Here is a 54,495-nt window from a genome sequence, read left to right on the forward strand (position 1 = left end):
GCAAAAAGCCGCGCCACCGGGGGCGAATCGTGAGGGTGTGAGAAATGCGGGTTAGTACCTCGACATTCCTCTAGTCATAGCCGCTTTCTATTAGGAAACTGGAAACCGATGAAACAATCAGAACTCTGTGAAGTGCTCGGACTGAGCAAAGCGCAAGTCTCCAAGCTGGTCGCGCGTGGGATGCCGACCGACACCCCCGAGGCCGCGGAGGATTGGCGCCGCAAGAACCTCGAACCGATGATGCGGATTTCGCACCAGGCGCGAAAAACGCGCGCTGGCATGCTTCGCGACGAGAGCGCCGGCAGGCAGGCGGACCCGACCAACCCGATTGACGCCGTGGTGTTCGGCGTGCTGCCGCAACTGCTGTTCGAGCGCGCTGCGCTGCTGAAGGTGCTCGCTGATGCCGGCATCGAACCCACACCCGACCAGTTCAACTGGTTCGCCGCTGAGCTTTCCGCACACCTCTGGGCCGTGCTGACGCGCGGCATGGGCTTTCCCGACCGCGACCTGAACTTGCCCGAGTGGATGAACGAAATCCCATGAGCGTCGAGCTTTTCCGCCGCGCTGCCGCTGGCGACTTCGCCCCCGAGGTGCTGCACTACCTCTCCGAGAGCGCGCGCCGACACCGTGCCGGCCTCGACCTGGAACGTGCATACGGCCTCGATAGGGCATCCCGCGAGCGCGAGTGCCGCCTGGCATTGTGCGAGGCTGACGCGCTGCTGACTGCGGGCGCCGCCCTTGGCATCACATGCCGCGCCAAGCGCCTAGCCGCCGCAATCAAACGGTTCGATGGCCGCCTAGCGCCATTGCTGGCGCGCGATCCTCAGATGGACCTGGCGCCGATAGATGACGCTGTGCGCCGCGCCCTCGACGCGGGGCGCGATCTGCGTATGCCGACCACGGACCGCAACCTGCGCGCCTGGATTCGCTGACGCAACAAGGATGCAATAGGCGAGCATCATCCCGAGAATATGGGCAGGATGGCTCCATCACCACCAGGAGCAGACCGTGACCACCTATATCGAACGCATGATGGCCAGCCCGCAGGGCGGCATTCCCCGCCCGAGCGCCGCCGCGCCGCACGCCCACCACCCCGCCGACCTGCTCGCCGCTGGCGCCGACGCCCTCGCCGCCGCCTTCGGCATCGAGACCCGCACCCCGCACCCGCTCGCCGCCGACCTCGACACGGCGCCGCTGTCGCGCCTGGCGTACGCCGCTGGCCTTGCCATCCGTCCGCAGCAGTCGTACGAGAACGACCGCGCGGTGATGGCACGAGGGATGCAGTCCGCCGACTACGCCGGCCTGCTCGCCGCCGCAAGCATGACCCTCGTCAACCGGCGCTTCGACGCAGCGGCCGAACACCTGGCGTTCTGCGCGGTGATCGAATGCCGCGACTTCAAGCCACTCGAGACCGCCGCGACCGGCGTCGACCTCGAACTCCCCGAGGTGCGCGAGTTGGGAGAGCCGATTTCCGGCTATGTCGCCTTCGGCGCCGGCAACACCGCGCAACTGAAAACCTACAGCCGAATTCTGCGCATCGCCCGGAACCTGATCATCAACGACCAGGCCGGCATGATTGCCGACACCGTGGCGCAACTTGGCGCCGCCGCCGCGCGCACCGAAGCGCGCGAGCTATACGCCGTGCTCGAATCGAATCCGACCATGGACGATGGCGAGCTTGTGTTCCACGCCGATCACGGCAACATCGTGGCATCCGCTCTCGACGTCACCAGTCTGGGCACGGCAATGGCCGCCCTGCGCACGATGACGCTCACCGGTGGCAATGCGGCCGATCTGCCGGCCGCGCATCTTGTCGTCGCCGCTGACCTGGAGCTGGCCGCGCGCAAGTTGGTGCACGAGGCCGGTTTGCAGATCACCGTGACCGCTTCGAGCCGCCTGCCGAGTGGCCGCTGGTATCTGCTGCCGTCGCCCGAGGTGGCGCCGGCCGTCGGCGTGCTGCGCCTGCGCGCTCGCACCACCCGGCCGGCGATGGTGGAGGCGTGGCGGGGCGAAGCGTTCGACGGCGTGCTGTTGAAACCCCGTGTCGATACCGGCGCGGTTTTGGTCGCGCGGACCCTGATCCGTGGGGGCGCGTGATGTTCGGCACCAATGACCCCGCCGACCGCTACCAGGCCGCCGCCAAGCAACTGACGAAAGCCGAGGCCGCGCACCGTGCGAACCTTGACCGGCTCTATGCGGCGCCCGAGGCCCGCAACGCCGCGCAGATCACGCCGCTACGCCGCGACTGCGAACGGACGGAGCGCGTGCTGCAAGACGCGCTGAAAGCCGCCCACGAGGCGCACAGGGCCTATTGGGCGCAGCGCCGCGACGAACTGCGCGACGAGCTGAAGCGTATCGCGCTGGTCCTGGCCGAATACAACGCCCTTGCCCGCCTTGCTGGCGACACCTCGCCGCACCCGGCACAGCGGCACCTGCAAAGCCTCGAAATCGACGGCATCACCGCTGAAAACTATCTGGCCGACGGCGTGCTTGGTGAGGATTCCGGCATCCCGCAAGAGGCGCCCGATTCTGCGCTGCTTGAGGACGAGCTTGGCGCCTGGCGACCCTTCTGAACACCCCTGCGGGGAGTGAAGCCTAGCGGTAGGCACCGGGCGCGGCTGACAGGCTGAAACAGCGCGCACGGCAGACCACCGGACGCGGGGATTGGTTGCCCCCGCTGCAAGGTCTGCCGCCCTCACCCGAGACACCCAAGACATGAAGCTGCCCCCCACCACCGAACTGCGGCGCATTCACCCGCTGATCGAAGTCCCGCCCGAACTGCGGGGCCCCGACCTGGCGCGCACCGCGCACCACGAGGCCGGCCACGTTGTGCTGATGGAGTGGGTAGGCATCACCCCGACCGGCGCGAGCGCGACCGAGCGTGGAGGACTGGCGCATTGGGACCTGACCGAGATCGCCGACGCCACCCCGGTCGACTATGACCGCCCGCTGGCCGCCGCACAGGCCGCCGCGGTCATGCATGCAGGAATCGTCGCCGAGCTGATCCATGCCGGCCTGCCGTGGGCGGGCGTGCTGTACCGTCCTCGCTCGCAGGACTGGCAACTCGCCGCGCAACTACTGGCGCCGCACTTCGGTGTCAGCCTGGCAGGGCACGGCTTGTCACAAAAAACCGCGCACGCCGTCCTAACGCATCACTGGCCGCGCGTGCAGCAGATCGCCGCCGAACTGATCGAGCGCGGCACCTGGAGACCGGGTTATTCCTCGCCGGAACCCTCTACCACACCCTGAAATTGGAGCTGCTATGCAAACCATCCCCTTGACGTTCAATGAACGAACGATCACTGTCCGCGAACTCCCCGTCGGTGAAATCCGCAACTGGTATCAATCCCTTGTGGCTGGCGAGCTCTTTGGCGACTGGGTGCAAGAGACCGCGCTCGAGGACATCGGTCTTGTTGACCTCGCGTTCATGACCGATGCAGCCCCGGCCGACCTCGAGGACTTGACGCACACGGAGCTTCTGGAGCTCGCCGCGGCGGCCCGGTCAATCAACCCTGGCATCTTCCGCTTGCGCGCCCACATTCGAGCATGCGCGAAGGAGATCGACCGCCTTCTCGAGGTCCGCGCGTGATGGCCGGCCCCGAATACAAGGTCAAGTTCAGCGGCGACACCGCCGGCTTATCAAAGGCCGCCAGGCAGGCCGAAGGCATCCTTGCCGGCTTGTCGAAAAGGGTTTCAGGGCTTCAGCAGCTGGCCGCGCAGACGATGGCAGGCCGCAGTGCTGGCGCGCTGGCCCTGCTGGGCGGAACAGGCGCCTCTGCGGCGATTGCGGCCGCCAGCGCCGTCGGTGCGGCCATGGTGGCGAACGCCGCCCGCGTGGCAACGATGGCCGACGAGTTCGGCAAGTTGAGCCAGCGCACGGGCGTGGCGGTTGAGGACCTGTCCAAGCTGGCCTATGCGGCGAGTCTCAACGACGCCACCCTTGCCGACCTCGAGCAAGGCCTCAAAGGTCTGTCGAACAAGATGCAGGAAGGTTCGACGGCATTCTCGGAACTCGGGGTGGCGGTGCGCGACGGCGCTGGCAACATGCGCCCGGTCAAGGACGTGCTGTTCGACCTCGCCAACGCCTTCCAGCGACTGCCCGATGGTGCGCAGAAAGCCGCACTGGCGAACAAGCTGATGGAAGAGTCCGGCGTTCGTCTGATTCCCCTGCTGAACAACGGCGCGGAAGGGCTCAGGGCAATGGCTGACGAGGCCGAGCGATTCGGCGTCACGGTGTCGGCCGAGTTGGCGGAACGCTCGGCCGAGCTGAACGACAACATCGTCCGCATGAAGGCATCAGCGACGGGCCTCGCCAATGAGCTCGGCGAGGCACTGATTCCCGCACTGGCGAGCTTCACCTCGCAGCTGCTGCAAAGCCGTGCGGCCGGCGAAGGCTGGGGCGCGGCGATCTGGGCAGGCCTGTTCGGTGCCGAGGATCCTGCCGAACGGATCCGCGATCTGACCAAGGAAATCGCGCGCCTTCGCGGCGAGCGCGCGAAGATGGAGCGCGGCGAACTTGGGTTCAATGCGCGGATTGATACGGAGATCGCCGCCGCCCAGAAAAGCCTAGCCTTCTACCGGTCACTGGTCGAACGTCAGGCCAGCGAACCGAAGCTGGCCGAAGAGAAGGCCGCCGCCGAGCGAAAGCGTATCGAGCAGGACCTCGCCCACGCCCGACAGCGCATGTTCGACTTCATCGCGGTCAAGCATGGCTTGGCGTCCGAGGTGATCCTGAAGGACGGCGCCGAGCGACACAAGGCGGAGATGCGCAGGGCGAAGGAACTCGCCGCCGAGTACCAGAAGACCTATGACACGGCAGTTCAAGCCGCGAAGAAAGCAGATGAGGAGGCGCAGGCCTTGCTGCGCCAGGCAAGTACCGCGCTGACGAGCCGAGGCGCCCAAGCGCAGGCGCTGCGAGACCGCAATCGCGACCCCGCCGAGATCAGCAGCGAGGCACAGCGCCGCTCTACGATGCTGATCGATGAGGCCCGCCGCATGTCGGTGTTCGCGCAGAATGCAGCGCTCGACGGCCGCGCAGAGAAGGCGCAGGAGTATTCCGAGAAGGCGCTCGAGCTCTCGAAAGAGGCGGCCGACTACGCGAACAAGATCGGCGATACCGATTTTGCTGCAAGGCTTGTGGATCAGATCGGGCAGATCGAGAAGGCCTCGATTGAAGCGCAAGCGCGGATCAAGCGGCAGGAAGCCGACCAGTTCGACCAGGACGCCCAAGCGCAACTGAGCCTCTTGCAAGAGCAGCTTTCGGAGATCGCCCGCCTGAAGAACGTCGAGATTGACGCCGACATTTCAAAGGCGACAGCGAAGGTCAGCGAGATTCAATCGCAACTCGACGCCTTACCGCCGAAGAAGGTGGTCGAAATCGAGGTACGCACCAAGGGCACAGGAGGTGCGACGGGTAGTTTCGAGCTCAAGCCGGAGGGCAGTTTTGCTACGGGGGGCCTGATCCGCGGCCGCGGCACCAGCACGAGCGACAGCATTCTCGCCAGGCTCTCGAATGGCGAGTACGTCATTCGAGCGGCTGCCGTGCAGCGCTACGGGGTGGACTTCTTCGAGCGCATCAATGCCATGTTGCCCCGGTACGCAACTGGCGGTCTTGTGAGCAACGTCAACCCCGGGCGCCTCTCAGCCGCTGCGGCGGCACCTGGTGCATCAGGAACGCCCATCGTGCTGAACTGGCCTGATGGCACCTCGTCGCGCATGAGCGCTGAATCAGCAGTCGCCGATGAGATCGTGCGGGTATTCCGGCGAGCTTCCTTGCAGCGCGGCCGGCGCAAGTAGTGACGCCATCGCGCGCGCGGGGAGCACTAGGAAGGGCAAATTGCCCACTTTGGGGCGTTCGTGGAATCGACAAAACTGGTACACCTGAAGTACACAAACGCCAGAAAGCAAAAAGGCCAACCCCGAAAGATTGGCCTAAGTGCTTGATTTTACTGGTGCCGGCAAGAGGAGTCGAACCCCCGACCTTCGCATTACGAATGCGCTGCTCTACCAACTGAGCTATGCCGGCTGAGGGCGCGGATCATACAACAGCGCCCCGACCGCAGCAACCACCGAAACATTCAAATTCCGCGCCCCGCGGCCCAATACAAAAAACTTTTGCGCACATCTTCAGTTTGTATGGAGAGTCGATTACACTTCGCGCCAATTCAGGGCGGAGGAGACAGGCCCGAATCAGAACGCGGCGCCGCGGGACATCTGATCCCGCGGCAGCACGCGCGAATCCGGGATCCCCGCTCCCAGCGCTGCGACAAACTCGCCGCCGCCTCTTCTCTGCTCTGTACGCTCCCCCATGTTCGGCCTGGACCTCTTCGAGATCGCCCTCATCGGCATCGCTGCCTTTGCCGCCGGTGCGGTGAACTCGGTGGCGGGAGGCGGGACCTTCTTCTCGTTTCCAGCCCTGCTCGCCATTGGCGTCCCCCCCGTGATGGCGAACGCGAGCAACTCGGTGTCGCTGTGGCCGGGCAGCCTTGCAGGCGCCTGGGCCTTCCGGCGCGAGCTCAAGCGCTTCGCGCGCGTCCTGCCGATGCTGTCGGCCGTGGCTTTCGTTGGCGGCACCTGCGGTGGCCTGCTGCTGCTGGCGACCTCCAACGCCGCCTTCACCAGGCTGATCCCATGGCTGCTGCTGGTGGCGACCCTGCTGTTCGCCTTCAGCGCACAGATCTCGACGCTGGTGAAGAAGTGGAAACCCGCTCCGGCCGGCACCGACGAACGCCATATCGGGCCCGGGGGCTACCTCTTCCAGCTCGTGGTATCGATCTACGGCGGCTTCTTCGGCGCCGGCATGGGCATCCTGATGATCGCCGCGCTCGCCATCCAGGGCTTCAAGGACGTGCATGAGATCAATGCGCTCAAGAACTGGTTGTCGGCGGTGATCTACAGCGTCGCGGTCGCCACCTTCGTGATCGCCAACGCCGTGTCGTGGCCGCACACGGTGATCATGATCATCACCGCCACCATCGGCGGCTACTGGGGCGCAGCGATGGCGCGCAGGCTGCCGGCGGTGTGGCTGCGACGCTTCATCATCGCCGTCGGCGGACTGCTCACCCTGTACTACTTCGGCAAGACGCTCTGACCGGGATGCTGGCCGGCCTCTCCGCCGCGCTCGGCGCCGGCCTGCTGTGGGGGCTGGTGTTCCTGACCCCGCTGGTGCTCGACGACTATCCCGGATTCATGCTCGCGGTGGGCCGCTACCTGGCCTTCGGCGTGCTCGCGCTCGGGCTGGCGTGGTTCGACCGCAAGGCGCTGATGCAGCTCGCGCGCGCCGACTGGGTGGAAGCGGCCAAGCTCGCGCTGATCGGCAACCTCCTCTATTACGCCACCCTGGCAAGCGCCATCCAGCTTGCCGGCGCGCCCGTGCCGACGCTGATCATCGGCACGCTGCCGGTGGTGATCGCCATCAGCGCCAACCTGCTCGACCGCCGCCGGGGCGGTGGCGAGGACACGGTGGCCTGGCCACGCCTGATCGTACCGCTGGTGCTGATCCTGGCCGGGCTCCTCGCCGTGCATGGCGACAGCGGGCACGGTCTTTCCGCAGGCGGCGACGACTACCTGCTCGGGCTCGCCTTTGCCGTCCTCGCCCTCGCCTGCTGGACTTGGTATCCGATCCGCAACAGCCGCTGGCTGCGCGCGCGCAGCCCCGGCCTGGCGCGGGCGTGGGCGACGGCGCAGGGCCTCGCCACCCTCCCGGTCGCCGTGCTCGCCGGCCTCGGCTATTGGGCCTGGGGCCTGTTCGGCGCCGCGTCGGCGGCGCCCTTCGACTGGCCGCTCGGTCCGCAGCCGCAGCGATTCGTGCTGATGTGCCTGCTGCTCGGTCTGGCCGCCTCGTGGCTCGGCACCCTGCTGTGGAACAAGGCCAGCCAGTCCCTGCCGGCCGCCCTCGTCGGCCAGTTGATCGTGTTCGAGACCCTTGCCGCCCTGCTCTACGCCTTCATCTGGTACCAGCGCTGGCCCAGCCTCGCCGAGGCCGCAGGCATCGCGCTGCTGGTGGCGGGGGTGATCGGCGGCGTGCGCGTCTTCAGCCCGGCAGGCGACACACGCGCTGCAACGCAATAGGCGGCTTCGCCGCGGGGGTCGTCGCCGTGATCCGCGCCCCGCACATCGACCGACCTTGCCCGAGCGGGTATGATTCGGCGCTTGTTTATTGCGCCGCACCATTCATCCTCCTCTCCCGCAATGGACCAGCTCACCCAGATCATCCTCCAGGCGGGCCGCTCGGCAGTCGAGCTGTCCCTGTTCGTGCTGCTGCCGATCATGGTGGTCATGCTGTCGCTAATGCGCCTGCTCGAGGCTCGCGGCGCCATCGACTGGGCGGTCGCGCGTCTGGCGCCGCTGCTGCGCCCGGCCGGGCTTACCGGGCTGGGCGTGTTCGCCGCCTTGCAGATCAGCTTCGTCAGCTTCGCCGCCCCGGTCGCCACGCTGGCCATGATGGAGGGCCGTGGCGCCTCCGACCGCCACCTGGCCGCCACCCTGGCGATGGTGATGGCGATGGCGCAGGCCAATGTCACCTTCCCGATGGCCGCCATGGGCCTGGCCTTCGGCCCGGCGCTGTTGCTCTCCTTCGTCGGCGGCCTGGCGGCGGCGGCCGCCACCTACCACCTGTTCGGGCGCCGGCTGTCGAGTGCTGAAGGCACGCTCGACGAGACCCTGCGCCACCCGGTGGCCGAGGACGCCAAGGGCGTGCTCGACGTGATCAACCGCGCCGGCGCCGAGGCCTTCAAGATCTCGATCGGCGCCATCCCCATGCTGGTGCTCGCCCTCGTGGCGGTGATGGCGCTACGCGCCTCGGGGGCGATCGACGCGCTGACCCACGCGCTCACGCCACTGCTCGCCCTGCTCGACATCGACCCCGCGCTGATCCTGCTCACCCTGACCAAGTACATTGCCGGCGGCACGGCGATGATGGGGGTGATGGACGAGATGCTCAAGAGCGGCGCGACGACGGTGGCCACGCTCAACAACAGCGCCGGCTTCCTGATTCACCCCCTGGACGTCGCCGGCGTCGCGGTACTGATCTCGGCCGGTCGCCGTGTTGCTACAGTGTGGAAGGCCGCCGCCCTCGGCGCGGCGGTCGGCATCGCGATGCGCACGACCGGCCACGCCCTGCTGGCAGCCTGAGCCAGCGGCCGCGCCTTGCGCTGCGGCAGTACGAATCTGCACGGGAGACCTTTCACATGATTGCCGCACTCACCCTCCTGCTCGTCTTCCAACTCGCCGGCGAGGTGATCACCCGCGCCCTCGACCTGCCCATCCCCGGCCCGGTGCTCGGCATGGGCCTCTTCTTCGGGTACCTGATGCTGCGCGGCGGACCGAGCGAGGACCTGCGCAAGACCGCCGGCGGCCTGCTGCAGCACCTGTCGCTGCTGTTCATCCCGGCCGGCACCGGCATCGTGCTGTATGGCGAGCTCATCGCCGCCGAATGGCTGCCGATCGTGGCGGCGCTGGTCGGCAGCACGGCGCTCGCCATCGTCGTCACCGCGCTGGTGCTGAACGCCCTGGTCAAGCGTCGGCGTACCGGCGCCGACAGCGAGGGAGGTGCCCGGCCATGAGCCCACGCCTGACCGAACTCTGGGTCTACCTGTCGACCTCGCCCCTGCTCGGCCTCACGCTGACCCTGCTGGCCTACCAGGCGGCGTTCTGGCTCTACAAGCGGGCCGGCTTCCATCCGCTCGCCAACCCGGTGATGCTGGCGGTGGCGATGGTGGCGAGCGTGCTGGCGCTGAGCGACATGGACTACCGTACCTACTTCGACGGCGCCCAGTTCGTGCACTTCCTGCTCGGCCCGGCCACGGTGGCGCTGGCGATCCCACTCTACGCGCAGTGGCCGCGGCTGAAGGCGATGGCCGGCCCGCTGCTGATCGCGCTACTGGTCGGCTCCTTCACCGCCGCCCTCTCCGCCTATGCCATCGGCGCGCTGCTCGGCGCCAGCCAGGCCTCGCTGATGTCGCTCGCCCCCAAGAGCGTGACGATGCCGATCGCGATGGCGGTGGCCGAGCCACTGGGCGGACTGCCCGCGCTGGCGGCGGCCATGGTGATGGTGACGGGTGTGCTCGGCGCCGTCGGCGGGCGCTACCTGTTCCGCTGGCTGCGCATCGGCGACCACGCGGTGCGCGGCTTCGCAATCGGCCTCGCCTCGCACGGCATCGGTACCGCGCGCGCCTTCCAGGTCAGCGAGCAGGCCGGCGCCTTCGCGGCCCTGGCGATGGGGCTGAACGGATTGCTCACGGCAGTGTCCCTGCCATGGATCCTGCCCTGGGTGGAGCGCCTGTTCGCGCGCTGAACGCCGCGGCTGCCCGCACGCTGGCCCAGGAGCTGCCCCACAACCCGACCGAGAGGCCTGCCGCGTGCTGAGCGCCGTTTCCCGCTGGATCGACCGCAACATCCTCGAACTCGGCCGCGAGATGCGGCTGTCCTACCTGCCGCCGCTGATGGTGTATTGCGCCGCCGGCATTTCGGGCCTCACCGGCATCGTCGGCACCTTCTTCGTCAAGGACTACCTCGGCCTGTCGGCGGCCTTCCTCGCCGCCCTCGGCTTCTGGGCCGGCATTCCGTGGGCGCTGAAAATGCCGATCGGCCATCTGGTCGACCTGCTGTGGCGCTACAAGGCGGGGCTGGTCTATCTCGGTGCAAGCCTGATCGCGGCCAGCCTGCTGATCATGATCGGCCTCATCGGCAAGCCCGACGCGATGCGCGCGCTGATGCCGGCAGAGGCCTGGTTCGTGCTGTCGGTGCTGCTGGCGCCGGTCGGCTATGTCATGCAGGACGCCGTCGCCGACGCGATGACGGTCGAGGCCGTGCCGCAGCTCGACGACGCCGGCCGCCCCCACGACGAGGCCACGCTGCGCCTGATGCATACCACGATGCAGACGCTCGGGCGGGTGGCGATCATCGGCGGCAGCGTGCTCGTCTCGCTCGCCAATGTCGTGATGTTCCGGGGCGCCGAGGCCCTGCCCGAAGCCGACAAGGTGGCGATCTACCTGCGCATCTACGAGCTGGCCCTGCTCATCCCGCTGCTGTCGGTCAGCGGCGTACTGCTTGCGCGCTGGCTCAAGCGTCGTGAGGCGAGGCGCCTCGCTGGCCTGGGCCACGATTCGAGCGCGATCGACCGCATGCTGCACGAGCCGCAGGAGCGCACCGCGCCGAACTGGTGGATCCTCGGTGGCAGCGCGGTGTTCGTCGCCCTCACGCTGAGCGTCGGCCTGTCGGGCATGCCCTATGGCCAGGAGGTGATCTTCGTCGGCTCCTTCACCGTCATCGCGGTGATGATGGGTCGCCTGCTGCGCGAGCTCTCGCCCAGCGCCCGCAACACCTTGCTCGGCACCGCCATCATCATCTTCGTGTTCCGCGCCATTCCCACGCCCGGCGCGGGCTCGACCTGGTGGATGATCGACGAGCTCGGCTTCGACCAGTCCTTCCTTGCCAAACTGTCGCTGATCGCCAGCAGCCTCACCCTGCTCGGCCTGTTCCTGTTCCGGCGCTTCATGGCCGAGAAGTCGATCGTGCACATCGTCGTCTTCCTCACGCTGGCCACCACCCTGCTGTCGCTGCCCATCATCGGCATGTACCACGGCCTGCACGAATGGACCGCAGCGGTGACCGGCGGCGTGGTCGACGCGCGCTTCATCGCCATCATCGACACCGCGCTCGAGTCCCCGCTGGGCCAGGTGTCGATGGTGCCGATGCTGGCCTGGATCGCCAACTCCGCGCCGGCTCATCTCAAGGCCACCTTCTTCGCGGTGATGAGCTCCTTCGCCAACCTCGCGCTGTCGGCCTCGCAGCTCGGAACCAAGTACCTGAACCAGATCTACACGGTGACGCGCGAGGTGCGCGATGCGGTGAGTGGCGCGATCAGCGTGCCGGCCGACTACAGCGAACTCGGCCTGCTGCTGCTGACGGTGACCCTGCTCGGCCTGCTGCTGCCGCTGGCGGCGATCGGCCTCACCCGGCTGGCCGGCCTGCGCAGCGCGTGAGCGTGAGCGTGAGCGGGCAACCCGGCGCGGGTTGACCTGGCGCATTGCCTTCCGCCGTCGGCAGGCGGACACTTGAGCCCATTCAACCCTGAGGGAGGCAGAACATGACACCCAGCTCGGTACACGACATCCGCAACCTTGCCCTGCTCGGCCATGCCGGCAGCGGCAAGACCTCGCTGGTCGAGGCCCTGCTCGCCGCCGCGGGCGAAATCGGCGCTGCCGGCAGCGTCGAGCGGGGCGACACGGTGTCGGACTTCGACCCGCAGGAAAAAACGATGGGTCACTCGCTGCATGCCGCGCTCGTCCACCTCGAAGCGGCCGGACACTGGATCAACCTGCTCGACACCCCGGGCCTGCCCGACCTCGCCGGGCGCGCCCTGCTCACCCTGCCCGCGGTGGACACCGCGGCGGTCGTCATCAACGCCGCCGCCGGCATCGAGAGCGGCACCCGCCGCATGATGACGGCCGCGAAGGGCAAGTGCCGGATGCTCGTGGTGAACAAGATCGACGCCGCCGGCGCCGACTTTCTGGCGCTGATGGAGAGCATCACCACCACCTTCGGCCGCGAATGCCTGCCGATCAACCTGCCCTCGCCCGACGGCAGCCGCGTCGTGGACTGCTTCTTCAGCCCCGACACCAGCGCCACCACCGCCTTCTCCAGCGTCGGCGCCGCCCACGATGCGATCGTCGACCAGATCGTCGAGCTCGACGAGGCGTTGATGGCGCAATACCTCGAACAAGGCGAGTCGCTCGATCCCGAGCAACTGCACGCCCCCTTCGAGCAGGCGCTGCGCGAAGGGCACCTGATTCCGGTGTGCTTCGTCTCGGCACGCAGTGGTGCCGGTGTGCGCGAGCTGCTCGACATCCTCGGCAAGCTCGCGCCCGACCCGACCGAGGGCAACCCGCCGGTCTTCCTCAAGGGCGAAGGCAGCGCCGCCGAGCCGGTCGCGGTCGCGCTCGACCCCGAGCGCCACGCCGTCGCCCATGTGTTCCAGATCGCCAACGACCCCTATCGCGGCAAGCTGGGCCTGTTCCGCATCCACCAGGGGGAGATCACCCCCAGCTCGCAGCTCTTCATCGGCGACGGCCGCAAGCCCTTCAAGGTCGCCCACCTGCTGCGCATGCAGGGACGCAACGCGGTGGAGACCACCCGCGCCGTGCCGGGTGATCTGTGCGCCGTCGCGCGCGTCGACGAGATCCAGCGCGACGCCGTGCTGCACGACTCGCATGACGAGGACTACTACCACCTCGCCCCCACTGCCTATCCGCAGCCGGTGTTCGGGCTCGCGCTGATGACGCGCAAACCGGCCGACGAACAGAAGCTGTCCGAGGCGCTGGCGCGACTCATCGAGGAAGACCCCTGCCTCGAGGTGAGCTTCGACCCCCGTCACCGGCGCACGGTGGTACGCGGCCTCGGCGAGCAGCACCTGAAGATCGTGCTCGAGGAGCTGGCCACGCGCTGGAACCTGCAGCTCGACACCGCCGCGCCCAGCATCCCCTACCGCGAGACGATCTCGGTGGTTGCCGAGGCGCGCTACCGGCACAAGAAGCAGAGCGGCGGCGCCGGCCAGTTCGGCGAGGTCGCGCTGCGCGTGGAACCGCTGCCACGCGGCGCGGGCATCGAGCTCGCCGACGAGGTCAAGGGCGGCACCATCCCGACCAACTACATGCCGGCAGTGGAAAAGGGCGTGCGCCAGGCACTGGCCGAAGGCGCGCTCGCCGGCTTCCCGATCCAGGACATTCGCGTCGTCGTCACCGATGGCAAGCATCACGCGGTTGACTCGAACGAGGTGTCCTTCATCACCGCCGGGCGTCATGCCCTGATCGAGGCCGTGCTCGCGGCCCGGCCGCTGGTGCTCGAACCCCTGCTCGACGTACAGGTGAAGGTAGCCGACGCGCTTTTCGGCGAAGTCAGTGCCGAGCTTGCGGGACGCCGCGGCCGCCTTACCGCGACCGACAGCCCAGCGCCTGGATGGACGCTGATCTCGGCTCGCGTGCCGATGGCGGGGCTGGAGGGCTTCGAGAGCCGGCTCAAGGCCATCTGCGCCGGTGAGAGCGAATTCGTCCTCGAGGCCGGCGGTCACGAGCCCGCCCCGCAGGACGTACAATCCGATCTCGCCCGCGAGTACGCCAGCGGCACCAACGGCAACGGCGCACACTGATCGCCTGCCCGGCCCGGCGTGGCGACGTCGGGCCGCCAACGACCGATGAAGCTCACCGAACACCACCGCGCCTATTGGCGCATCAACCTCCTGCTGACCCTGCTGCTGCTGCTGATCTGGTTCGGCGTGACCTTCGTGGCCGGCTATTTTGCCAACGAGCTCAACGGCGTCCAGTTTCTCGGCTTTCCCCTCGGCTTCTACATCTTCGCCCAGGGCGCGCTCATCGCCTACCTGATCATCATTGGCGTGTACGTGATGGTGATGAACCGCCTCGATCGCCGCTACCGCGTGAAGCAGCGCCACTGAGCAGCGCGTTCGCGCCACCTGCCACGCGCACGCTCAGACCTGCTGCCAACTCACTTGCCCGATGAGGACGCCGACTCGTCGGGCGCTTTCTTCTTGCGCCCCCAGGCAATGGGGTGCGCATGTCTGCTGAGCATGAAATCGAGCAGGAACTTGCTCCAGATCGTCACGCCCGCGGTCGAGCTCCACGTCTCGTAGTCGAGCTGGTGGACCAGCACGCCGTAGATCACGGCGACAATGATGATGCCGCAGATGAAGTTGATGACCGCGGTGAAGGGGGCGAACTTCGCCGGGTTGGGCGGCGGCATGCCGCGCTTGAGCGCGACTTCCGAAAAGTCGCGCTTGAAGACGATGCGATAGGCCCGCCTCAGCCAGAAGAAGGCGATCGGAAACAAGGCCAGAAAAAGAATCAGGGTCAAAACAACGCTTACGTCCAGAACCATGCACTGCTCCAGTCACGACGGGCGGCTCGACAGCCGCAGCCCGCAAGGTGCCACAAAAGAAAGAACCCCGCCATTCAATACGGTGGCGGGGTTCTCGGGAGCAGCCTTCCTTCGCGGGGAGGGCCGGCTGCTCCATTACTGCGCCTGAAGCTTAGTGCGCGCCGTCGACCGCCTTGGCGCCACGCGGGATACGCACTTCTTCGACCAGGTGCTGGATGTGCTCCGGCGGCTCCTTGGTGACCTTATCCACCGCGAAGGCGATGACGAAGTTCACCAGTGCACCGATCGCGCCGAAGGCTTCCGGCGTGATGCCGAAGAAGGCGTTGGGGCCGCCGATCAGATCGACGAACTCGGTGCCCTTGACGAAGAAGATGCCCTTGTGTGCGAACACGTAGAACAGCGTGACGAACAGGCCAGCCAGCATGCCGGCGATGGCGCCTTCCTTGTTCATCTTCTTGGAGAAGATGCCCATCATGATCGCCGGGAACAGCGAGGACGCCGCGATACCGAAGGCCAGGGCCACGGTACCGGCCGCAAAGCCCGGCGGGTTCAGGCCGAGCCAGCCGGCAAGCACGATGGCACCCGCCATGGCGATCTTGCCGACCAGCAGCTCGTTCTTGTCCGTCATGTTGGGCGCGAACACGTTCTTCACCAGGTCATGCGACACCGCCGACGAGATCGCCAGCAGCAGGCCCGCTGCGGTCGACAACGCCGCCGCCACACCGCCCGCCGCAACCAGCGCGATCACCCAGTTGGGCAGCAGCGCGATTTCGGGGTTGGCCATCACCAGGATGTCGGCATTGACCGTCAGCTCGCTGCCCTTCCAGCCAGCCTGCTCGGCCTTGGCGACAACGTCGGGGTTCTTGGTGGCGTCGTTGTAGTACTGGATGCGACCGTCGCCGTTCTTGTCTTCCCACTTCAGCAGGCCGGTCTTTTCCCAGCGGGCCATCCAGTCCGGACGCTCGTCGTACTTGAGGCTGGACTCTTCCGCGTACAGGTCGCCATTGGAAGCAATCGCGCTGTTCACCGTGGCATGCAGGTTGTACTTGGCCATCGCTGCAACAGCCGGCGCGGTGGTGTACAGGATGGCGATGAAGACCAGCGCCCAGCCCGCGGAGTAGCGCGCATCAGCCACCTTCGGCACGGTGAAGAAACGGATGATGACGTGCGGCAGGCCCGCGGTACCGATCATCAGCGACACGGTGTAGACGAACATGTTGAGCTTGCTGCCCGGCACCGAGGTGGTGTACTCGGCGAAGCCCAGATCGGTGACGACCTGGTTCAGGCGATCGAGCAGGGAGACGTCCGTGCCGACCAGGTTCGAGCCGAGGCCGAGCTGCGGCAGGAAGTTGCCGGTGAGGTTGAGCGAGATGAACACCGCCGGGATGGTGTAGGCCAGGATCAGCACGATGTACTGCGCCACCTGGGTGTAGGTGATGCCCTTCATGCCGCCGAACACCGCGTAGGCGAACACGATCGCCATGCCGAGGTAGATGCCGGTCTCGTTGCTGACACCGAGGAAGCGCGAGAAGGCCACGCCCACACCGGTCATCTGGCCGATCACGTAGGTGATCGAGGCGGTCAGCAGGCAGATCACCGCCACCGTGCTGGCCGACTTCGAGTAGAAGCGGTCGCCGATGAACTGCGGCACGGTGAACTTGCCGAACTTGCGCAGGTAGGGCGCCAGCCACATGGCCAGGATGACGTAGCCGCCGGTCCAGCCCATCAGGAACAGGCCACCGCCGTAACCCATGTTGGCGATCAGGCCGGCCATGGAGATGAAGGACGCTGCCGACATCCAGTCAGCCGCGGTTGCCATGCCGTTGGTGACCGGGTGCACGCCACCGCCGGCGACGTAGAAGTCGCTGGTGCTGCCTGCGCGCGCCCAGATGGCGATCCCGATGTAGAGGGCGAAGGACCCGCCCACCACCAGGTAAGTCAGAGTTTGAAGATCCATATGTCCCCCTGTTTATTCTTCGTGAACGTCGAACTTGCGGTCGATCTCACCCATCTTCTTCGCATAGAAGAAGATCAGCGCGATGAACACATAGATCGAGCCCTGATGCGCGAACCAGAAGCCCAGCGGATAGCCGCCAAGATGGATCGAGTTGAGCGCGTCGGCAAAGATGATGCCGGCACCAAACGAGACCAGAAACCATACGATCATGATCTTGGTCAGGAGGCTTAGCGTGGCTTTCCAGTAGCCTGCTGCATTGTTTTCCATAACGTCTCCTCGTCAGAAGTGAAACTCCCGCGCCACATGTCTCCGGCCGCAACAAGGCCCGATCCAAGCAACTGCGGAGGCATTATAGAAACATCAGTCTTACTTATCGCTTACAACACCTTACAGGGCTGTTAATTGGCGCCCGGCAGCGCCGCGGCACTGCAAACCCCGAAGCGACAAGGCCCGCAGCCCCTCTTCCCAAGGGGCTGCGGGCCTTGTCGTTTGTAAGGCGCAGGCTCAGATGGCGACGCCCGGGTTGCCTTCCATGCCTTTCAGGGTCGGCAGGTTCAGCGCACGCTGGCTGATCACCTTCTGACTGCGCAGGTAGTTGGCGACCACGTCCCAGATCGCCGGGCCGGAATCCTTCGCCTCTTCCGACACCGGTGCCCAGCCAGCGACCTTGTAGGTCTTGCCGGCCTCGATCGGCTTGCCCTTGAGGATCATGTTGTCGATGCGCCTGCCCATCGCCGCGCTGGGGTCGCAGGTGTATTGCAGGCCGCCCACGCGCACCATGTCCCCGCCCTGCTGGTAGTAGGGGTCGGGGTTGAACAGGTTGTCGGCGACGTCCTCGAGGATGGTCTTGATCATCTCGCCGCTCATCTCGGTGAGCGTGGTCCACGGATAGGTGATCGCGGTCTGGTCGAGCAGGTGCTCCATGGTGATGGTGTCGCCCGGCAGCAGCGAGGTGCCCCAGCGGAAGCCGGGCGAGAAGGCGATCTCGGCGTCCTTGTCGGCGATCAGCGCATCGACGATGAGCTGGTCCCAGGAGCCGTTGAAGTTGCCGCGGCGGTACAGCAGGCCCTCGGTGACGGCGAGCTTCTCGGTGAGCTTGTCGAGGAAGGGCGCACGCGTCCTGTCGATGAAGGCGGCCATCTCCGGGTCGGCCGGCAGCAGGTTGGAGAACACCGGCAGCAGCTTGTAGCGGAAATCCGCCACCTTGCCGTCCCTGACCTCGAAGTCCATCACGCCGAGGAACTTGCCGTTGGAGCCGGCGTTGGTCACCAGGGTCTTGCCACCGGCGTTGTCGACGATGGTGGGCGCAGGCATGCCGTCGTGGGTGTGGCCGCCGAAGATGGCGTCGATGCCGGTGACGCGGCTGGCCATCTTCAGGTCGACATCCATGCCGTTGTGCGACAGCACGACCACCACCTGCGCGCCCTCGCCGCGCGCGGCGTCCACCGCCTGCTGCATGTCTTCGTCGCGGATGCCGAAGCTCCAGTCCGGCGTCTGCCAGCGCGGGTTGGCGATCGGCGTGTAGGGGAAGGCCTGGCCGACGATGGCCACCGGCACGCCGTTGATGTTCTTGATGACGTAGGGCTTGAAGACCGGGTCCTCGAAGTCGGTGGTCTTCACGTTCTGGGCGACGATGTCGATCTGGCCGGCAAAGTCCTTCTCCTCGATCTCCTTGACGCGGTCGGCGCCGTAGGTCGATTCCCAGTGCAGGGTCATGACGTCCACACCGAGCAGCTTGCAGGCGTCGACCATGTCCTGGGCATTGGTCCACAGCGCCGTGCCCGAGCCCTGCCAGGTGTCGCCGCCGTCGAGCAGCAGCGCGCCCGGGCGGCTCGCCTTCATCTTCCTGACCAGCGTCGCCAGGTGGGCGAAGCCGCCGACCTTGCCATAGGTCCTGGCCGCCTCGACGAAGTCGAGATAGGTGAAGGCATGGGCCTCGATGCTGCCCGGCTTGATGCCGAAGTGCTTGAGGAAGCCCTCGCCGACGATGTGCGGCGCGTTGCCGCGCATGCTGCCGACGCCGAGGTTGACGTTGGGCTCGCGGAAGTGGATCGGCAGCAGCTGCGCATGACAGTCGGTCATGTGCAGGAGGCTGACATTGCCGAAGGGCGGCAGGTCATAGAGCGCTTCGGCGGCCTTCTCGGCGCGCGCGAAGTTCGACTGCAGGCTCATGCCACCGGCCGCTGCGACGGCGAGCAACTGCATGAATTCACGACGATTCATCGACATGGGAAACCTTTCGAATGGGAAGACGATGGCCGGCGGAAACGCGCAATGCGCCGGCGCGAGACAAAAACAGGGCCCGGGGCCGAGGCCGCGGGCCCTGTCACAAGGCGCCGGATGATCGGTGCCGATTGCTCGGCACCGAGGCGCTGCTTACTGATTGACCGGCGATTGCGGGTCGAACAGGTAGGCCATCACGTGGCGGATCTGCTCTTCGGTGAGGATGCCGCCGAAGCCGTTACGCGGCATGTTGCTGCACGCATTGTAGGCCTTGGAGTTCCACAGCTTGCCCCAGGTGTACTTGACGATCTCGTCCGAGCTGCCGCGAATTTTGGCGTAACCGACCAGGCTCGGACCGATGGTGCCGGCAGAGACCTCCTTCGGGTCCATGGCGTGGCAGTTGTAGCAACCGCCGCCATTGTTGTCCGGCGACTTGTCGGTCCAGGTCAGGCCGCGACCACTGATCGCGATCTTGGCACCCTCCTTCCAGTCGCCCCCGGTGTAATTGCCATCGGCTGGCCACTTGATGGTGGCCATCTCGGCCGCCTCGAGGCGTTTCATGGTCTCGGCGTCGGGCTGGTCCGGGCTCGAGCACGCCTTCTGCACCTCGTCGCGCACCTGGCGGTCGAGGCTGGCGATGCCGTTGGCCTTGAAGGATTTCAGCATCATTTCCTCGACGCGAGTGTCGAGGTCGGCGGCAAAGGCCACCGAGGTGCACAGCGCCAGCGGCGCAATGAACAGCTTCTTCATGTCATCCGCTCCCCTAACGCTTGACGCCAGGCCACACGGCCTCGCCGCCATTGCCCTTGCCCGCCATGAACACCGACAGCGCGATCGTCACGTCCGAACCGAACACGGGCTCGGCCGTACGCTGCTGGCGGAAGCAATCCCACAGGCGATGCTGCATCGTCCAGAACTGCGAGTTCGACACCCGGTAGGCAGGCCACGAGCCCCAGCCGGCGGCCGCGCCCTCGCCCTTGGTGATGTTGGGCAGGTGGGTCGCACGAATGCGCTTGCCATCCTCGCCGTGGCAGGAGGCACAGGAGAAGTCCATCACGCCGGTGCGGTAGAAGAAGGCCTTCTCGCCGAGGTCATACATTTCCTTGACCTTTGGATGCGAGACATCGACCGCTATCGGCTTGCCCTTCGAGTGCGTCACCACGTAGGCAACCAGGGCCGCGACCTTGCCGCGCTCGCCCTGCAGGAAGCGCCCGTCCACGATCTCGCCCGCGGGGATCCCCTGCAGCGTCTCCATGCAGGTCACCAGGCGCGACTCGAGATCCTGAACCTTGTCCGTGTCCTCGAAATAGCGCGGCAGCTGGGCCGCCGCCCCATCCACTACACCCGGGCCGAGGCCGAGGTCGCACTGCTCGAGAGTGGCATTCTTCGGTCCGCGCGCCGTCCGCCACAGCTCCTCGCCTTCCATCTCATAGAGTTCGGCCGGATTGCCGTCGGCCAGCATCTCGCGATAGGCGTCGAAGTTGAGCTCTTCGTCCGCCTGCGCCGGCGCAGCCAGCACGAGGCTTGCCGTGATCGCTGCGGCCAGTAGTTGTTTTCTCATCGTCTCTCCTCCAGGGGGTTTGGCCCTCACGCCCTGCACCCACCAGCACCGCAGGGCTGGTGGCACCGGGCTCATTGCTGCGTTTCGCCCGCTCGTCAGCCGCGGGCGAAACCGGGATCAGGCGACCTGAACCTCGTCGCTGCGCGTCTCGCCCTTGTTGTCGACCCAGGTCACGCTGAGCTTGTCGCCCTTGGCGCCACCATTGAACTTGAACGCCAGGTAGGGGTTGGTCGACACCGAGGGGCCGAACTCGGCGGCGAGCACGACCTTGTCGTTGTGCTTGGCGGTCAGTTCGGTGATGAAATGGGCCGGAATCACGGCGCCGGAAGAATCCTTGCGCTGGCCGGTCTCCATGACATGGGACATCAGCACGCGGACCTCGGTGACGCCATCCTTGGCGGCGGCGCGAATACGCATCGGGCTTGCCATAGTGTTTCTCTCCTTGATTTATATGCCGGGTCAGCCGCCGCAGCCGCCGAGGGTGACCTTGACTTCCTTCTTGGCCACGTAGAACTTGCCATCGGCCTTGACCATGGCATAGACGTCGGAGGTCTGGCCCATCTTGACGCGGGTCTGAACGTCGGCGAGGGTACCCTCCGGAATGGCGAAGCTCGCCGCGACCATGTTCGGGTTCTTCTCGATCATGATCACGATCTGCTCGGTCTTGGGCAGCTTGCTGACCACGCCGACCGGCACCACGGCGCCGTTCTCGGCGATGTCGGGCGCGGTGATCTGGATGTCGGCGCTCTCGGCCGGCTTGCCCGCGCCAAAGGCGGTGAAGGCCGCGTCCATGTTCTTGGCATCGAAGGCCGCCTGGTTCCAGGCCGCATGCGCCAGCTCGGGCTTGATGAAGCCGGCTGCTGCGAGCAGACCGAGCACGCCCAAGCCGCTGCCGGCCTTCAGGGTATCCCTGCGTTGATGGTTCATCCTGTCTCTCCTTGTAAGGTGTTACTGCGCTTTCGCGCCTTCCAGAATCCACTGAACGAGTTGCTTGATCTCCTCGTCCTGCACGTGGCCTTGCGGCGGCATCGGCACCGCCCCCCAGACGCCCTGCCCGCCGTTCTTGACCTTGCCGATCAATTTGGCCTCGGCATCTGTCTGACCTTGATACTTTTCAGCTATCTCATTGTACCCAGGCCCGACGATCTTGTTGGCCACGCCATGGCAGGCCATGCAGCCCTTGCCATTGGCCAGGGCCATGACCGCCGCCGCAGCCGAGGGCGCGCCGGCAGCTTCCTGCGTGGTGCCGGCCGGAACCGTCGCCTTGCCACGGGTCTGACCCACCGGACGGTTCTGCTCGGCCAGGTTGCCGTGGGCGTCCTGCGCGTACTCGGGCAGCGCCGAGGCGATCACGACCTCGGTCTTGCAGTCCTTCATGCAGGCAAGGTTGTTGACATCGGGCACGCCGCCATTGCCGATGCCGCCCTTGGACGCCGGCGCCCCCGGCCACATGCCGTGGTCGGTCGTCATGCCGTTGCGGTTGGGCATGCGCGCCTGCACCTCGCGGATGTTCTCGTCGCTCAGCTCGAAGTCGGCCGGCACGATATCGCCGAGGTTGAGCATGTAGGCCAGCAAGGCATAGACGTCGTCCGGGCTCAGCGACTTCGGTGCGGTCCACGGCATGGCGCGCTGGATGTAGTCGAACAGGGTCGAGAGGGTCGGCACCTTCATCAGCGTGGTGCGCTGCGGGAAGGAGTCGTTGATCAGCGCCGCGACGCGGCCGGTCTCGATGTCCTTGGCGGTGGTGCCGCCGACCAGCGGCGTGAACACCTCGTTCGACTCGCCGAACACGCCATGACAGCTGGCGCATTGCGCTTCCCACAGCTCCATGCCGGTGTCGACATCGCCCCGCCCCTTGGGCAGACCGACGAAGTCCGGACGCACGTCGATGTCCCAAGCCTGCACCTCGGCCGGCGTCGCCTCGCGGCCGATGCCTGGGAAGCGGTCGAAGGCCACGGCAGACGTCGTCACCCCGGCGACCATCAGCGCGATCAGCGTCTTAGAGAACCTGGACATTGCTCACCTCACCGGATTCGACCACCTTCCACGACTGGATGGCGTTGTTGTGATAGATGGACTTGCTGCCGCGCACCTGGCGCAGCTGGCCGTAGCTCGGCTGCACGTAGCCGGTCTCGTCGACCGCGCGCGACTGCAGGATCGCGGGCTTGCCGTCCCACACCCAGTCGATGTTGAAACGCGTGACCGCCTTCGACAACACCGGTGTCTCGAGGCGCGCCTCGCGCCAGTTGATGCCGCCATCGATGGAGACGTCGACGCGGGTGACCTTGCCGCGCCCCGACCAGGCCATGCCGGAGATGTTGTAGAAGCCCTTGTCCAACAGCAACTGGCCACCCGAGGGGGTGGTGATCACCGACTTGCACTCCTGCACCGAGGTGTACTGGCGGTGCTGGCCGTCGGGCATGAGGTCCATGTAATGCACGGCTTCGTCCTTGGTCGCCCACGGCTGGTCACCCACCTCGATGCGGCGCAGCCACTTCACCCAGCTCACGCCCTGCACGCCCGGCACCACCAGGCGCAGCGGGTAGCCGTTCTCGGGGCGCAGCATCTCGCCGTTCATGCCGTAGGCCACCAGCACCTCGCCCGATTCGATGAGCTCCATCGGGATGGTGCGCGTCATCGACGAGCCGTCGGCGCCCTCGGCCAGCACGAAGCGCCCCTTCTTGTAGTCGGCGCCGCACATGTCGAGGATCTCCTTCAGCGGCACGCCGGTGAATTCGGAACAGGACAGCATGCCGTGCGAGTACTGCACGGTCGGCACCGCGACGTTGCCCCACTCCATGCCGGTGTTGGCACCGCATTCGATGAAGTGGATGCGCGACACCGAGGGCAGGCGCATGAGGTCGTCCATGGTGAAGACCGCATGGGTCTTGACCATCCCGTTGATCATCAGGCGATGCTTGGAGGGGTCGACGTCGTGCCAGCCCTGATGGTGACGCTCGAAGTGCAGGCCCGAGGGCGTGATGATGCCGAACAGGCCCTGCAGCGGCGTGAAGGCGACCGACGAGCCGCCGACACGGGTCAGCCCGGGGCTCTCGCGGCGCTGCAGGCCGCGCTCGTACTTCGAGGGCATGCCGTAAGGGTTGGCCGCGACCGGCAGGCCGAGCGTGGTGGACCATTGCGGCAATTCGAGGATGGCCGGATCGCCTTCCACCGCAGCGCGCGCCATCGCAGGCGCCGCCAAGGCCGCCGAAGCGGTCAGGAATGCCTTGCGCAAAAAGTCCCGCCGACCGTCCTTGACCGCGGCGATCTGCTCGTCGGTCAGGAAGTTCTCGGGCGCCGGCCTCACCCGGCCGGGCCGGGCATCAATCATCGCCATGCGTACTCTCCCCCTCTGTTGTCTGGATGCACGACTGAAAAAATAAGGATCAGACTTCCCTGCCCAGGTCGTTCTCGAGCTTGAGCAGGGCTTCCTTGCTGGGTACGTTGAAGGCGTCCCTCGATGCGATGCGCACGCAGACGGTGCGACACAGATCGGTGAAGTTCGGGTCGGTCAGGCGGTAGATCACCTGGCTCCCCTCCTTGCGGCGGCCGACCACGCCGGCGCGGTACAACATGTTCAGGTGGCGCGAGGCATTGGCCTGCGACAGACCGGTTGCCTCCACCACATCATTGACCGGCCGCTCGCCATCGCACAGGCAGTGCATGATCTTCAGGCGGGACGGCTCGGACAGCAGGCTGAAGTACTCGGCAACGCTCTCGAAGACGTCTTCAAGGTCTTCCATGATCAGCCCCGCTTATCGCTCCATGATTTAAATCAAATTTAAAACCATACACTCATATAGTCAAGTACTAATATTTGTGCGACACAGCACGTGCCAAACGAGTGACGAACTGCACGGAATGTCAGAGAACTCAAGGCCTGCGAGGCGCGGCACGGCACCAATTGGCTATACTTCGCCTGCCGTCAGACCCGCGCCCACCCCTTTCGACTGATGATTCGGGTCGGGCGCAGCGAAAGCTTCTCTATAGCGAACAATGCGGAGGGACAACGCAGTGAAAATCAGAATTGCAGTCGCCATGCTCGCCGTGACCGGCGTCGGCGGCATCGCCCAGGCGCAGGACGCCGACCCCAATCTCGCCCGCAATCTGGCCGCCACCTGCGCGACCTGCCACGGCACCAATGGCCACAGCCTGAAAGGGATGGACTCGCTCGCGGGTGAACCGGCCGAAAAGCTGATGGAGAAGCTGGCCGACTTCCGCTCCGGCGACAAGCCGGCGACGATCATGCATCAGATCGTCAAGGGCTACACCGATGAGCAGCTGAGCCTGATCAGCGACTGGTTCGCCGCGCAAAAGTAAGAGAGACAGGGGAACAAGGATGATCAACAGACGCGACTTTCTCAGGACCATGGGCATCGCCGCCGGCGGCACCACCTTGGCAGGCATCTCCGGGCTGGCCAGTGCATCCGGCTCGGCCGCGAAGGGGCACATCGTCGTGGTAGGCGGCGGCTTCGGCGGCGCCACCGCGGCCAAGTACCTGCGCATGTGGAGCAATGGCAGCGTGGAGGTGACGCTGATCGAGCGCAATACCCAGTTCATCTCCTGCCCGATCTCCAACCTGGTGATCGGCGGCCTGCAGCAGATGGACGACATCAGCGTCAGCTATGACAACCTGCGCGACAAATGGGGCGTGAAAGTCCTCACCGACGAGGTCACCGCCCTCGACCCGGACAAGCGTACGGTCACCACCGCCAAGCACGGCACCATCGGCTATGACCGCGTCGTGCTTTCGCCCGGCATCGACTTCATCCCCGGCGCGATCGCCGGCCTCGAGGGCAACCAGGAGCTCATCCCCCATGCCTGGAAGGCCGGCCCGCAGACGGTGCTGCTGCGCAAGCAGCTCGAGGACATGGCCGACGGCGGCGTGTTCGCCATGACGATCCCGCGCGCCCCGTATCGCTGTCCGCCCGGACCCTACGAGCGCGCCTGCCTGGTGGCAAACTACCTGCGCGAAGCCAAGCCCAAGTCCAAGGTGCTGGTGCTCGACGCCAACGACGAGATCCAGTCGAAGAAGGCGCTCTTCACCAAGGCCTTCGAGAGCTACGGCGCGCTCATCGAATACGTGCCGGGCAGCAAGCTCGAGGCCGTGGACGCGGCAAGCCGCACGGCCAAGCTGGAATTCGACGACGTGCAGGCGGACGTGCTCAACGTCATTCCGCCGATGCGTGCCGGCAACATCGCCACCCAGGCAGGCCTGCCGCTGATCAACGAGCGCTGGGTCGAGGTCGAATGGCTGTCGATGGAGGCCAAGGGCGTGCCCGGCGTGCACGTGCTCGGCGACGCGATCTTCCCCGCGCCGACCATGCCCAAGTCGGGCCACATGGCCAACCAGCACGCCAAGCTCGCCGCAGCGGCCATCCTCAATCTGCTCGAAGGCAAGGCGCCGAGTGCCACACCCGTGGTCATGAATACCTGCTACAGCTTCGTAGACGGCAAGAACGTCATCCACGTCGCCTCGGTACACCAGTACGACGCCGAGAAGCAGCAACCGATGCCGGTGGAGGGCGCCGGCGGCGTGTCGCTTGTCGCCAACGAGCTCGAGGCCAAGACCGCCATGGGCTGGGCACGCAACATCTGGGCCGACATGCTGGCCTGACGCCGACGACGGCGCGACATTGCGGTCAGCGCCGGATCCCGATGTGAAGAAGGGGCCTGGTGGCCCCTTCTTCATGCGCCCAGACCTCGCTCGATCAGTCGAGCGTGCTGATGTAGAGCGCCACCGCCTTGACCTCGAGCTCGGTCAGTTTGGAGGCAATCGAGTGCATGATCTCGTTGTCGTTGGTGCGCTCGCGCTTGTTGAAAGAGCGCAACTGCGCCTCGGTGTAGCGCGGCACCTGGCCGGCCAGGCGCGGCAGCTTCTCGGTACCGAGTCCCTTGTCACCGTGGCAGCTGGCGCAGGCCGCCACGCCCGAGAACTCGTTGCCACGATGAAAGACGAAACGCCCCACGGCCGCAAGATCCTGATCCCTTGCCTCGCGTGGCTTGGTCGGCTTCGTCTCGAAGAACACGCCCAGCGCCAGCATCTCCTCTTCGGTCAGATCCTGCACCATGCCGGTCATGGTGTCGCTCTTGCGCCTTCCCGACTTGAAGTCGCCCAGCTGCTTGGCGATGTACTGGTGGTGCTGCCCGGCCAATCGCGGGTAGAGCGGCGACGAACTGTCCCCCTCCGGTCCGTGGCACAACATGCAGCGGCCGCCATTGATCTCGGCGGCGCGCTCCAGGTTCACCTGAGGCAGCTCGCCCGCGGCAAAGCCAAGCGGCACAGCGCAACCGAGCAGCAGCGTCGCCGTGATCTTCTTCATGCTTCGCATCTACCCCTCCTCGAGACATCTGTGGCGCCCGTCCAGCGCCGTGCTGCGACGAGCTTATCAGAATGCCCTTATCGACTGAACATTCACTCCCAGCCCAGCTCGAGCACCCATGGCGCCGCATCCTGTGACAGCGCCTGCCGCACGTAGGGAACCATGCCGCCAGGCAGCGCCGCACGCGGATACCAGTCGAGCGCATCGCATTTGTCCGGCTCGCGGATCTCCGGCTCGCCCTCGAAACACCTTGCGCACACGAAGAAGTCGATCCGGTTGGTGTCCGACAGGCGATGCACCACGCCCAGGTAGCACAGGTCGTGGGCAAGAACCCGCAGCCCTGTTTCCTCGTACAGTTCGCGCCGCGCCGCATCGCGCACCGACTCGCCCGGCTCGACATGACCGCCCGGCAGGCTGAAGAGTCCGTCGAAGAAGCCCGTGCCGGCTCGCCGCAGCAACAGCACCCGGCCATCTCGCTCGCACACGACATGGACGCCGGTCGGAATGCCAGCATGCCCCATCAGTGCTTGCCCGTGCTGCCGAAACCCTCTGCGCCGCGCGCGCTGGCATCGAAGTCGTCGACCACATTGAAGCCCACCTGCAGCACCGGCACCACGACCAGTTGCGCGATCCGCTCCATGGGCTGGATGGTGAAGCTCGCCCGCCCCCTGTTCCACACCGAGACGAAGATCTGCCCCTGGTAGTCCGAGTCGATGAGTCCGACCAGGTTGCCGAGCACGATCCCATGCTTGTGGCCGAGGCCCGAACGCGGCAGCACCATCGCCGCCAGGCCGGCGTCCGCCAGGTGGATCGCCAGGCCGCTGGGAACCAGCGTGGTCTCGCCCGGGTGCAGGGTGATCGGCGCCGGCAGGCAGGCGCGCAGATCCAGACCCGCCGCACCCTCGGTCGCGTAGGCAGGAGGATGGCTCTTGAGCCGCTCATCGAGCAGCTTCACGTCGATTCGATGCATCTGCGTTCTCCCCGCCCCTGCGGCCAGCGGCGCGCACGGGCATTCAAGTCGATGTCTGTCCCGGCCTGCATGCGCGACCGGCGCCAGCCTCAGCCCCTGCGCGGCGCGAGCAGGCCGGCAAGATGGCTGACGATGCCGCGCGCCACATCCGCCTTCGGCGCCCGCGGCAGGGGATGGCGCCCCGCGTCGTCGTACAGGATCACGGTGTTGTCGTCTCCGCCCATGCCGTCGCTGACGAGATTGCCCACCAGCATCGGCAGGCGCTTGTTGCGCCGCTTGCCCTCGGCGTAGGCGTCGAGGTCGCGACTCTCGGCGGCGAAGCCGACGCAAAAAGGCGCGTCTTCGAGCGCGGCCACCTCGGCCAGGATGTCCGGATTGGGCATCAGCGACAGCGTCAATGTATCGCCGCTCTTTTTCAGTTTGTGCTCGGCGGTCTGGACCGGTCGGTAGTCCGCCACCGCCGCCACGCCGATGAACACATCGGCCCCGGGTAAGGCGTCGAACACCGCCGCGCGCATCTCGCGTGCGCTCGCTGCCGGCACGCGACAGACCCCAGCGGGCACCGGCAGGCTCACCGGCCCGCTTACCAGCACCACCTCCGCCCCCGCCTGGGCACAGGCACGCGCCAGCGCATAGCCCATCTTGCCCGAGCTGATGTTGGTGATGCCACGCACCGGATCGATCGCCTCGAAGGTCGGCCCTGCCGTCATCACCACCCGGCGCCCCGCCAGCACCTTGGGCACGAAGTAGCCCTCGAGCAGCTCGAGCAGCTCCTCTGCCTCGAGCATGCGGCCCATGCCGACCTCGCCGCAGGCCTGGTCGCCCGCAGCCGGCCCGAACACGGTGACGCCATCGGCGCGGATCAGGCCCACGTTGCGCCGCGTCGGTGGCGACTCCCACATCTGCCGGTTCATCGCCGGGGCGACGATCAGCGGCACATCGCGCGCCAGGCACAGGGTGCTCAGCAGGTCGTCCGCCCGGCCGTGGGCAAGGCGGGCAATGAAGTCCGCCGTTGCGGGCGCGACGAGGATCGCGTCGGCATCGCGACCGAGGTCGATGTGCGCCATGTTGTTGGGCATGCGTGCATCCCACAGATCGGTCCACACCGTATTGCCGGACAAAGCCTGGAAGGTGACCGGCGTGACGAAGCGCGCCCCGCCCTCGCTCAGCACCACATGCACGTCCGCCCCGGCCTTGCCGAGCAGGCGCACCAGTTCGGCCGCCTTGTAGGCCGCGATGCCACCACTGACACCGAGGACGATCTTGCGACCGTTAAGTACACTCATGACAATCACTTATATAATCCGCCACAAGGCAATGCAAAATACATAGCCCGAAAGGCACCAACGAGGACATCCAAAGCATGGCGATCACCGACTGGCCCGCGGACGAGCGTCCGCGCGAAAAACTCCTCGCGCGCGGCGCGTCCTCGCTCTCCGACGCCGAGTTGCTCGCTATCTTCCTGCGCGTCGGCATCCGCGGCCAGAGCGCGGTCGACCTCGCCCGCAGCCTGCTCTCGCGCTTCGGCAGCCTCACCCAGATGTGCAGCGCGGCCGCAGAAGACTTTGCTGCGGTACCCGGCATGGGGCTGGCGAAGTATGCCCAACTGCAGGCGGTGATGGAACTGTCGAGGCGCGCCCTGGGCGAGACCCTGACCGAGCGCTCGCTGTTCGACTCACCCCAGGTGGTGCGCGACTGGCTCAGGCTGAGGCTCGGCCACCTGCCGCACGAGACCTTCTGCGTGATGCTGCTCGACGCCCGTCATCGCCTGCTCGAGGCGGTCGACCTGTTCCGCGGCACGCTCACCCAGACCTCGGTCTATCCGCGCGAGGTGGTCAAGCTCGCGCTCGCGCACAACGCTGCCGCAGTGATCTTTGCGCACAATCACCCTTCCGGCGCCGCCGAGCCGAGCACCGCCGACGAACTGCTGACACGGGCGCTCAAGGATGCACTCAACCTGGTCGACATCCGTGTCCTCGACCATTTTGTGGTGCCCTCGCATGGTCATCCGGTATCCTTCGCCGAGCGTGGGCTGCTTTAACGGCGTGACGCGCGGCACGGCCACAACGGAGCCTGCCCGCGCGCCTGTGCGTCGGAGCACAATCGCAGCGTGGGGCTTGCCATGACCTGCCTCCGTGCATTATCCTCGCACGTTTTCCGCAATCAGAATTCCCTGGAGCATCGTATGGCTCGCGTCTGCCAAGTGACCGGTAAAGCACCGATGGTGGGAAATAACGTTTCCCACGCTAACAACAAGACCAAGCGTCGTTTCCTGCCCAACCTGCAGAACCGTCGCTTCTGGAGCGAAGGCGAAAACCGCTGGATCCGCTTGCGCGTATCCAATGCGGGCCTGCGCACGATAGACAAGAAAGGCATCGACGTTGTCGTTGCCGAGCTTCGCGCCCGCGGCGAGAAGCTGTAAGCAACCGAACTGTACGGAGAACGCCATGGCCAAAGGCATCCGCGAGAAGATCAAGCTGGAGTCGACCGCCGGTACGGGTCACTTCTACACCACCTCCAAGAACAAGCGCACCACCACGGGCAAGCTCGAGTTCAACAAGTACGACCCGGTCGCGCGCAAGCACGTCCCGTACAAGGAAGTGAAGCTGAAGTAATTGCGCCGCGCGGGTCACACCCGCACAGCAACACGTGCCATCAAGCTGCTGTGCCAACACTGCCGGCAACTGGACGCGAAAAATCGAAAAGGCCACTGCGAAAGCACTGGCCTTTTTGATTTTTCCTTTCGCTACTCGGCCCTGCCCTGGATCATGGCCAGCACAAAGATCATACCCGGCGGCACATCTGCATGAACTGCACCGCCGGGAACCGAGCCGGACTCAGGTCAGGCGCGCTGGATATTCGACGCCTGTTTGCCTTTCGGCCCCTGGGTGACCTCGAAGGAAACCTTGTCGCCTTCCTTCAGGGTCTTGAAGCCGCTCATGTTGATGGCGGAAAAATGTGCGAACAGATCCTCGCTTCCATCATCGGGCGTGATGAAGCCAAAACCCTTGGAATCGTTGAACCACTTCACGGTACCAGTTGCCATATTGCTCGAATCCCTCAAAGTTGCTTGATACGACCGCAGCGACTCCGCCGCCGCAGTCTGTTTTGGCGCCGACAGCGGCCTGGATCACCTCCGGAAATTCCTTGGGATCAAGCTGAAGCCTGCGCACGGCCTAGCTTTTACGCATTCGAACTGGGGCCGTCAACGGTCTTTCCCGCGCTGCATTTAACGCAGCGCAACAACAACACCCTGCCCGCGACCACAGAGACAGGGATTAGTTCATGCGCTACGCAGGCTTGCGTGTTTTCTGCAGTGCACGAAGGCAAGCCCGGCTTTGCGCTGAATACCACAGCCGCAAACCGCCCTCGGATGCGCGCCTTGCCCGATCAGCAGCGCTGTTGCACTCTGCCCCGACTTCATTAGAATGATTTTCATGGGTACCCAGAAACGCGACGATTTAGTTCTCGAGGCGAAGCGGACACGCACCAGGCCGCCGCCACTTTACAAGGTGCTTCTGCTCAACGACGACTACACGCCGATGGATTTCGTGATCGTCGTCCTGCAGAAATATTTCGGCATGGATCGCGAACGTGCCACGCGAGTCATGCTCCAAGTCCACAGAGAGGGCATGGGGGTGTGTGGCGTCTTCCCCCGGGACGTCGCGTCGACCAAGGTTGAGCAGGTCGCCTCGTTTGCTCGTCAGCATCAACATCCGCTGGCATGCGTGATGGAGGAAAATTGAATGATCGCGCAAGAGCTTGAAGTGAGCCTGCACATGGCTTTCGTCGAAGCAAGACAGAAGCGCCACGAGTTCATCACCGTGGAACACCTTCTGCTTGCCCTGCTGGACAATCCGTCAGCCGCGCAGGTGTTGCGCGCCTGCGCAGCCAATCTCGACGAACTCCGCCGCGAGCTCACCAATTTCGTCAATGAGCATACCCCGCGCATCGAAGGCACGGACGAGATCGACACGCAGCCGACGCTCGGCTTTCAGCGCGTGATCCAGCGTGCCATCCTGCATGTGCAGTCCTCGGGCAAGAAGGAAGTGACTGGCGCCAACGTGCTGGTGGCGATCTTCGGTGAGAAGGACTCGCACGCGGTCTATTTCCTGCAGAAGCAGAACATCTCGCGTCTTGACGTGGTGAACTTCATCTCGCATGGCATCGCCAAGTCGCCACCGCAGGGTAGCGCCCCCCAAGGCCGCAACGAAGGTGAGCAGTCCGAGCAGGAGCCGGAGGACAAGCAGGCCGGCGGCGCCCTCGACAGCTACACGCAGAACCTCAATCAACAGGCGCTGGTGGGCAAGATCGACCCCCTGATCGGGCGCGAGAAGGAAGTCGAGCGCGTCATCCAGACCTTGTGTCGGCGGCGCAAGAACAACCCCTTGCTGGTCGGCGAGGCCGGTGTGGGCAAGACGGCGATCGCCGAGGGGCTCGCACGCCGCATCGTCGAGGGCCGGGTCCCCGAGATCCTCGAGAATGCACAGGTGTTCGCACTCGACATGGGCGCGCTGCTCGCAGGCACCAAGTATCGCGGCGATTTCGAGCAGCGCCTGAAGGCGGTGCTGAAGCAGCTCGTGGAGAATCCGAACGCGATCCTGTTCATCGACGAGATCCACACCCTGATCGGTGCAGGCGCCGCCTCGGGCGGGACGCTCGATGCCTCCAACCTGCTCAAGCCGGCGCTGTCCTCGGGCCAGCTCAAGTGCATCGGCGCGACCACCTACAACGAGTTCCGCCAGATCTTCGAGAAGGACCACGCGCTGTCGCGGCGTTTCCAGAAGATCGACGTCGTCGAGCCCTCGGTGGCCGAGACCGTCGAGATCCTCAAGGGCCTCAAGAGCCGCTTCGAGGAACATCACGGCATCAAGTATTCGAGCTCGGCGCTGTCGAGCGCGGCCGAACTCTCGGCCAAGTACATCAACGACCGCCACCTGCCCGACAAGGCCATTGACGTCATCGACGAAGCAGGTGCAGCGCAGCGCATCCTGCCCAAATCGCGCCAGAAGAAGACCATCGGCAAGGGCGAGATCGAGGAGATCGTTGCCAAGATCGCGCGCATCCCGCCACGCACGGTGTCCAATGACGACAAGGCCTCGCTGAAGACGCTCGAGCGTGACCTCAAGAACGTCGTGTTTGGCCAGAACGCGGCGATCGAAGCGCTCTCGAAGGCGATCAAGATGTCCCGCTCCGGCTTGGGCAACCCGCAGAAGCCGATCGGTTCCTTCCTGTTCTCCGGCCCTACCGGCGTCGGCAAGACCGAGGTCGCACGTCAGCTCGCCTACACGCTGGGCATCGAGCTGGTGCGCTTCGACATGTCGGAGTACATGGAGCGCCACGCGGTCAGCCGGCTCATCGGCGCGCCGCCGGGCTACGTCGGTTTCGACCAGGGCGGACTGCTCACCGAGCAGATCACCAAGAAGCCGCACTGCGTGCTCTTGCTCGACGAGATCGAGAAGGCCCACCCGGACATCTACAACATCCTGCTGCAGGTCATGGACCATGGCACGCTGACCGACAACAACGGCCGCCAGGCCGACTTCCGCAACGTGATTGTCATCATGACCACGAATGCGGGGGCGGAGGCGATGCAGAAGTCGGTGATCGGCTTCTCGGCCAAGCGCGAGGCAGGCGACGAGATGAGCGAGATCAAGCGCATGTTCACGCCGGAGTTCCGCAACCGGCTCGACGCGATGATCTCCTTCAAGGCGCTCGACAACGAGGTCATCCTGCGCGTGGTCGACAAGTTCCTGATGCAGCTCGAAGCGCAACTGCATGAGAAGAAGGTGGAGGCCCACTTCAGTGATGATCTCAAGGCCTGGCTGGCCGAGAAGGGTTTCGACCCGCTGATGGGGGCACGACCGATGGCACGCCTGATCCAGGATACGATCCGCGCCGCACTCGCCGACGAGTTGCTGTTCGGTCGCCTCGTCAATGGCGGAAAGGTCACCATCGACCTCGACGACGACGACAAGGTCAGGCTGGTGTTCGAGGAAACCGAGACCGCCACCGCCTGATCGCCTGCACCTGCAGCGACGGCATGCTTCCGGCAACGGAGCATGCCGTCTTTTTTTGTGCCGGGGGATTGGCCGCGAATCCTCAGCCCGTCATGCACCTCGCACCGGCCACGACGACCCGGCGCCTCGTTTATGATGCCCGCTCCCGCGCCGGCCGAACGGCGCACCCGCCCTTCGAGGAGACGCCATGAACATCCAGACTGCCGATCTTTGCGACGCCCATGAGGACAAGCTCGCCGTCGTCGCCCCCATGTTTGCCAGCTATGGCGGACGCGCTGCCTTTGGCGGGCCGATCTCGACCTTGAAGCTCTTCGAGGACAACTCCTTCGTGCGCAAGGCGGTGGAAAGCGCGGGCGAGGGCCGCGTCCTGGTGATTGACGGTGGCGCCTCGATGCGCTGCGCCCTGGTCGGCGACCAACTCGCCGAGCTCGCGGTCAGCAATGGCTGGGCCGGCATCATCGTGTATGGCTGCATTCGCGACTCGAGAGCCATTGGCGAGATGGACCTCGGCGTCTTCGCGCTCGGCACCCACCCGAAGAAGACGGTCAAGCGCAACACTGGCGAGGCGGACATCCCGGTCAGCTTCGGCGGTGTCACTTTCCATCCGGGCCACTACGTCTATGCCGACGAAGACGGTGTCGTGCTGAGCGCCACGCCCCTCCTCTGAAGACCTCACCGCTCGCCACGCCGCGCACGCAGCCGCCATCGCGCGCCCGCGGCGGGCAGTGCGAATTTGCTTGCAACGCAACACACCTGCGTCCAGGAGTCGTTTCACACCGCTCGATTGCATTTCGTATAGCAAAATACAATTATTAATGCATTGTTTTAAATGGATAAGATTTTTTCTTATGTCTTATATAAGACATATTGCTGCTGCGCGGAATGCCTCCTATACTCTCTTCCCATCTGCAGCGTTTTTCTCCCTCGAAACCGCTGCAGCCGGAACACCGCGACCGGTGCCTGAGCCCGCCGCGATGCCTGACTCCCTTCTGCCTTGAAAAGGACGCATCATGACCATGACCCGCGAACAGCAAATCGCCGCTCTCGAAAAAGACTGGGCCGAAAACCCCCGCTGGAAAGGCATCAAGCGCGGCTACTCGGCCGCCGACGTCGTTCGCCTGCGTGGCAGCCTGCAGCCCGAATACACGCTGGCCCAGCGCGGCGCAAAGCTGCTGTGGGAGCGCGTCAATGGCGGCGCCAAGAAGGGTTATGTGAACGCCTTCGGCGCGATCACCGCCGGTCAGGCGATGCAGCAGGCCAAGGCCGGCCTCGAGGCCGTGTATCTGTCCGGCTGGCAGGTGGCCGCCGACGGCAACACCTCCGAGACCATGTACCCCGACCAGTCGCTGTACGCCTACGACTCGGTGCCGACCATGGTCCGCCGCATCAACAACACCTTCAAGCGCGCCGACGAGATCCAGTGGTCGCGTGGCATCAACCCGGGCGACAAGGAATTCATCGACTACTTCCTGCCGATCGTCGCCGACGCCGAGGCCGGTTTCGGTGGCGTGCTGAACGCCTTCGAACTGATGAAGAACATGATCGCCGCCGGCGCCGCCGGTGTGCACTTCGAAGACCAGCTCGCCGCGGTGAAGAAGTGCGGCCACATGGGTGGCAAGGTGCTGGTGCCGACCCAGGAAGCCTGCGAGAAGCTGATCTCGGCCCGCTTCGCTGCCGACGTCATGGGCGTGCCGACCATCATCCTGGCCCGTACCGACGCCGAAGCCGCCAACCTGATCACCTCCGACCACGACGCCAACGACAAGCCCTTCCTCACCGGTGAGCGCACCCAGGAAGGCTTCTACCGCGTCAAGAACGGCCTCGAGCAGGCCATCAGCCGTGGCGTCGCCTACGCGCCCTACGCCGACCTGGTGTGGTGCGAGACCGGCACCCCGGACCTGGGCTTCGCCCGCGAGTTCGCGCAGGCCGTGCATGCCGCCTGCCCGGGCAAGCTGCTGTCGTACAACTGCTCGCCGTCCTTCAACTGGAAGAAGAACCTGGACGACGCGACCATCGCCAAGTTCCAGGACGAACTGTCTGCGCTGGGCTACAAGTACCAGTTCATCACCCTGGCCGGCATTCACATCAACTGGTTCAACACCTTCAAGTTCGCCCACGCCTACGCCCGCGGCGAAGGCATGAAGCACTACACCGAGATGGTGCAGGAGCCGGAATTCGCCGCACGCGAGCAGGGCTACACCTTCGTGTCGCACCAGCAGGAAGTCGGCGCCGGCTACTTCGACGACGTCACCACCGTGATCCAGGGCGGTTCGTCCTCGGTCAAGGCGCTGACCGGCTCGACCGAAGAAGAGCAGTTCCACTAAGACGACATGCGCGTCGGCTGCCCTTGCGGCAGCCGGGCGCGCACTGCGCAGCGAAAAGGCCACCGTGCAAGCGGTGGCCTTTTTTCATCTGCCCGAGGGCGTCAGGGGTGACGCATCAGCCGCGACCCGGTCCCATTCCACTGCCGTCGCGCGGGCCACCGCCCTTGCCCTCGCCCATTCCGCCGCGCATGCCCTTGCGCCCCATCTGCTGGAACTCGGCATCGAACACCGTCTTCTGCGCATCGCTCAGCGTGGCGTAGAAGGCCTCGACCGACTTGCGCGCCTGCGCCATCTCGGCCTGGCGCAGCGCGCTCATCTCTTCCATGCGCTGCATGCGCTCGATCGCGGTCTTCGGTGCCTCGGCCGCCCGCCGCTCGGCCATGTGCGTCGCCATGCGCTCGGCACGCGCCTTCATGTCGCCCTTGAAGGTTTCGAACGCGGGTTTCTGTTCGGGCGTCAGTGCCAGTGCAAGTTCAAGGCGGGCCATATGCACTTCGGCGCGCTCGGCCATCTTCGCCTTCATCTGCGCGGGCTCCATCTGCGACCAGCCGGATTTGCCACCACGCGGGCCATCGCCCATGCAGTGTCCGCCCCAGGCCATGGCGGTCGTCGCCCCCAGGGCTCCGGTAGCGATGACGGCGGCGGCGATCGAGCTCTTGATCCAGGTCTTCATGATGACTCTCCTATCAGGTTCGCAAAGGGACTGGCCCTTCGAGGATGTTGCCCATCCGTTCGGGCGACGGAGCCATTACAGCACCGGGATGTAAGCCCCGTTTGTCTCCTTCGATCGCTTTTGCAGCCTGATGTCTCACAGGCTGGCACAGATACGCTGGGATACAAAGCCGCGCCCGCCAGCCCTTAAGATGCAGGCCATGGAGACGCCCAGATGAGCCAGCAAGACCACATCCTGATCGTCGATGACGATCGCGACATCCGCCAGTTGCTCGCCGACTACCTCGAGAAGCAGGGCCTGCGCTGCACCACCGCGGCCGACGGGCGCGAGATGAAGGCCGCGCTCGAGCAGCACCGCATCGATCTCATCGTGCTCGACGTGATGATGCCCGGCGAGGATGGCCTGACCCTGTGCCGCAACCTGCGCGGCAGCGGCAGCCCGCACGCCAACACGCCGATCCTGATGCTGACCGCGCGCGGCGAGGACATGGACCGCATCCTCGGTCTCGAGATGGGTGCCGACGACTACCTCGCCAAGCCCTTCGTGCCGCGTGAGCTGTTCGCCCGCGTGCGCGCCGTGCTGCGCCGCACACGCGCCCTGCCGCCTAACCTCGAGGCCGCCCCGCCGGCCAATGCGCGCGAACTGCGCTTCGCCCACTGGCGGCTGGACACCGTCAATCGCCACCTGATCGACCACGATGGCACAGTGGTCGCCCTGTCCGGCGCCGAGTACCGCATGCTGAGCGTGTTCCTGTCGCACCCGCAGAAGGTGTTGTCGCGCGACCAGTTGATGGAGCTGACCCAGGGCCGCGAGGCCGACGTGTTCGATCGCTCGATCGATCTCCTCGTAAGCCGCCTGCGCCAGCGCCTGGGTGACAGCGCACGCGAGTCGAGCATCATCAAGACGGTTCGCAACGAAGGCTACGTGCTCGCCGCCGAGGTCAGCACAACACGGCACGACGAAGGCAGCCCCTCATGACCCTGCCCTGGCCGCGCAGCCTGTTCGCCCGGCTGATGCTGATCTGGCTGTTCGGCATTGCGCTCGTGCTGGCGGTGAGCCTGGCGCTGTTCGTCGGCGAACGCGAGCGCATCGGCCGCAACGTGTTGTTCGAGGGCGTGGCGCAGGAGATTGCCGCAGCCGTCGATCTGCTCGACCGCATGTCGCCGCCCGAGCGCGAACGCTGGATCGACGAGTTCGGCCGCCGCCGTCTGCGTCTGAGCCTGCGACCCGTCGCCCAGGACAGGCTGCGCCCACTGGCCGACGACCACCCCCTGCACACCGCGCTGCGCACGGCGATGCCCGGACGCCGCTTCGGCATCTTCATTCACCCGCGCGACGACCGTCCACACCCGATCCTGCTCGTCGCGCTTCAGCTCAAGGACGGCACCGCGCTCAACATCCGCCTGCCCGGCATCGCCCCGGCCTCGCCCCTGCGCGCACCGCCGCCGGAGCGCCTGTTCGCCGCACTCGCAGCGCTCGTGCTGGGGGTCGGGCTGCTCACCTGGATCGCGGTGCGGCTGGCGACCAGGCCCTTGTCGCGCATGGCAGCGGCGGCGCGCGCGCTCGGCGAGGACCCCGGGCGTGCGCCGATGGACACACGAGGGCCGACCGAGGTCGCGCTTGCCGCGACGGCCTTCAATCAGATGCAGCAACGCATCGCCGAGCATGTCACCGAGCGCACCCGCATCCTCGCCGCCATCTCGCACGACCTGCAGACGCCGATCACCCGCCTGCGCCTGCGTGCCGAGCTGGTCGACGACGAATCACTGCGCGCCCGCATCCAGTCCGACCTCGACGCCATGCAAGGCCTCGTCAAGGAGGGCCTGGCCTATGCGCGCAGCCTGGACGAGCGTGCGCCGCCGCAGCCGGTCGAGCTCGCCCCGCTGCTGCAGGCGCTGGCCGAGGACGCCCACGACATGGGCTGGACCGTGCGCGTTGGCGAGCTGCCGCAGGCGCGCGTCGAAGCCAGCCCGTCCGCGCTGCGCCGCGCACTGTGGAACCTGATCGAGAACGGGGTGAAGTTCGGTGGCGAGGTCGACATCGGGCTGGCGCCCACGACACTGCCGTCTGGCGACCGCGGCCATGAGATCCGCATCGGCGATCATGGCCCCGGCCTGCCCGCAGGCGAGCTGGAGAAGGTGTTCGAGGCCTTCTATCGTACCGAAGCCTCGCGCAACCGCGAGACGGGCGGCACGGGGCTGGGGCTGGCGATCACCCGCAACCTGCTGCGCGGCCAGCGCGGCGAGGTTCGCCTGCACAATCATCCTCAGGGCGGGCTGGAGGCACGCGTCCTGCTGCACGCCATGTAGCGCGTCGCCAGGCGGTCGAAGGCCGCGCATTCGGCGGCCAGCCGGCCTGCGCTCCAGCCCCGCTCCGCGGCCAGCACGGCCGCCACCCCCGGCGCAGCGGCACGGGCCGCGGCTGCATCGCGGAACAGCAGACGGCTGCGCCGCGCCAGCACATCCTCGACGCCGAGGGCGAACGCCTCACGCACCGCGTGACGGACCTCGGCAGCGGAGGGCGGCAAGCCGTCGCTCCCCGCCTCGCCCAGCGGCTCGCTGCGCCCCTCGCCCGCCTGCCCCGCGCCTTCGTTCCGGGCCCACATGCCACCTTCGTCGAGGGCGAGGCCCGCGGTGACGGAGGGCCGGCGCGGCCATCCGGCGACCTCCTCGGCGACATCGACGGCATCCTCCGCCATGCGGCGGTAGGTGGTCCATTTACCACCGAGCAGGCTCACCAGCCCCTGCGCCGAGACATCCACCCGATGCTCGCGCGACAGGCCCTTCGTCGCTCCGCCTCCCCCGCCGCCGAGCAGGGGCCGCAGGCCGACGAAGACGCTGCGCACCTCCTCGCGGCGCGGCGCCCGGCTCAGATAGCTCGTCGCCGCATCGAGCAGGAAGTCGATCTCGCCCGCCAGCGGTTCGGGCTCGTCCGGTACGTCGTCGCGCGCGGTGTCGGTCGTGCCGATGAGGACTCGGCCCTGCCACGGGATCATGAACAGCACACGATCATCCGCGGTGCGCGGCACCAGCAGTGCGTCGCGACCGGGCAGGAAGGTCCGCTCGACGACCACATGTACGCCCTGGCTCGGCCGCAGCAGGGCCGGCGCTGCCCGATCGGCCAGGCGCCGCACGGCGTCACCCCACACGCCGGCGGCATTGATCACCACGCGCGCAGCGACCTGGCAGACGCGGCCGGACTCGCGCTCGCGCAGCGCGACGCCACACACCCGCCCCCCTTCCACGACGAGGCCGTCGACACTGCAATGGTTGAGCACCAGCGCCCCCTCGCGACTGGCCGTGCGCGCCAGCGCGATCGCCAGGCCGGCATCGTCGAACTGCGCATCCCAGTACGCCATGCCACGATCGGCCCGCTCCCTGCGCAGGGTCGGCAGCGCCGCCTGCAGCTCGCTGCGGGACAGCGGGACGCTGGGTGCGATCAGGCCGGCACCGGCGAAGCGGTCGTACAGCGCCAGGCCAAGACGCAGGCGCGCATGCTCGACCCAGCCCTTGGTCGGCACCACGAAGCGCTGCGGCCGCACCAGACCGGGCGCGTTGCGCAGCAGCGCGGCGCGCTCGGCCAGTGCCTCGCGCACCAGGCCCAGCTTGCCCTGCGCCAGGTAGCGCAGACCGCCGTGGATGAGCTTGGTCGAGCGCGAGCTGGTGCCGGCTGCAAAGTCGCGCGCCTCGACCAGCAGCACGGTGTGGCCGCGGGTGGCGGCCTCGAGGGCGCAGCCCAGCCCGCTCGCGCCACCACCGATGACGACGATGTCCCACGCGGGCGTTGCCGCCAGGCGCGCCAGCAGACGGTCCCGCGCCAGCACCGGACCGTCTGCGTCAGACGGGGAGCTCACTGCCGGTCTCAGGCCTGCGCCCAGTCGCGCGCGCGCTCGACCGCACGCGCCCATTGCGCGCGCGCCGCGGCGCGGCGTTCCGCCGGCCACTGCGGCTCGAAGCGGCGATCGAGCTGCCAATGCGCCTCGATCTCGGCCGTGTCCGACCACAGCCCGCAGCCGAGCGCGGCGAGGCAGGCCGCGCCGAAGGCGGTGGTCTCCAGCAGGCGCGGGCGCAGAACGGGCACGCCGAGCAGATCGGCCTGCATCTGCATCAGCAGATCGTTGGCCGCCGCGCCGCCATCGACGCGCAGTTCGCGCAGCGATGGCGCGCCGTCGCGCGCCATCGCCTCGACCAGATCCACGGTCTGCAGCGCGATTGCCTCCAGCGCGGCGCGCGCAATATGGGCGGCGCTGCTGCCACGGCTCAGGCCGAGCAGCGTACCGCGCGCGCGCGCATCCCAGTACGGCGCGCCCAGGCCGGTGAAGGCCGGCACCAGGACCACGCCGCCGCTGTCTGGCACGGTGGCGGCCAGCGCCTCGACCTCGGCCGATCGCCGCACCAGGCCGAGCCCGTCGCGCAGCCACTGGATGATCGCACCGCCCATGAACACGCTGCCCTCGAGGGCGTAGCACGCCCGCTGGCCGGCGGTGCCGACGCCCGACCAGGCCACGGTGGTGAGCAGCCGGTTTCGCGACGCGAGCGCCTGCTCGCCGGTGTTCATGAGCAGGAAGCAGCCCGTGCCGTAGGTGTTCTTGGCCATGCCGGGCACCAGGCAGGCCTGGCCGAAGGTCGCCGCCTGCTGGTCGCCACCGATTCCGGCGATCGGAATCGCCGCGCCAAACAGGCCGGCATCGGTCTCGCCGCATACGCCGCTGCTGGCAACCACCTGCGGCAGCAGCGCACGCGGAATGCGGAAGCGCTCGAGCAGTTGCGCGTCCCAGTCGAGATCGTGGATGTTGAACAACAGCGTGCGTGCGGCGTTGCCAGGGTCGGTGACGTGCAGACGGCCGCCGCTCAGGTGCCAGACCAGCCAGCTGTCGACGGTGCCGAAGGCGAGTTCGCCGCGGTCGGCACGCGCCCGTGCGCCGGGCAGGTGGTCGAGCAGCCAGGCGAGCTTGGTGGCCGAGAAATAGGGGTCCAGTTCGAGGCCGGTGCGCGCACGCAGGTCCTCGGCCCAGCCCTGCTCACGCAGGCGATCACATTCGGTGGCGGTGCGGCGGTCCTGCCACACGATGGCCGGCGCCAGCGCGCGGCCGCTGGCGCGCTCCCACAGCACGGTGGTCTCGCGCTGGTTCGCAACCCCGATCGCCGCCACCTCGCCGGCGCGGATGCCGGCATTGGCGAGGGCCTCGCGCGCGCAGTCGAACTGCGTGCGCACGATGTCCTGGGCGTCGTGCTCGACGCGGTCCGGCGCCGGAAAATGCTGGGCGAACTCGGCCTGCGCGAGCCCGCAAACGCGGCCGCCGGCATCGAACACGATCGCCCGCGAACTGGTCGTGCCCTGGTCAAGGGCGAGCAGGTAAGCCATCTTGCCTCCACAGCCATGCGTCATCGCGCGCGGTGTCGACAGCCTACCCCCGCTCGCCCCGGCGCGGCCACCCCGGGAAAGCCACGATGTGGTTCAATGCGGCTCCTCTCGCTGCAATGCAACAACTGCCATGCCCGCCTTCTGGATGATCGTCTCCTGCTTCCTGTTCGCCTGCATGGGGGTGTGCGTGAAGCTCGGCTCGGCCGACTTCTCGACCGGCGAGATCGTCTTCTACCGCGGCGCGGTGAGCATGCTGATGATGGTCGGGCTCGCCGCGCTGCAGCGCCGACCGCTGACCACGCCGCACTGGCGCATGCACGTGTCGCGCAGCCTGTCGGGCTCGCTCGCGCTGTGCTGCTACTTCTTCGCCATCGGCCTGCTGCCGCTGGCCACCGCAGTGACGCTCAACTACACCTCGCCGATCTTCGTTGCCCTGCTGCTGGCCGCGTTCTTCGGCGAGCGCCTGCGCTGGCCAGTATTGCTGGCCGTGGTCGTGGGCTTTGCTGGCGTGGTCGTGCTGCTGCGCCCCACCCTGCAACCCGATCAATGGGCGGGGGCGGTCGCCGGCCTGGGCTCGGGCGCGATCGCCAGCCTGGCCTACATCAGCGTGCGCGAGCTCGGCCGCGTCGGCGAGCCCGAAGTGCGGACGGTGTTCTGGTTCTCGCTCACCACCTCGCTGATCGGTTTCGCCTGGGCACTGGCGAGCGGGATCCACCGCCCCGCTGGCCTGCAGTGGCTGACCCTGCTCGGCGTGGGCCTGTTCGGCGGTCTCGCCCAGCTTGCGATGACGCGCTCGTATCGCTATGGCCGTACGGTGGTGTCGGCCAACCTGAGCTACGCCACGGTGATCTTCGCCAGCCTGTTCGGCATGCTGCTGTGGGACGAGATCATGCCGCCCTCGTCCTGGCTGGCCATCGGCCTGATCGTGTCCGGCGCCATCCTGGTCTCGCTCGCCACCCGCAAGCGGGCCTGAGACGCCAGGGCCGCGGGCGAACGCCGCATGCGCAATTGAGCGCGCGCCGGCTCGGGACTATAGTTGAGCCATCCCCGAGCCAAGCCATGGAGGCTGCCATGATCAACACCGAGCACACGGACAAGATGGTTGCAGTTGCCGTCTTCGGCGAATTCACCCTTGCCGACTACAAGGAGTTCGAGGAGGTCGTCAATTACAAGATCCAGTTCGCGGGGGCGGTCGACCTGTTGTTCGACCTGCGCGAGATGGCCGGCTTCACGCTCGATGTGGCCTGGGAAGAGATCAAGTTCTCGCGCCAGCACGCGCACGATTTCCGCCGCATTGCCGTGCTGACCGAGGACCAGTGGCTGACCTGGAGCGCCTGGATCTCGCAGCTCTTCGTCGATGCCGAGGTCCGCGTGTTCGACGACGAAACCGAAGCGCGCGCCTGGCTCGGTGCCGACGCCGCCGCCGAGACAGCCCCGTGAACGCGTCCTTCTCGACGCTGATCGGTGCGCTCGAGCTTGCCCAGCATGTGCGGGACCCGGACTGGATCGTCTTTGATTGTCGCTTCGACCTGAGCAACCCCGACTTCGGTCGCGAGGCCTGGTTGAGCGCGCACCTGCCTGGCGCCTTCTTCCTCGACCTCGACATCGACCTGTCGAGCGCCAGGACGGGGCGCAATGGCCGCCACCCGCTCCCCGACCCCGCCCGCCTGGCGGCGCGGCTGGCCGACTGCGGTGTCGGCAACCACAGCCAGGTGGTCGCCTATGACGACGCCGGCGGGATGTTCGCCGCGCGTCTGTGGTGGTTGATGCGCTGGCTCGGTCATCATCGCGTGGCCGTCCTCGATGGCGGCCTGCAGGCCTGGGTGAGCGCCGGCCAGGCGCTCGATGGCGACATTCCCGAGGCACGGCGCGCGACCTACACCCTCGCCCTGCGCGCCGACCGCGTCGATGCGGATTACGTGCTCGAGCATCTGGGGCAGCCGGACATGGTGTTGATCGACGCCCGCAGCCCGGATCGCTTTCGCGGCGAGAACGAGGTCCTCGATCCGGTCGGTGGCCACATCCCGGGTGCGATCAACCGCTTCTTCCGCGACAACCTCGACGCCCGCGGCTGCTTCAAGCAGGCCTCGGTGCTGCGCGAGGAATTCGCCGCCCTGCTGGGGGCCCACTCGCCGCGACAGGTTGTGCATCAATGCGGCTCAGGGGTGACGGCCTGCGTCAACGCGCTGGCGATGGAGGCGGCGGGGCTTCCCGGCTCGCGCCTGTATGCAGGCTCGTGGAGCGAGTGGTGCGCCGATCCGACCCGACCGCTCGCGCGCGGCGCAGCATAGGCCGGCGCGCTGCGCTACCAGTCGACCTTTTCCACCGTCCCGAGCGAACGCCCGAGAAAGCGCTCGCCGATGGTCTGGAAGCGCAGCGGCACGTCACTGACCACGAAGCGGTAATCGGCCGCCGACCCCGCGCCCCGCGCCAGACCCGACTGCTGCAGGCGCTCGGCGGCGAACTCCGCGGTCGTCACGGCCGAATCGATGAGGCGCACGCGCGGCCCCGCCACGTCACGCAGCAGCGGCTTCAGTAGCGGGTAGTGGGTACAGCCGAGCACCAGGCTGTCGACCTCTTCGGCCAGCACCGGACGCAGGTATTCCTGCGCGGTCAGGCGCGTGACCTCGTGCTCGAGCCAGCCCTCCTCCACCAAGGGCACGAACAAGGGACAGGCCTGCGAATACACGCGCACCGAGGGGTCGAGCTCATGCATGCGGCGTGCATAGGCATTGCTGTTGATGGTCGTCGGCGTGCCGATCACCCCGATGCGCCGCCCCGTCGAGCTCGCCACCGCGGCGCGCGCGCCGGCCTCGATCACGTCCAGCACCGGAATGCTGCCCGCCAGCCGGTGCACGACCGCGGCGGCGACCGCCGCCATGGTGTTGCAGGCGATGATCAGCATCTTCACGTCGCGTTGCAGCAGGAAGTCGGTGATCTGGGCGGTGAAGTGCTCGATGGTGGCGACCGATTTGACGCCATAGGGCACGCGCGCGGTATCGCCAAAGTAGACGATGCTCTCGAGCGGCAGGCGCTCCATCAGCGCGCGCACCACGGTGAGCCCACCGACGCCGGAATCGAACACACCGATCGGGCGCGAGACTGCAGCGGCGCTCATCTCACCACTCCGCAGCGGAAGCGACAAGGGATCAAAGCAGCTCCACCGAGGCGAACTTGCGCTTGCCCACCTGCAGCACGACGGTCTCGCCGGCGCCCAATACGAGGCCCTTGTCCTCGGCACGTTCGCCGTTGATGCGTACCCCACCCTGTTCGATCATCCGCATCGCCTCGGAGGTGGTGCCGGTGAGCCCCGCCTGCTTGAGCACCTGGAACAGCGGCAAGCCGTCGGCGCCGACGTTCACCCTGACCTGTGGAATGTCGTCGGGGATCGCGTTGCGCTGGAAACGGGCCTCGAAGTCGGCCAGCGCCTCCTCCGCCGCACGCTGGCCATGGAAGCGAGCGACGAACTCCTGCGCCAGCATGACCTTGACGTCGCGCGGATTGCGCCCGCCCTCGACGTCGGCGCGCAGCTGCGCAATCTCGGTCGTGGAGCGGAAGGACAGCAGCTCGTAGTAGCGCCACATCAGGCTGTCCGACACCGACATCGTCTTGCCGAAGATCTCCCTGGCCGGCTCGGCAATGCCGATGTAGTTGCCGAGCGACTTCGACATCTTGTTCACGCCATCCAGGCCCTCGAGCAGCGGCACCATGACCACGCATTGAGGCTCCTGGCCGTAGTGCTTCTGCAGCTCGCGGCCCATCAGCAGGTTGAAGCGCTGGTCGGTGCCGCCGAGTTCGACGTCGGCCTTCATCGCCACCGAGTCGTAGCCCTGGCACAGCGGGTAAAGGAATTCGTGGATCGAGATCGGCTGGTTGTTGCCGTAGCGCCGCGCAAAGTCGTCGCGCTCGAGCATGCGCGCCACGGTCTGTTGCGACGCCAGGCGGATCATGCCAGCCGCACCGAGACCTTCCATCCAGCTCGAGTTGAAACAGATCTCGGTCCTGTCGGGGTCGAGGATCTTGAACACCTGGTCCTGGTAGGTCCTCGCGTTCTCCATGATCTGCTCGCGCGACAGCGGCGGGCGGGTGGCATTTTTGCCGCTCGGGTCGCCAATCATGCCGGTGAAGTCGCCGATCAGGAACTGGATCTGGTGTCCGAGCTCCTGGAAGTGCCGCATCTTGTTGATCAGCACGGTGTGGCCGAGATGCAGATCGGGCGCGGTGGGGTCGAACCCGGCCTTCACGCGCAGGGGGCGGCCACGCTTCAGCTTCTCGACCAGCTCGGCCTCGATCAGCAGTGCATCGGTGCCACGCTTGATCAGGTCGATCGCCGCCTGAACTTCAGTCATTCAATTTCTCCAAAAATACCTTCCCGAGGAGGGCCATTACTTTGCTAAACTCCGCAAAATTTTTTTCCTATCCGCACGCGCGCAGAGCTCATGAAGGCCAGAAAGACCCGAATTCTAGCCGATATGCCGGCCCAACTCCTCTCCCGTCCCCGTACCTGGTTGCTCGCCGGCGTCACCGGCGTATCGCTGATGGGGGTCATGGCGGCCACCGCGGTGGCACCCGACAGCGATACCGCAGACATCCTCTTCCACCGCGTCGTCGAGACCCTGCCGGCCCCGCTTGCCATCGCCGAGCCAGCCGACGAACTCCCCTTCGTGCACAGCGAGCGCATCCAGGCGGGCGATACGCTGCAGGGCATCTTCGCGCGGCTGAACATCGACGACGAAGAGGCGCTCGCCCACCTCGCGGGATCCGAAGAGGGCAAGAAGGCCGTCCGCCAGTTGCGCGCCGGCCGCTCGGTGACCGCCATCGTCAACCCCGACGGACGTGTCCTGTCCTTCAGCGTCCCGCTTGGCAACACGGGCAGTCGGATCGTGCTGGAACGCGGAGACGGCGGCCTGGCGCTGCGCGAGTCGAACGGCGAGGCGCAGGTGGCGATGATCGAGATGCGCTCGGGCACGATCACGCACTCCCTGTTCGGTGCAACCGATGCCGCGGGCCTGCCCGACAACGTCGCCACGCAGCTGGCGACGATCTTCGGCACCTGGATCGACTTTCATACCGACCTGCGCAGGGGCGACCGCTTCAACGTCGTCTATGAAGCCATCTATGAGGAAGGCAACCCGGTGCGCGCCGGGCGCATCCTCGCCGCCGAATTCATCAACAATGGCGAGCGCCACGCGGTGGTGCTCTACCGTGGTCCGAGCGGCAAGGAGCAGTACTACAGCGACGACGGGCGCAGCCTGCAGCAGGGTTTCCTGCGCTCGCCGCTCGAGTTCTCGCGCGTGAGCTCGAACTTCGGCCGCCGCCTGCACCCGATCCACGGCAGCTGGCGCAAGCACAACGGCACGGATTTCGCCGCCCCGACCGGCACGCCGGTCAAGGCAACCTCGGACGCGACCGTCGAGTTCGTCGGCACCCAGCGCGGCTTCGGCAACCTCATCGTGCTCAAGCACCGCAACAACATCACCACCCACTACGCCCACCTCAACGGTTTCGCCAAGGGGCTGAGCAAGGGCCAGGCCATCAGCCAGGGCGACCTGATCGGCTACGTGGGCTGCACCGGCTGGTGCACCGGTCCGCATCTGCACTACGAGGTGCACATCGACAAGGTGGCGCAGGACCCCATGACCGTCGCCCTGCCAATGGCGGACACCCTCGGCCCGCGCGAGCTGGTCGCCTTCAATCGTGACACCGCCCACCTGCGCAACCGCTTCGCCCTGCTCAACTACGAGCTCGCCAGCGCGCGCTGAGTCGGAGGCACTTGCCCGCTGTCAGCACGGGACAGACGTGGAAACGACAACGGGGCGCCTAGAGGCGCCCCGTTGTCGTTCAGCAGGACTGCGCGGCAGGATCAGGCGGAGAACGACGACCCACAGCCACAGGTGCTGGTCGCATTCGGGTTACGAATGACGAACTGCGAGCCTTCGAGGCCTTCGGTGTAGTCGATTTCGGCACCGACCAGATACTGGTAGCTCATCGGATCGACCAGTAACAACACGCCGTTCTTCTCATAGGTCGTGTCGTCCTCGTTCACTTCCTCATCGAAAGTGAAGCCGTACTGGAAACCCGAGCAACCACCGCCCGACACGAAGACGCGCAGCTTGAGCTCGGGATTGCCTTCCTCCTCGATCAGTTCGCGAACCTTGTTCGCAGCACTGTCGGTGAAGACCAGGATTTCGGGGGTTTCGACTTCTGCGCTCATGTTTACTCCTCTGTGGGGGGGGCGTGCGGGGAATGATGCGCTCTTCGCCGCTTGGCCGTGAGATTCGGATCGTGATCCGTTCACCGAGTTCCCGTCAAGGGCTGACGGGAACGATGTCGAGTCCAGCCTCCTCGTCGAAGCCGAACATGATGTTGAGGTTCTGCACCGCCTGCCCGGCGGCACCCTTGACCAGGTTATCGATCACCGACAACACCACCACCGTGTCACCGCCCTGCGGACGGTGGACCGCGATGCGGCACATGTTCGAGGCACGCACCGAGCGCGTCTCGGGGTGACTGCCCGCCGGCATCACATCCACGAAGGCTTCCTCGGCATAGCGCGTCTCATACAACGCCTGCAGGTCGGGCACGGCGACACCCGGCTTGAGGCGACCATAGAGCGTGGCATGAATGCCACGGATCATCGGCGTCAGGTGGGGTACGAAGGTCAGCCCCACCGGATGACCGGCCGCAAGCGACAGGCCCTGGCGGATCTCAGGCAGATGGCGATGCCCTGGCACGCCATAGGCCTTGAAGCTGTCGGCCGCCTCCGGCAGCAAGGTGTGCACCTCCGCCTTGCGACCTGCCCCGGACACGCCGGACTTGGCGTCGGCGATGAGGTGGGCGGTATCGACCAGGCCCGCCTCGATCAGGGGCAGAAAACCCAGCTGCACAGCCGTCGGGTAGCAGCCCGGGTTGGCCAGTACGCGCGCCTTGCGGATGTGCTCGCGATTGACCTCGGGCAGACCGTACACCGCCTCGGCCACGAGTTCGGGCGCGGCATGCTCCATCGCGTACCACTTCTGCCATTCGGCCACATCGCGGATGCGGAAATCGGCGGCGAGGTCGATCACGCGCACCCCGGCGGCAACGAGTTCGGCCGCCTGCTTCATGGCGATACCGTTGGGCGTGGCGAAGAAGACGGCGTCGCACTTCTCGAGCGCCGCATCCTGCGGCGTCACGAACTTGAGGCTCACCCGCCGTCGCAGGCTGGGGAACATCTCCGCCACCGCGATCCCGGCCTCGCCACGCGAGGTGATTGCCGTCAGCTCGACCCCGGGGTGACGCGCCAGCAGACGCAGCAACTCGACCCCGGTGTATCCCGTGCCGCCTACAACTCCAACCTTGATCATGCTTGCTCCTCGCAACGAAAGACCTCAGGCCGCAATTATCGCACCGACGACCCCCGCACGCGGTGAACGTAGCGTGAAAGCCGGTGCGTGCTCGATCGGCCCCGCATCGCCAAGCTCACGCAGGGGCGAGGGATCCGCACATCGCACATCATGTGCCGCAGCAAGCACAAAAGCCGCCCCAAGGGGCGGCTCCTGCGGATACGACCGGCTGTTGCTGCAGGCAATCAGCGCTTGGAGAACTGCTTCGCGCGACGCGCCTTGCGCAGACCGACCTTCTTGCGCTCGACCTCGCGCGCATCACGCGTCACGAAGCCGGCCGCACGCAGCTCACCCTTGAGCTCGGCGTTGTAATCGACCAGCGCACGGGTGATGCCGTGACGCACGGCACCCGCCTGGCCGGACTCGCCACCGCCGGTGACGTTCACCATGATGTCGAACTTGCCTTCGTTGCCGGTGAGCACGAGCGGCTGACGCACGATCATGCGGCCGGTTTCACGCGAGAAGAACTCGTCGACCGGCTTGCCATTGACGACGATGTTGCCCGTGCCTGCCTTGATGAACACGCGGGCGACCGCGGTCTTGCGGCGACCGGTACCGTAGTTGTAAGTCACAGCCATTTATCGGCTCCTTCAGATCTCGAGAAGTTGCGGCTGCTGAGCGGTGTGCGGATGCGCGGCGCCCGCGTAGCACTTCAGCTTCTTCAGCATGGCGTAGCCCAGCGGGCCCTTCGGCAGCATGCCCTTCACCGCCTTCTCGAGCACGCGCTCGGGGAAGCGCTGCTGGAGCTTGGTGAAGTTGGTTTCGTAGATACCGCCCGGGTAGCCCGAGTGGCGGTAGTACTTCTTGTCCTGCGCCTTGTTACCGGTCACGCGCAGCTTGTCGACATTGACGACGACAATGTAGTCACCGGTATCGACGTGCGGGGTGTAGATGGCCTTGTGCTTGCCACGCAGGCGGCGGGCAATTTCGGCGGCAAGACGGCCAAGCACCTTGTCCGTGCCGTCGACAACGAACCAGTCGCGCTTGACCTCGTGCGGCTTGGCAGAAAACGTCTTCATGTGAATCCTCGATCTTTGTCGGGCCGATGGAGTTGGCCGTCGAACGGAAAGCTCGCAACTCTAATGCGAACAGGGCGCGCGTGTCAATCTCGGATTGACGATCCTGCACGCGCGCAACAAGCAAAAAAAACGCAGTCCGCGAGGACTGCGTTAAATCCACACCAAAGGAGGAGGGTGGAGGAGACACCATTTGGATCGGCGCGTTGTCTGTGTTGCCGCGTCAGCGATCCGACTGAGGCGAATTATGCCGATAGCCCTTGGGCACCGCAAGCTCTTTTTGTGCATCGCACGACAAATGTTTTGATTCCACTATAAATTGTGATTATGACCGACAAACATCTTGTTTTAAATCAATTTTTCCCTTCACCATGGCCTCGTCCGGCGCACCTGCAGAGTCCCCCAACCATGAAATTGACATTTATTTTGTGCACTGCATGAATACGGTGCCGTACTGAAACTGGTGCCGGCCCTGCTCCTGCGCCCGACCCGAACGCAAGTCCCTGACGGCACAGGGGAAGCAGCTGACATCCCACCGGGGGGGCGCACCCATGCGGCGCTGCGGTAGAATCGGCGCCCCCGCGGACCGAAACACCAACAGGACGGGCAACTGGCCCAAGGAGCACGCTGAAGATGGAATGCACGATCAAATGGCTCGACGGCATGAGCTTCATCGCCGAGACCGGAACAGGGCATATCGTTGCGATGGATGGCGCCCCCGAGGCCGGCGGTCGCAACCTCGCGCCGCGACCGATGGAACTGATGCTCGCCGGTGCGGGTGGCTGCACCGCCTTCGACGTCGTGCTCATACTCAAGCGCGGCCGACAGGACGTTCGCGGCTGCAGCGTGCGGCTCGAAGCGGAACGCGCCGACACCGACCCCAAGGTCTTCACCCACATCCGCTTCATCTACACGGTCACCGGGCACAAGCTCAAGCGTGAAACCGTCGAACGCGCCATCCATCTGTCAGCCGAAAAATACTGCTCGGCCTCGATCATGCTGGCCAAGACCGCACAGATCAGCCACGAGCTCGAACTCGTCGAGGTCGACTGAAGCAGCTGCAGGCATGGCGGCCGTGGCCCATGCGCGGCCGCCGCGCGCGGATTCAGACCCGGTAGGTCAGGGTCGTCATGGCCTTCGCCGCCAGCCTCATCAGCCCCCTGGCCGGCGCCGGCAGCCGATGGGCGCCCAGGCGCATGGCCGTGTCGGCGTGCTCGGCCTCGTCCAGCTTCATCTGCTCGACGATCGCGCGCGAGCGCTGGTCAGTCGCAGGCAAGGCGTCGAGGTGACCTTTCAGGTGTTGCTCGACCTGGCGTTCGGTCTCGGCCAGAAAGCCCAGATTCCAGCGGTCACCGAAACGCCCGGCAAGCAGCCCGATCCCGAGCGCGCCCCCGTACCACAGCGGATTGAGCAGGCTCTTGCGCCCGCCAAGCTCGGCGATGCGACGCTCGGTCCAGGCCAGATGCTCGGTCTCCTCCTGCGAGGCCTGGCGCAGGGTGTCGCGGATCGCAGGATCGCGCGACATCATCGACTGCCCCTGGTACAGCGCCTGTGCGCAGATCTCACCGACGTGGTTCACCCGCATCAGCGCCGCCGCGTGGCGCCGCTCGGCCTCGCTCAGCTCGGCATCCGGGATATCCTCGCCCGGCACCGGACGCACGCTGCGTGCCGGGGCGAAGACAGTGCGCAGCGCCTTGTCGAACTCGATGATGGCTTGATCAAGCATTATCGGACTCCATACGGTTGGGCCTGGTCGCGGCGCTGCTGCAACAGGCGCAGCGCGTGCTCGCGGTTGCGCGGCGCGGCGGGACCGTCACAGAAGTACTCCCAGGCGAGGGCCGCCCGCGGCCGGTTGTAGGTGTTGTCGACGATCGGCTGCCAGACGCTGTTGCGCGCGGCCACCCATTCGCCGTCGGCACGGCCGCTCGCGTACAGCCGCCGCTCGCCGGTGGCACAGCGAATGCCCTCGAAGCTGACGTTTTCGGCACCACCCGGCGTCCTCACCACGAGGGTGAAGCGCACCACGCCGTCGGCGCCCACGCTGACGCTGCCCTCGTCGACGAAGAACTGGTTGGGGGTGGTCGCACTCACGTAGAAGGCGCGCAGCCTGGCCGCGTCCATCGGCGGCGGCATGAGCACCTCGTCTTCTTCCCAGTTGGGATCGACATCGGTCAGGAAGCCCGCGGATACGGCCCCTGAAAAGGACGCGAGGGCCAACAGGCCCCCGCGAAAGATACGACTGAGAGTCGGATTCAAACGCGCAAATCTCCACAAAGCGAAAGCCGGACCACCTCTGGCACCGGATCGACCACCGCGGCATAAGCCGCGTGATCAATCCCCGCCGACAGCGCAGCGCCGCCCTTCAAGGCGGCGGCGGCTTCGGCACCCAACTCGAAGCGCAGAAAGTGTACCGAAGAAGTCTTCTCGTCATTCTCGCGCTCGAGATCCTCGTCCGCAATGGCATACACGCGATCGAAACCCGCCACCCGCACCCACACCTGGTCCTCAACGCCGATCAGCCGCGACAACCACTGGCGCCGCTCGGCTTCGTCCGGATATTCGATCAGCATGGTCGCCTTCCAGTTCAGGCCATCGGGCACGAGCGGGTTGTAGGCCTCGAGCTCGTCCAGGATGCCCGCCTCCTCGAAGGTGCGCTCGATCCGGAGCATCTCCTGAATCTGGTAGCGAATCGTCAGCTCGTCCTCGAACATCAGGGTCACGTTGGGCCCGAGCGCGAGCTTGCGGCTCTTCTTGTGCGCGATCACCCTGGCCCGGAACTCGGTGCGCTGTCGCGCATATTCCTCGAGGCTGAGCAGGCTTGCGCGTTCGATCACCATCATCGTGTCTCCTCCAATCCGTAAGCCATCCGCAGCAGGGTCAGCGGATGGGCCTTTTCTGCGTCCAGTTGCGTGCCGCCGTCACGAATCCCCTGCTGAATGTGGCGGCCGGCGATCGGGCAGTCGGAACTGATGAAATCCGGCGCTGCCTGCACCACCTGGCGGAACACCGGCTTGCCGATCTTCATCGACTGCTCGAAGTACTCCTCCTTGACCCCCCAGGTGCCATCGTGGCCCGCACAGCGCTCGATCGTCGTGACCTCGGTATCTGGCACCAGCTGCAGGGTCTCGCGCGTCTTCTGACCGACGTTCTGCACCCGCCCATGACAGGGAATGTGGTAGGCCACCTTGCCCAGCGAGCGCTTGAAGTCGGTCTTCAGCAGGCCGTCCTTGTGGCGCAGCACGAAGTACTCGAAGGGGTCGAACATCGCCTCGGCAACCGCGGCGACGTCACCGTCGTCGGGATAGAGCAAGGGCAGTTCCTGCTTGAACATCAGGGCACACGAAGGCACGGGCGCGAGGATCGCATAGCCCTCACGCGCCAGCTTCGCCAGTGCGGGAATGTTGCGCTGCTTCAGGCGATCGACCCCCTCGAGATCGCCGAGCTCCAGCTTGGGCATGCCGCAGCACGCCTCCTGCGGCGCGAGCACCGAAGGGACCTCGTTGTGCGTCAGCACGGCCACCAGGTCGTGACCGATGCCGGGTTCGTTGTAGTTGATGTAGCAGGTGGAGAAGATCGCGACCTTGCCCGGCGTACGCTCGCCGTCACGCACCGGCCAGCTGCTCGTCGGCCTCGCCTTGCCGCGGAACTTGGCCGGCGCATAGGGCGGCAGTTCGCGTCGCTTGTCCACCCCGAGCACCGACTGCAGCACCCCGCGCGCGGCTGCATTGCGGTTTGCGGCATTGACCGTCTGCGCCACCACCGGAATCGCCGCCAGCTTGCCGAGGAC

Annotated in this window: 60 protein-coding genes and 1 tRNA gene (1 of these 61 only partly in view); 31 read left to right on the forward strand and 30 right to left on the reverse strand. The window is 66.2% G+C overall.

Annotated elements, in window-relative coordinates:
- Positions 1-108 precede the first annotated feature (108 nt).
- The 7 genes from PLC66_RS06580 to PLC66_RS06610 all read left to right on the forward strand — a co-directional run bounded on the left by PLC66_RS06580 (position 109) and on the right by PLC66_RS06610 (position 5,796).
- On the forward strand, positions 109-543 hold the full coding sequence (locus PLC66_RS06580; protein ID WP_324538607.1) for a hypothetical protein: 435 nt from the start codon (positions 109-111) through the stop codon (positions 541-543).
- Positions 540-932 (forward strand): hypothetical protein, encoded by a 393-nt coding sequence (locus PLC66_RS06585; protein WP_324538610.1) that lies wholly within the window; start codon positions 540-542, stop codon positions 930-932. Before PLC66_RS06580 ends, PLC66_RS06585 begins: the two co-directional genes overlap by 4 nt.
- A gap of 76 nt (positions 933-1,008) precedes the next feature.
- Positions 1,009-2,097, forward strand: a complete 1,089-nt coding sequence (locus PLC66_RS06590) for a phage major capsid protein (RefSeq protein ID WP_324538611.1) — start codon at positions 1,009-1,011, stop codon at positions 2,095-2,097.
- Positions 2,097-2,573 carry a hypothetical protein gene (locus PLC66_RS06595; RefSeq protein WP_324538613.1) on the forward strand — a complete coding sequence of 159 codons (477 nt, stop codon included), beginning with the start codon at positions 2,097-2,099 and terminating at the stop codon, positions 2,571-2,573. Before PLC66_RS06590 ends, PLC66_RS06595 begins: the two co-directional genes overlap by 1 nt.
- 142 nt (positions 2,574-2,715) lie before the next feature.
- Entirely contained in the window at positions 2,716-3,249 is a 534-nt protein-coding gene (locus tag PLC66_RS06600; protein ID WP_324538615.1) for a hypothetical protein, read from the forward strand.
- Positions 3,250-3,262: 13 nt separating this feature from the next.
- Complete coding sequence (locus PLC66_RS06605; protein WP_324538617.1) at positions 3,263-3,589, forward strand: hypothetical protein; 327 nt, start codon at positions 3,263-3,265, stop codon at positions 3,587-3,589.
- The gene (locus PLC66_RS06610; RefSeq protein ID WP_324538619.1) at positions 3,589-5,796 is read left to right on the forward strand and encodes a coiled-coil domain-containing protein; all 2,208 of its coding nucleotides are present in this window, start codon (positions 3,589-3,591) and stop codon (positions 5,794-5,796) included. Before PLC66_RS06605 ends, PLC66_RS06610 begins: the two co-directional genes overlap by 1 nt.
- A 153-nt stretch (positions 5,797-5,949) precedes the next feature.
- On the opposite strand, the gene PLC66_RS06615 is transcribed toward PLC66_RS06610, so the two are convergent.
- Positions 5,950-6,025, reverse strand: a tRNA-Thr gene (locus PLC66_RS06615).
- Positions 6,026-6,307: 282 nt separating this feature from the next.
- On the opposite strand from PLC66_RS06615, the gene PLC66_RS06620 reads away from it, so the two are divergent.
- The 8 genes from PLC66_RS06620 (at position 6,308) to PLC66_RS06655 (ending at position 14,452) form a co-directional block, all read left to right on the forward strand.
- Complete coding sequence (locus PLC66_RS06620) at positions 6,308-7,090, forward strand: sulfite exporter TauE/SafE family protein (protein ID WP_324538621.1); 783 nt, start codon at positions 6,308-6,310, stop codon at positions 7,088-7,090.
- Positions 7,091-7,095: 5 nt separating this feature from the next.
- On the forward strand, positions 7,096-8,070 hold the full coding sequence (locus PLC66_RS06625; protein ID WP_324538623.1) for a DMT family transporter: 975 nt from the start codon (positions 7,096-7,098) through the stop codon (positions 8,068-8,070).
- Between the two features lie 120 nt (positions 8,071-8,190).
- Complete coding sequence (locus PLC66_RS06630; protein WP_324538625.1) at positions 8,191-9,132, forward strand: nucleoside recognition family protein; 942 nt, start codon at positions 8,191-8,193, stop codon at positions 9,130-9,132.
- A gap of 56 nt (positions 9,133-9,188) precedes the next feature.
- A complete protein-coding gene (locus PLC66_RS06635) occupies positions 9,189-9,563 on the forward strand; it encodes a CidA/LrgA family protein (protein WP_324538627.1) in 375 nt (124 codons plus the stop codon).
- Positions 9,560-10,294 (forward strand): LrgB family protein, encoded by a 735-nt coding sequence (locus PLC66_RS06640; RefSeq protein ID WP_324538629.1) that lies wholly within the window; start codon positions 9,560-9,562, stop codon positions 10,292-10,294. The genes PLC66_RS06635 and PLC66_RS06640 overlap by 4 nt, the downstream gene beginning before the upstream one ends.
- 64 nt (positions 10,295-10,358) lie before the next feature.
- Complete coding sequence (locus PLC66_RS06645; RefSeq protein WP_324538631.1) at positions 10,359-11,984, forward strand: MFS transporter; 1,626 nt, start codon at positions 10,359-10,361, stop codon at positions 11,982-11,984.
- A 104-nt stretch (positions 11,985-12,088) separates the two neighbouring features.
- Positions 12,089-14,146, forward strand: a complete 2,058-nt coding sequence (gene fusA / locus PLC66_RS06650; RefSeq protein ID WP_324538633.1) for an elongation factor G — start codon at positions 12,089-12,091, stop codon at positions 14,144-14,146.
- Between the two features lie 45 nt (positions 14,147-14,191).
- The gene (locus PLC66_RS06655) at positions 14,192-14,452 is read left to right on the forward strand and encodes a DUF4212 domain-containing protein (protein ID WP_324538635.1); all 261 of its coding nucleotides are present in this window, start codon (positions 14,192-14,194) and stop codon (positions 14,450-14,452) included.
- Positions 14,453-14,502: 50 nt separating this feature from the next.
- Here PLC66_RS06655 and PLC66_RS06660 read toward each other — a convergent pair whose 3' ends face one another.
- The 11 genes from PLC66_RS06660 to PLC66_RS06710 all read right to left on the reverse strand — a co-directional run bounded on the left by PLC66_RS06660 (position 14,503) and on the right by PLC66_RS06710 (position 24,376).
- Positions 14,503-14,892 carry a hypothetical protein gene (locus PLC66_RS06660; RefSeq protein WP_324538637.1) on the reverse strand — a complete coding sequence of 130 codons (390 nt, stop codon included), beginning with the start codon at positions 14,890-14,892 and terminating at the stop codon, positions 14,503-14,505.
- A 151-nt stretch (positions 14,893-15,043) separates the two neighbouring features.
- A complete protein-coding gene (locus PLC66_RS06665; RefSeq protein ID WP_324538639.1) occupies positions 15,044-16,849 on the reverse strand; it encodes a sodium:solute symporter family protein in 1,806 nt (601 codons plus the stop codon).
- Positions 16,850-16,861: 12 nt separating this feature from the next.
- Complete coding sequence (locus tag PLC66_RS06670) at positions 16,862-17,116, reverse strand: DUF4212 domain-containing protein (RefSeq protein WP_324538641.1); 255 nt, start codon at positions 17,114-17,116, stop codon at positions 16,862-16,864.
- A gap of 237 nt (positions 17,117-17,353) precedes the next feature.
- Complete coding sequence (gene soxB / locus PLC66_RS06675) at positions 17,354-19,078, reverse strand: thiosulfohydrolase SoxB (protein WP_324538645.1); 1,725 nt, start codon at positions 19,076-19,078, stop codon at positions 17,354-17,356.
- 147 nt (positions 19,079-19,225) lie between these two features.
- Entirely contained in the window at positions 19,226-19,822 is a 597-nt protein-coding gene (soxX, locus tag PLC66_RS06680; protein ID WP_324538647.1) for a sulfur oxidation c-type cytochrome SoxX, read from the reverse strand.
- 13 nt (positions 19,823-19,835) lie between these two features.
- Positions 19,836-20,633: a sulfur oxidation c-type cytochrome SoxA gene (gene soxA, locus PLC66_RS06685; protein WP_324538649.1), complete on the reverse strand. Its 798-nt coding sequence runs from the start codon at positions 20,631-20,633 to the stop codon at positions 19,836-19,838.
- Between the two features lie 117 nt (positions 20,634-20,750).
- Entirely contained in the window at positions 20,751-21,062 is a 312-nt protein-coding gene (gene soxZ, locus PLC66_RS06690; protein ID WP_324538651.1) for a thiosulfate oxidation carrier complex protein SoxZ, read from the reverse strand.
- 30 nt (positions 21,063-21,092) lie between these two features.
- Positions 21,093-21,560: a thiosulfate oxidation carrier protein SoxY gene (gene soxY / locus PLC66_RS06695; RefSeq protein ID WP_324538653.1), complete on the reverse strand. Its 468-nt coding sequence runs from the start codon at positions 21,558-21,560 to the stop codon at positions 21,093-21,095.
- A gap of 21 nt (positions 21,561-21,581) precedes the next feature.
- Positions 21,582-22,649 carry a c-type cytochrome gene (locus tag PLC66_RS06700; RefSeq protein WP_324538655.1) on the reverse strand — a complete coding sequence of 356 codons (1,068 nt, stop codon included), beginning with the start codon at positions 22,647-22,649 and terminating at the stop codon, positions 21,582-21,584.
- The gene (gene soxC / locus PLC66_RS06705) at positions 22,633-23,970 is read right to left on the reverse strand and encodes a sulfite dehydrogenase (RefSeq protein WP_324538658.1); all 1,338 of its coding nucleotides are present in this window, start codon (positions 23,968-23,970) and stop codon (positions 22,633-22,635) included. The genes PLC66_RS06700 and soxC overlap by 17 nt, the downstream gene beginning before the upstream one ends.
- 49 nt (positions 23,971-24,019) lie before the next feature.
- Positions 24,020-24,376 (reverse strand): ArsR/SmtB family transcription factor, encoded by a 357-nt coding sequence (locus PLC66_RS06710; protein WP_324538660.1) that lies wholly within the window; start codon positions 24,374-24,376, stop codon positions 24,020-24,022.
- A gap of 271 nt (positions 24,377-24,647) precedes the next feature.
- On the opposite strand from PLC66_RS06710, the gene PLC66_RS06715 reads away from it, so the two are divergent.
- Both PLC66_RS06715 and PLC66_RS06720 read left to right on the forward strand, forming a co-directional pair.
- Complete coding sequence (locus PLC66_RS06715) at positions 24,648-24,953, forward strand: c-type cytochrome (RefSeq protein WP_324538662.1); 306 nt, start codon at positions 24,648-24,650, stop codon at positions 24,951-24,953.
- Between the two features lie 19 nt (positions 24,954-24,972).
- Positions 24,973-26,250, forward strand: a complete 1,278-nt coding sequence (locus tag PLC66_RS06720) for an FCSD flavin-binding domain-containing protein (protein ID WP_324538664.1) — start codon at positions 24,973-24,975, stop codon at positions 26,248-26,250.
- Between the two features lie 94 nt (positions 26,251-26,344).
- Here PLC66_RS06720 and PLC66_RS06725 read toward each other — a convergent pair whose 3' ends face one another.
- The 4 genes from PLC66_RS06725 to coaBC all read right to left on the reverse strand — a co-directional run bounded on the left by PLC66_RS06725 (position 26,345) and on the right by coaBC (position 29,212).
- Positions 26,345-26,956, reverse strand: a complete 612-nt coding sequence (locus tag PLC66_RS06725) for a c-type cytochrome (protein ID WP_324538808.1) — start codon at positions 26,954-26,956, stop codon at positions 26,345-26,347.
- Positions 26,957-27,048: 92 nt separating this feature from the next.
- A complete protein-coding gene (locus PLC66_RS06730; RefSeq protein WP_324538666.1) occupies positions 27,049-27,477 on the reverse strand; it encodes an NUDIX hydrolase in 429 nt (142 codons plus the stop codon).
- A complete protein-coding gene (gene dut / locus PLC66_RS06735) occupies positions 27,477-27,926 on the reverse strand; it encodes a dUTP diphosphatase (RefSeq protein WP_324538668.1) in 450 nt (149 codons plus the stop codon). The genes PLC66_RS06730 and dut overlap by 1 nt, the downstream gene beginning before the upstream one ends.
- Before the next feature lie 89 nt (positions 27,927-28,015).
- Positions 28,016-29,212, reverse strand: coding sequence for a bifunctional phosphopantothenoylcysteine decarboxylase/phosphopantothenate--cysteine ligase CoaBC (gene coaBC / locus PLC66_RS06740; protein ID WP_324538670.1), 1,197 nt, complete (start codon positions 29,210-29,212; stop codon positions 28,016-28,018).
- A gap of 77 nt (positions 29,213-29,289) precedes the next feature.
- Between coaBC and radC the strand changes: the two genes are divergently transcribed.
- From radC to rpmG, 3 genes are all read left to right on the forward strand, one after another.
- Positions 29,290-29,967 (forward strand): RadC family protein, encoded by a 678-nt coding sequence (gene radC, locus PLC66_RS06745; protein WP_324538672.1) that lies wholly within the window; start codon positions 29,290-29,292, stop codon positions 29,965-29,967.
- 144 nt (positions 29,968-30,111) lie between these two features.
- The gene (gene rpmB, locus PLC66_RS06750; protein ID WP_068636145.1) at positions 30,112-30,348 is read left to right on the forward strand and encodes a 50S ribosomal protein L28; all 237 of its coding nucleotides are present in this window, start codon (positions 30,112-30,114) and stop codon (positions 30,346-30,348) included.
- 25 nt (positions 30,349-30,373) lie between these two features.
- The gene (gene rpmG / locus PLC66_RS06755) at positions 30,374-30,541 is read left to right on the forward strand and encodes a 50S ribosomal protein L33 (RefSeq protein ID WP_324538676.1); all 168 of its coding nucleotides are present in this window, start codon (positions 30,374-30,376) and stop codon (positions 30,539-30,541) included.
- A gap of 227 nt (positions 30,542-30,768) precedes the next feature.
- Here the strand turns inward: rpmG and PLC66_RS06760 are convergent, their stop codons facing one another.
- Complete coding sequence (locus PLC66_RS06760) at positions 30,769-30,972, reverse strand: cold-shock protein (RefSeq protein WP_324538678.1); 204 nt, start codon at positions 30,970-30,972, stop codon at positions 30,769-30,771.
- A gap of 391 nt (positions 30,973-31,363) precedes the next feature.
- Between PLC66_RS06760 and clpS the strand changes: the two genes are divergently transcribed.
- The 4 genes from clpS (at position 31,364) to aceA (ending at position 36,270) form a co-directional block, all read left to right on the forward strand.
- Entirely contained in the window at positions 31,364-31,672 is a 309-nt protein-coding gene (gene clpS, locus PLC66_RS06765; protein ID WP_324538680.1) for an ATP-dependent Clp protease adapter ClpS, read from the forward strand.
- On the forward strand, positions 31,673-33,946 hold the full coding sequence (gene clpA, locus PLC66_RS06770; RefSeq protein WP_324538682.1) for an ATP-dependent Clp protease ATP-binding subunit ClpA: 2,274 nt from the start codon (positions 31,673-31,675) through the stop codon (positions 33,944-33,946).
- 187 nt (positions 33,947-34,133) lie between these two features.
- Positions 34,134-34,613 carry a ribonuclease E activity regulator RraA gene (rraA, locus tag PLC66_RS06775; protein WP_324538684.1) on the forward strand — a complete coding sequence of 160 codons (480 nt, stop codon included), beginning with the start codon at positions 34,134-34,136 and terminating at the stop codon, positions 34,611-34,613.
- Between the two features lie 343 nt (positions 34,614-34,956).
- A complete protein-coding gene (gene aceA / locus PLC66_RS06780; protein ID WP_324538686.1) occupies positions 34,957-36,270 on the forward strand; it encodes an isocitrate lyase in 1,314 nt (437 codons plus the stop codon).
- A gap of 115 nt (positions 36,271-36,385) precedes the next feature.
- Here the strand turns inward: aceA and PLC66_RS06785 are convergent, their stop codons facing one another.
- On the reverse strand, positions 36,386-36,943 hold the full coding sequence (locus tag PLC66_RS06785) for a Spy/CpxP family protein refolding chaperone (protein WP_324538688.1): 558 nt from the start codon (positions 36,941-36,943) through the stop codon (positions 36,386-36,388).
- A gap of 213 nt (positions 36,944-37,156) precedes the next feature.
- On the opposite strand from PLC66_RS06785, the gene PLC66_RS06790 reads away from it, so the two are divergent.
- Both PLC66_RS06790 and PLC66_RS06795 read left to right on the forward strand, forming a co-directional pair.
- Positions 37,157-37,921 (forward strand): response regulator, encoded by a 765-nt coding sequence (locus tag PLC66_RS06790; protein ID WP_324538690.1) that lies wholly within the window; start codon positions 37,157-37,159, stop codon positions 37,919-37,921.
- Positions 37,918-39,252, forward strand: a complete 1,335-nt coding sequence (locus PLC66_RS06795) for an ATP-binding protein (RefSeq protein WP_324538692.1) — start codon at positions 37,918-37,920, stop codon at positions 39,250-39,252. Before PLC66_RS06790 ends, PLC66_RS06795 begins: the two co-directional genes overlap by 4 nt.
- Here PLC66_RS06795 and PLC66_RS06800 read toward each other — a convergent pair.
- Together PLC66_RS06800 and glpK are read right to left on the reverse strand one after the other, a co-directional pair.
- Positions 39,210-40,796 (reverse strand): glycerol-3-phosphate dehydrogenase/oxidase, encoded by a 1,587-nt coding sequence (locus tag PLC66_RS06800; RefSeq protein ID WP_324538694.1) that lies wholly within the window; start codon positions 40,794-40,796, stop codon positions 39,210-39,212. The genes PLC66_RS06795 and PLC66_RS06800 overlap by 43 nt on opposite strands.
- Before the next feature lie 8 nt (positions 40,797-40,804).
- Entirely contained in the window at positions 40,805-42,307 is a 1,503-nt protein-coding gene (gene glpK, locus PLC66_RS06805; RefSeq protein WP_324538696.1) for a glycerol kinase GlpK, read from the reverse strand.
- 130 nt (positions 42,308-42,437) lie between these two features.
- Here glpK and PLC66_RS06810 point away from each other — a divergent pair, with 130 nt between their 5' ends.
- The 3 genes from PLC66_RS06810 (at position 42,438) to PLC66_RS06820 (ending at position 44,598) form a co-directional block, all read left to right on the forward strand.
- A complete protein-coding gene (locus PLC66_RS06810; RefSeq protein WP_324538698.1) occupies positions 42,438-43,280 on the forward strand; it encodes a DMT family transporter in 843 nt (280 codons plus the stop codon).
- Between the two features lie 98 nt (positions 43,281-43,378).
- Complete coding sequence (locus PLC66_RS06815) at positions 43,379-43,747, forward strand: SpoIIAA family protein (protein WP_324538699.1); 369 nt, start codon at positions 43,379-43,381, stop codon at positions 43,745-43,747.
- Complete coding sequence (locus PLC66_RS06820; RefSeq protein WP_324538701.1) at positions 43,744-44,598, forward strand: sulfurtransferase; 855 nt, start codon at positions 43,744-43,746, stop codon at positions 44,596-44,598. The genes PLC66_RS06815 and PLC66_RS06820 overlap by 4 nt, the downstream gene beginning before the upstream one ends.
- A gap of 14 nt (positions 44,599-44,612) precedes the next feature.
- On the opposite strand, the gene murI is transcribed toward PLC66_RS06820, so the two are convergent.
- Both murI and tyrS read right to left on the reverse strand, forming a co-directional pair.
- A complete protein-coding gene (gene murI / locus PLC66_RS06825) occupies positions 44,613-45,425 on the reverse strand; it encodes a glutamate racemase (RefSeq protein WP_324538703.1) in 813 nt (270 codons plus the stop codon).
- 31 nt (positions 45,426-45,456) lie between these two features.
- Positions 45,457-46,656 (reverse strand): tyrosine--tRNA ligase, encoded by a 1,200-nt coding sequence (gene tyrS, locus PLC66_RS06830; RefSeq protein ID WP_324538705.1) that lies wholly within the window; start codon positions 46,654-46,656, stop codon positions 45,457-45,459.
- 123 nt (positions 46,657-46,779) lie between these two features.
- On the opposite strand from tyrS, the gene PLC66_RS06835 reads away from it, so the two are divergent.
- Positions 46,780-48,069, forward strand: coding sequence for a peptidoglycan DD-metalloendopeptidase family protein (locus PLC66_RS06835; RefSeq protein ID WP_503012183.1), 1,290 nt, complete (start codon positions 46,780-46,782; stop codon positions 48,067-48,069).
- A gap of 101 nt (positions 48,070-48,170) precedes the next feature.
- Here PLC66_RS06835 and erpA read toward each other — a convergent pair whose 3' ends face one another.
- The 4 genes from erpA to rplM form a co-directional block, all read right to left on the reverse strand.
- Positions 48,171-48,521 (reverse strand): iron-sulfur cluster insertion protein ErpA, encoded by a 351-nt coding sequence (erpA, locus tag PLC66_RS06840; protein WP_324538709.1) that lies wholly within the window; start codon positions 48,519-48,521, stop codon positions 48,171-48,173.
- Positions 48,522-48,615: 94 nt separating this feature from the next.
- Entirely contained in the window at positions 48,616-49,653 is a 1,038-nt protein-coding gene (gene argC, locus PLC66_RS06845) for an N-acetyl-gamma-glutamyl-phosphate reductase (protein WP_324538711.1), read from the reverse strand.
- A gap of 224 nt (positions 49,654-49,877) precedes the next feature.
- Positions 49,878-50,270 carry a 30S ribosomal protein S9 gene (rpsI, locus tag PLC66_RS06850; protein WP_324538714.1) on the reverse strand — a complete coding sequence of 131 codons (393 nt, stop codon included), beginning with the start codon at positions 50,268-50,270 and terminating at the stop codon, positions 49,878-49,880.
- A 12-nt stretch (positions 50,271-50,282) separates the two neighbouring features.
- The gene (gene rplM / locus PLC66_RS06855) at positions 50,283-50,711 is read right to left on the reverse strand and encodes a 50S ribosomal protein L13 (RefSeq protein WP_324538716.1); all 429 of its coding nucleotides are present in this window, start codon (positions 50,709-50,711) and stop codon (positions 50,283-50,285) included.
- A 630-nt stretch (positions 50,712-51,341) separates the two neighbouring features.
- Between rplM and PLC66_RS06860 the strand changes: the two genes are divergently transcribed.
- Positions 51,342-51,761 carry an OsmC family protein gene (locus PLC66_RS06860; protein WP_324538718.1) on the forward strand — a complete coding sequence of 140 codons (420 nt, stop codon included), beginning with the start codon at positions 51,342-51,344 and terminating at the stop codon, positions 51,759-51,761.
- Between the two features lie 52 nt (positions 51,762-51,813).
- On the opposite strand, the gene coq7 is transcribed toward PLC66_RS06860, so the two are convergent.
- The 4 genes in view from coq7 to PLC66_RS06880 are tightly spaced (each overlapping or abutting the next) and all read right to left on the reverse strand, a layout consistent with a single transcriptional unit that may run on beyond the window.
- Positions 51,814-52,434 (reverse strand): 2-polyprenyl-3-methyl-6-methoxy-1,4-benzoquinone monooxygenase, encoded by a 621-nt coding sequence (gene coq7 / locus PLC66_RS06865; protein ID WP_324538720.1) that lies wholly within the window; start codon positions 52,432-52,434, stop codon positions 51,814-51,816.
- Positions 52,434-52,964, reverse strand: a complete 531-nt coding sequence (locus PLC66_RS06870; RefSeq protein WP_324538722.1) for a CNP1-like family protein — start codon at positions 52,962-52,964, stop codon at positions 52,434-52,436. The genes coq7 and PLC66_RS06870 overlap by 1 nt, the downstream gene beginning before the upstream one ends.
- Positions 52,961-53,548, reverse strand: coding sequence for a DUF3501 family protein (locus PLC66_RS06875; protein ID WP_324538724.1), 588 nt, complete (start codon positions 53,546-53,548; stop codon positions 52,961-52,963). The genes PLC66_RS06870 and PLC66_RS06875 overlap by 4 nt, the downstream gene beginning before the upstream one ends.
- Positions 53,545-54,495 carry the 3' portion of a (Fe-S)-binding protein gene (locus PLC66_RS06880; protein WP_324538726.1) on the reverse strand. It continues 402 nt past the right edge of the window, so only the last 951 of its 1,353 coding nucleotides appear in the window; the start codon falls outside the window, past its right edge; its stop codon occupies positions 53,545-53,547. The genes PLC66_RS06875 and PLC66_RS06880 overlap by 4 nt, the downstream gene beginning before the upstream one ends.

The sequence above is a fragment of the Thauera sp. genome (genome assembly GCF_035444905.1).
Classification (GTDB): Bacteria; Pseudomonadota; Gammaproteobacteria; order Burkholderiales; family Rhodocyclaceae; genus Thauera.

What these genes read in the sequence shown, in the direction of transcription:
- PLC66_RS06580 (WP_324538607.1), top strand. Translation starts at nt 109, where the DNA reads ATGAAACAATCAGAACTCTGTGAAGTGCTCGGACTGAGCAAAGCGCAA.
- PLC66_RS06585 (WP_324538610.1), top strand. Translation starts at nt 540, where the DNA reads ATGAGCGTCGAGCTTTTCCGCCGCGCTGCCGCTGGCGACTTCGCCCCC.
- PLC66_RS06595 (WP_324538613.1), top strand. Translation starts at nt 2,097, where the DNA reads ATGTTCGGCACCAATGACCCCGCCGACCGCTACCAGGCCGCCGCCAAG.
- PLC66_RS06600 (WP_324538615.1), top strand. Translation starts at nt 2,716, where the DNA reads ATGAAGCTGCCCCCCACCACCGAACTGCGGCGCATTCACCCGCTGATC.
- PLC66_RS06605 (WP_324538617.1), top strand. Translation starts at nt 3,263, where the DNA reads ATGCAAACCATCCCCTTGACGTTCAATGAACGAACGATCACTGTCCGC.
- PLC66_RS06610 (WP_324538619.1), top strand. Translation starts at nt 3,589, where the DNA reads ATGGCCGGCCCCGAATACAAGGTCAAGTTCAGCGGCGACACCGCCGGC.
- PLC66_RS06620 (WP_324538621.1), top strand. Translation starts at nt 6,308, where the DNA reads ATGTTCGGCCTGGACCTCTTCGAGATCGCCCTCATCGGCATCGCTGCC.
- PLC66_RS06625 (WP_324538623.1), top strand. Translation starts at nt 7,096, where the DNA reads ATGCTGGCCGGCCTCTCCGCCGCGCTCGGCGCCGGCCTGCTGTGGGGG.
- PLC66_RS06630 (WP_324538625.1), top strand. Translation starts at nt 8,191, where the DNA reads ATGGACCAGCTCACCCAGATCATCCTCCAGGCGGGCCGCTCGGCAGTC.
- PLC66_RS06635 (WP_324538627.1), top strand. Translation starts at nt 9,189, where the DNA reads ATGATTGCCGCACTCACCCTCCTGCTCGTCTTCCAACTCGCCGGCGAG.
- PLC66_RS06640 (WP_324538629.1), top strand. Translation starts at nt 9,560, where the DNA reads ATGAGCCCACGCCTGACCGAACTCTGGGTCTACCTGTCGACCTCGCCC.
- fusA (WP_324538633.1), top strand. Translation starts at nt 12,089, where the DNA reads ATGACACCCAGCTCGGTACACGACATCCGCAACCTTGCCCTGCTCGGC.
- PLC66_RS06655 (WP_324538635.1), top strand. Translation starts at nt 14,192, where the DNA reads ATGAAGCTCACCGAACACCACCGCGCCTATTGGCGCATCAACCTCCTG.
- PLC66_RS06660 (WP_324538637.1), bottom strand. Translation starts at nt 14,892, where the DNA reads ATGGTTCTGGACGTAAGCGTTGTTTTGACCCTGATTCTTTTTCTGGCC.
- PLC66_RS06665 (WP_324538639.1), bottom strand. Translation starts at nt 16,849, where the DNA reads ATGGATCTTCAAACTCTGACTTACCTGGTGGTGGGCGGGTCCTTCGCC.
- PLC66_RS06670 (WP_324538641.1), bottom strand. Translation starts at nt 17,116, where the DNA reads ATGGAAAACAATGCAGCAGGCTACTGGAAAGCCACGCTAAGCCTCCTG.
- soxB (WP_324538645.1), bottom strand. Translation starts at nt 19,078, where the DNA reads ATGTCGATGAATCGTCGTGAATTCATGCAGTTGCTCGCCGTCGCAGCG.
- soxX (WP_324538647.1), bottom strand. Translation starts at nt 19,822, where the DNA reads ATGAAGAAGCTGTTCATTGCGCCGCTGGCGCTGTGCACCTCGGTGGCC.
- soxA (WP_324538649.1), bottom strand. Translation starts at nt 20,633, where the DNA reads ATGAGAAAACAACTACTGGCCGCAGCGATCACGGCAAGCCTCGTGCTG.
- soxZ (WP_324538651.1), bottom strand. Translation starts at nt 21,062, where the DNA reads ATGGCAAGCCCGATGCGTATTCGCGCCGCCGCCAAGGATGGCGTCACC.
- soxY (WP_324538653.1), bottom strand. Translation starts at nt 21,560, where the DNA reads ATGAACCATCAACGCAGGGATACCCTGAAGGCCGGCAGCGGCTTGGGC.
- PLC66_RS06700 (WP_324538655.1), bottom strand. Translation starts at nt 22,649, where the DNA reads ATGTCCAGGTTCTCTAAGACGCTGATCGCGCTGATGGTCGCCGGGGTG.
- soxC (WP_324538658.1), bottom strand. Translation starts at nt 23,970, where the DNA reads ATGGCGATGATTGATGCCCGGCCCGGCCGGGTGAGGCCGGCGCCCGAG.
- PLC66_RS06710 (WP_324538660.1), bottom strand. Translation starts at nt 24,376, where the DNA reads ATGGAAGACCTTGAAGACGTCTTCGAGAGCGTTGCCGAGTACTTCAGC.
- PLC66_RS06720 (WP_324538664.1), top strand. Translation starts at nt 24,973, where the DNA reads ATGATCAACAGACGCGACTTTCTCAGGACCATGGGCATCGCCGCCGGC.
- PLC66_RS06725 (WP_324538808.1), bottom strand. Translation starts at nt 26,956, where the DNA reads ATGAAGAAGATCACGGCGACGCTGCTGCTCGGTTGCGCTGTGCCGCTT.
- PLC66_RS06730 (WP_324538666.1), bottom strand. Translation starts at nt 27,477, where the DNA reads ATGGGGCATGCTGGCATTCCGACCGGCGTCCATGTCGTGTGCGAGCGA.
- dut (WP_324538668.1), bottom strand. Translation starts at nt 27,926, where the DNA reads ATGCATCGAATCGACGTGAAGCTGCTCGATGAGCGGCTCAAGAGCCAT.
- coaBC (WP_324538670.1), bottom strand. Translation starts at nt 29,212, where the DNA reads ATGAGTGTACTTAACGGTCGCAAGATCGTCCTCGGTGTCAGTGGTGGC.
- radC (WP_324538672.1), top strand. Translation starts at nt 29,290, where the DNA reads ATGGCGATCACCGACTGGCCCGCGGACGAGCGTCCGCGCGAAAAACTC.
- rpmB (WP_068636145.1), top strand. Translation starts at nt 30,112, where the DNA reads ATGGCTCGCGTCTGCCAAGTGACCGGTAAAGCACCGATGGTGGGAAAT.
- rpmG (WP_324538676.1), top strand. Translation starts at nt 30,374, where the DNA reads ATGGCCAAAGGCATCCGCGAGAAGATCAAGCTGGAGTCGACCGCCGGT.
- PLC66_RS06760 (WP_324538678.1), bottom strand. Translation starts at nt 30,972, where the DNA reads ATGGCAACTGGTACCGTGAAGTGGTTCAACGATTCCAAGGGTTTTGGC.
- clpS (WP_324538680.1), top strand. Translation starts at nt 31,364, where the DNA reads ATGGGTACCCAGAAACGCGACGATTTAGTTCTCGAGGCGAAGCGGACA.
- clpA (WP_324538682.1), top strand. Translation starts at nt 31,673, where the DNA reads ATGATCGCGCAAGAGCTTGAAGTGAGCCTGCACATGGCTTTCGTCGAA.
- rraA (WP_324538684.1), top strand. Translation starts at nt 34,134, where the DNA reads ATGAACATCCAGACTGCCGATCTTTGCGACGCCCATGAGGACAAGCTC.
- aceA (WP_324538686.1), top strand. Translation starts at nt 34,957, where the DNA reads ATGACCATGACCCGCGAACAGCAAATCGCCGCTCTCGAAAAAGACTGG.
- PLC66_RS06785 (WP_324538688.1), bottom strand. Translation starts at nt 36,943, where the DNA reads ATGAAGACCTGGATCAAGAGCTCGATCGCCGCCGCCGTCATCGCTACC.
- PLC66_RS06790 (WP_324538690.1), top strand. Translation starts at nt 37,157, where the DNA reads ATGAGCCAGCAAGACCACATCCTGATCGTCGATGACGATCGCGACATC.
- PLC66_RS06795 (WP_324538692.1), top strand. Translation starts at nt 37,918, where the DNA reads ATGACCCTGCCCTGGCCGCGCAGCCTGTTCGCCCGGCTGATGCTGATC.
- glpK (WP_324538696.1), bottom strand. Translation starts at nt 42,307, where the DNA reads ATGGCTTACCTGCTCGCCCTTGACCAGGGCACGACCAGTTCGCGGGCG.
- PLC66_RS06810 (WP_324538698.1), top strand. Translation starts at nt 42,438, where the DNA reads ATGCCCGCCTTCTGGATGATCGTCTCCTGCTTCCTGTTCGCCTGCATG.
- PLC66_RS06815 (WP_324538699.1), top strand. Translation starts at nt 43,379, where the DNA reads ATGATCAACACCGAGCACACGGACAAGATGGTTGCAGTTGCCGTCTTC.
- murI (WP_324538703.1), bottom strand. Translation starts at nt 45,425, where the DNA reads ATGAGCGCCGCTGCAGTCTCGCGCCCGATCGGTGTGTTCGATTCCGGC.
- tyrS (WP_324538705.1), bottom strand. Translation starts at nt 46,656, where the DNA reads ATGACTGAAGTTCAGGCGGCGATCGACCTGATCAAGCGTGGCACCGAT.
- PLC66_RS06835 (WP_503012183.1), top strand. Translation starts at nt 46,780, where the DNA reads ATGCCGGCCCAACTCCTCTCCCGTCCCCGTACCTGGTTGCTCGCCGGC.
- erpA (WP_324538709.1), bottom strand. Translation starts at nt 48,521, where the DNA reads ATGAGCGCAGAAGTCGAAACCCCCGAAATCCTGGTCTTCACCGACAGT.
- argC (WP_324538711.1), bottom strand. Translation starts at nt 49,653, where the DNA reads ATGATCAAGGTTGGAGTTGTAGGCGGCACGGGATACACCGGGGTCGAG.
- rpsI (WP_324538714.1), bottom strand. Translation starts at nt 50,270, where the DNA reads ATGGCTGTGACTTACAACTACGGTACCGGTCGCCGCAAGACCGCGGTC.
- rplM (WP_324538716.1), bottom strand. Translation starts at nt 50,711, where the DNA reads ATGAAGACGTTTTCTGCCAAGCCGCACGAGGTCAAGCGCGACTGGTTC.
- PLC66_RS06860 (WP_324538718.1), top strand. Translation starts at nt 51,342, where the DNA reads ATGGAATGCACGATCAAATGGCTCGACGGCATGAGCTTCATCGCCGAG.
- coq7 (WP_324538720.1), bottom strand. Translation starts at nt 52,434, where the DNA reads ATGCTTGATCAAGCCATCATCGAGTTCGACAAGGCGCTGCGCACTGTC.
- PLC66_RS06875 (WP_324538724.1), bottom strand. Translation starts at nt 53,548, where the DNA reads ATGATGGTGATCGAACGCGCAAGCCTGCTCAGCCTCGAGGAATATGCG.